The sequence below is a fragment of the Limosilactobacillus caecicola genome (assembly GCF_943192935.1).
In the GTDB taxonomy this organism is placed as follows: domain Bacteria; phylum Bacillota; class Bacilli; order Lactobacillales; family Lactobacillaceae; genus Limosilactobacillus; species Limosilactobacillus caecicola.
Map to the genome: position 1 here is coordinate 346,030 of NZ_CALPCI010000002.1, position 57,671 is coordinate 403,700.

The 57,671-nt window shown below is 46.0% G+C and carries 54 protein-coding genes (2 of these 54 only partly in view); 8 read left to right on the top strand and 46 right to left on the bottom strand.

The features are described 5' to 3' along the window. The 14 genes from NFR43_RS04320 to hisS all read right to left on the bottom strand — a co-directional run. Nucleotides 1-657 carry the 5' portion of a PhzF family phenazine biosynthesis protein gene (locus NFR43_RS04320; RefSeq protein WP_251546792.1) on the bottom strand. It extends 126 nt beyond the left edge of the window, so the window shows 657 of its 783 coding nt (coding positions 1-657); its start codon is at nucleotides 655-657; its stop codon lies off the left edge, out of view. 92 nt (nucleotides 658-749) lie between these two features. Further along, nucleotides 750-1,895 carry an RNA polymerase sigma factor RpoD gene (rpoD, locus tag NFR43_RS04325; RefSeq protein WP_251546794.1) on the bottom strand — a complete coding sequence of 382 codons (1,146 nt, stop codon included), beginning with the start codon at nucleotides 1,893-1,895 and terminating at the stop codon, nucleotides 750-752. A gap of 2 nt (nucleotides 1,896-1,897) precedes the next feature. Then, complete coding sequence (dnaG, locus tag NFR43_RS04330) at nucleotides 1,898-3,790, bottom strand: DNA primase (protein ID WP_251546796.1); 1,893 nt, start codon at nucleotides 3,788-3,790, stop codon at nucleotides 1,898-1,900. Between the two features lie 137 nt (nucleotides 3,791-3,927). Continuing rightward, nucleotides 3,928-6,000 (bottom strand): glycine--tRNA ligase subunit beta, encoded by a 2,073-nt coding sequence (glyS, locus tag NFR43_RS04335; RefSeq protein ID WP_251546799.1) that lies wholly within the window; start codon nucleotides 5,998-6,000, stop codon nucleotides 3,928-3,930. A 1-nt stretch (nucleotide 6,001) separates the two neighbouring features. Further along, entirely contained in the window at nucleotides 6,002-6,997 is a 996-nt protein-coding gene (gene glyQ / locus NFR43_RS04340) for a glycine--tRNA ligase subunit alpha (protein ID WP_251546801.1), read from the bottom strand. A 288-nt stretch (nucleotides 6,998-7,285) separates the two neighbouring features. After that, the gene (recO, locus tag NFR43_RS04345) at nucleotides 7,286-8,068 is read right to left on the bottom strand and encodes a DNA repair protein RecO (RefSeq protein WP_251546803.1); all 783 of its coding nucleotides are present in this window, start codon (nucleotides 8,066-8,068) and stop codon (nucleotides 7,286-7,288) included. A 53-nt stretch (nucleotides 8,069-8,121) separates the two neighbouring features. Continuing rightward, the gene (era, locus tag NFR43_RS04350; RefSeq protein WP_251546805.1) at nucleotides 8,122-9,027 is read right to left on the bottom strand and encodes a GTPase Era; all 906 of its coding nucleotides are present in this window, start codon (nucleotides 9,025-9,027) and stop codon (nucleotides 8,122-8,124) included. Between the two features lie 4 nt (nucleotides 9,028-9,031). Then, nucleotides 9,032-9,433, bottom strand: a complete 402-nt coding sequence (locus NFR43_RS04355; protein WP_407658137.1) for a diacylglycerol kinase family protein — start codon at nucleotides 9,431-9,433, stop codon at nucleotides 9,032-9,034. Further along, nucleotides 9,411-9,884 carry an rRNA maturation RNase YbeY gene (gene ybeY, locus NFR43_RS04360; RefSeq protein WP_251546814.1) on the bottom strand — a complete coding sequence of 158 codons (474 nt, stop codon included), beginning with the start codon at nucleotides 9,882-9,884 and terminating at the stop codon, nucleotides 9,411-9,413. Before ybeY ends, NFR43_RS04355 begins: the two co-directional genes overlap by 23 nt. Beyond that, entirely contained in the window at nucleotides 9,884-10,870 is a 987-nt protein-coding gene (locus NFR43_RS04365) for a PhoH family protein (protein WP_251546816.1), read from the bottom strand. The genes ybeY and NFR43_RS04365 overlap by 1 nt, the downstream gene beginning before the upstream one ends. A 157-nt stretch (nucleotides 10,871-11,027) precedes the next feature. After that, a complete protein-coding gene (locus NFR43_RS04370) occupies nucleotides 11,028-11,477 on the bottom strand; it encodes a GatB/YqeY domain-containing protein (RefSeq protein WP_251546818.1) in 450 nt (149 codons plus the stop codon). A gap of 59 nt (nucleotides 11,478-11,536) precedes the next feature. Next, the gene (gene rpsU / locus NFR43_RS04375) at nucleotides 11,537-11,722 is read right to left on the bottom strand and encodes a 30S ribosomal protein S21 (protein WP_251546820.1); all 186 of its coding nucleotides are present in this window, start codon (nucleotides 11,720-11,722) and stop codon (nucleotides 11,537-11,539) included. A gap of 124 nt (nucleotides 11,723-11,846) precedes the next feature. Next, nucleotides 11,847-13,625, bottom strand: a complete 1,779-nt coding sequence (gene aspS / locus NFR43_RS04380; protein WP_251546822.1) for an aspartate--tRNA ligase — start codon at nucleotides 13,623-13,625, stop codon at nucleotides 11,847-11,849. Between the two features lie 5 nt (nucleotides 13,626-13,630). Then, nucleotides 13,631-14,923 carry a histidine--tRNA ligase gene (gene hisS / locus NFR43_RS04385; protein ID WP_251546824.1) on the bottom strand — a complete coding sequence of 431 codons (1,293 nt, stop codon included), beginning with the start codon at nucleotides 14,921-14,923 and terminating at the stop codon, nucleotides 13,631-13,633. A gap of 352 nt (nucleotides 14,924-15,275) precedes the next feature. Here hisS and NFR43_RS04390 point away from each other — a divergent pair, with 352 nt between their 5' ends. Then, on the top strand, nucleotides 15,276-16,142 hold the full coding sequence (locus NFR43_RS04390) for an N-acetylmuramoyl-L-alanine amidase (protein WP_251546826.1): 867 nt from the start codon (nucleotides 15,276-15,278) through the stop codon (nucleotides 16,140-16,142). Between the two features lie 18 nt (nucleotides 16,143-16,160). Beyond that, the gene (locus tag NFR43_RS04395) at nucleotides 16,161-17,000 is read left to right on the top strand and encodes a fructosamine kinase family protein (RefSeq protein ID WP_251546827.1); all 840 of its coding nucleotides are present in this window, start codon (nucleotides 16,161-16,163) and stop codon (nucleotides 16,998-17,000) included. A 61-nt stretch (nucleotides 17,001-17,061) separates the two neighbouring features. On the opposite strand, the gene NFR43_RS04400 is transcribed toward NFR43_RS04395, so the two are convergent. The 10 genes from NFR43_RS04400 to NFR43_RS04445 all read right to left on the bottom strand — a co-directional run bounded on the left by NFR43_RS04400 (nucleotide 17,062) and on the right by NFR43_RS04445 (nucleotide 25,473). Continuing rightward, nucleotides 17,062-17,925 carry a transporter substrate-binding domain-containing protein gene (locus tag NFR43_RS04400; protein ID WP_251546829.1) on the bottom strand — a complete coding sequence of 288 codons (864 nt, stop codon included), beginning with the start codon at nucleotides 17,923-17,925 and terminating at the stop codon, nucleotides 17,062-17,064. Between the two features lie 18 nt (nucleotides 17,926-17,943). After that, nucleotides 17,944-18,684, bottom strand: a complete 741-nt coding sequence (locus NFR43_RS04405) for an amino acid ABC transporter ATP-binding protein (RefSeq protein WP_251546831.1) — start codon at nucleotides 18,682-18,684, stop codon at nucleotides 17,944-17,946. A gap of 12 nt (nucleotides 18,685-18,696) precedes the next feature. Next, nucleotides 18,697-19,377 (bottom strand): amino acid ABC transporter permease, encoded by a 681-nt coding sequence (locus tag NFR43_RS04410; protein ID WP_251546833.1) that lies wholly within the window; start codon nucleotides 19,375-19,377, stop codon nucleotides 18,697-18,699. Next, the gene (locus NFR43_RS04415; protein WP_251546835.1) at nucleotides 19,358-20,017 is read right to left on the bottom strand and encodes an amino acid ABC transporter permease; all 660 of its coding nucleotides are present in this window, start codon (nucleotides 20,015-20,017) and stop codon (nucleotides 19,358-19,360) included. Before NFR43_RS04415 ends, NFR43_RS04410 begins: the two co-directional genes overlap by 20 nt. A 292-nt stretch (nucleotides 20,018-20,309) precedes the next feature. Next, on the bottom strand, nucleotides 20,310-20,747 hold the full coding sequence (dtd, locus tag NFR43_RS04420) for a D-aminoacyl-tRNA deacylase (RefSeq protein ID WP_251546837.1): 438 nt from the start codon (nucleotides 20,745-20,747) through the stop codon (nucleotides 20,310-20,312). Nucleotides 20,748-20,762: 15 nt separating this feature from the next. Continuing rightward, nucleotides 20,763-22,994, bottom strand: coding sequence for a RelA/SpoT family protein (locus NFR43_RS04425; protein ID WP_251546839.1), 2,232 nt, complete (start codon nucleotides 22,992-22,994; stop codon nucleotides 20,763-20,765). Between the two features lie 15 nt (nucleotides 22,995-23,009). Then, nucleotides 23,010-23,336, bottom strand: a complete 327-nt coding sequence (locus NFR43_RS04430; RefSeq protein ID WP_251546841.1) for a hypothetical protein — start codon at nucleotides 23,334-23,336, stop codon at nucleotides 23,010-23,012. A gap of 65 nt (nucleotides 23,337-23,401) precedes the next feature. Then, nucleotides 23,402-24,145 (bottom strand): 16S rRNA (uracil(1498)-N(3))-methyltransferase, encoded by a 744-nt coding sequence (locus NFR43_RS04435; RefSeq protein ID WP_251546843.1) that lies wholly within the window; start codon nucleotides 24,143-24,145, stop codon nucleotides 23,402-23,404. Continuing rightward, nucleotides 24,145-25,104, bottom strand: a complete 960-nt coding sequence (gene prmA / locus NFR43_RS04440) for a 50S ribosomal protein L11 methyltransferase (RefSeq protein ID WP_251546845.1) — start codon at nucleotides 25,102-25,104, stop codon at nucleotides 24,145-24,147. Before prmA ends, NFR43_RS04435 begins: the two co-directional genes overlap by 1 nt. 36 nt (nucleotides 25,105-25,140) lie before the next feature. After that, complete coding sequence (locus tag NFR43_RS04445) at nucleotides 25,141-25,473, bottom strand: hypothetical protein (protein WP_251546847.1); 333 nt, start codon at nucleotides 25,471-25,473, stop codon at nucleotides 25,141-25,143. Nucleotides 25,474-25,675: 202 nt separating this feature from the next. Here NFR43_RS04445 and NFR43_RS04450 point away from each other — a divergent pair, with 202 nt between their 5' ends. Together NFR43_RS04450 and NFR43_RS04455 are read left to right on the top strand one after the other, a co-directional pair. Beyond that, complete coding sequence (locus NFR43_RS04450; protein ID WP_251546849.1) at nucleotides 25,676-25,861, top strand: hypothetical protein; 186 nt, start codon at nucleotides 25,676-25,678, stop codon at nucleotides 25,859-25,861. Between the two features lie 109 nt (nucleotides 25,862-25,970). Beyond that, nucleotides 25,971-26,930 (top strand): L-lactate dehydrogenase, encoded by a 960-nt coding sequence (locus tag NFR43_RS04455; protein ID WP_251546851.1) that lies wholly within the window; start codon nucleotides 25,971-25,973, stop codon nucleotides 26,928-26,930. 259 nt (nucleotides 26,931-27,189) lie between these two features. On the opposite strand, the gene NFR43_RS04460 is transcribed toward NFR43_RS04455, so the two are convergent. The 4 genes from NFR43_RS04460 to NFR43_RS04475 all read right to left on the bottom strand — a co-directional run bounded on the left by NFR43_RS04460 (nucleotide 27,190) and on the right by NFR43_RS04475 (nucleotide 32,753). Further along, nucleotides 27,190-29,451: an LPXTG cell wall anchor domain-containing protein gene (locus NFR43_RS04460; RefSeq protein WP_251546853.1), complete on the bottom strand. Its 2,262-nt coding sequence runs from the start codon at nucleotides 29,449-29,451 to the stop codon at nucleotides 27,190-27,192. Nucleotides 29,452-30,046: 595 nt separating this feature from the next. Beyond that, nucleotides 30,047-30,193 (bottom strand): YSIRK-type signal peptide-containing protein, encoded by a 147-nt coding sequence (locus NFR43_RS04465; RefSeq protein WP_251546855.1) that lies wholly within the window; start codon nucleotides 30,191-30,193, stop codon nucleotides 30,047-30,049. Between the two features lie 376 nt (nucleotides 30,194-30,569). Continuing rightward, nucleotides 30,570-31,883 carry a CapA family protein gene (locus NFR43_RS04470; protein WP_251546857.1) on the bottom strand — a complete coding sequence of 438 codons (1,314 nt, stop codon included), beginning with the start codon at nucleotides 31,881-31,883 and terminating at the stop codon, nucleotides 30,570-30,572. Between the two features lie 12 nt (nucleotides 31,884-31,895). Beyond that, entirely contained in the window at nucleotides 31,896-32,753 is an 858-nt protein-coding gene (locus NFR43_RS04475) for a MetQ/NlpA family ABC transporter substrate-binding protein (protein ID WP_251546859.1), read from the bottom strand. Nucleotides 32,754-33,175: 422 nt separating this feature from the next. Between NFR43_RS04475 and NFR43_RS04480 the strand changes: the two genes are divergently transcribed. The 3 genes from NFR43_RS04480 (at nucleotide 33,176) to NFR43_RS04490 (ending at nucleotide 34,648) form a co-directional block, all read left to right on the top strand. Next, nucleotides 33,176-33,370: a hypothetical protein gene (locus tag NFR43_RS04480; RefSeq protein ID WP_251546861.1), complete on the top strand. Its 195-nt coding sequence runs from the start codon at nucleotides 33,176-33,178 to the stop codon at nucleotides 33,368-33,370. A 6-nt stretch (nucleotides 33,371-33,376) separates the two neighbouring features. Beyond that, the gene (mscL, locus tag NFR43_RS04485; protein WP_251546863.1) at nucleotides 33,377-33,757 is read left to right on the top strand and encodes a large-conductance mechanosensitive channel protein MscL; all 381 of its coding nucleotides are present in this window, start codon (nucleotides 33,377-33,379) and stop codon (nucleotides 33,755-33,757) included. 162 nt (nucleotides 33,758-33,919) lie between these two features. Then, nucleotides 33,920-34,648 (top strand): Abi family protein, encoded by a 729-nt coding sequence (locus tag NFR43_RS04490; protein ID WP_251546866.1) that lies wholly within the window; start codon nucleotides 33,920-33,922, stop codon nucleotides 34,646-34,648. 191 nt (nucleotides 34,649-34,839) lie between these two features. Here NFR43_RS04490 and lepA read toward each other — a convergent pair whose 3' ends face one another. The 6 genes from lepA to NFR43_RS08570 form a co-directional block, all read right to left on the bottom strand. After that, the gene (gene lepA / locus NFR43_RS04495; protein WP_251546868.1) at nucleotides 34,840-36,675 is read right to left on the bottom strand and encodes a translation elongation factor 4; all 1,836 of its coding nucleotides are present in this window, start codon (nucleotides 36,673-36,675) and stop codon (nucleotides 34,840-34,842) included. A gap of 99 nt (nucleotides 36,676-36,774) precedes the next feature. After that, nucleotides 36,775-37,938 (bottom strand): molecular chaperone DnaJ, encoded by a 1,164-nt coding sequence (gene dnaJ / locus NFR43_RS04500; RefSeq protein WP_251546870.1) that lies wholly within the window; start codon nucleotides 37,936-37,938, stop codon nucleotides 36,775-36,777. Nucleotides 37,939-38,036: 98 nt separating this feature from the next. Further along, nucleotides 38,037-39,914, bottom strand: a complete 1,878-nt coding sequence (dnaK, locus tag NFR43_RS04505; RefSeq protein WP_251546872.1) for a molecular chaperone DnaK — start codon at nucleotides 39,912-39,914, stop codon at nucleotides 38,037-38,039. 32 nt (nucleotides 39,915-39,946) lie between these two features. Beyond that, nucleotides 39,947-40,510, bottom strand: coding sequence for a nucleotide exchange factor GrpE (gene grpE / locus NFR43_RS04510; protein WP_251546874.1), 564 nt, complete (start codon nucleotides 40,508-40,510; stop codon nucleotides 39,947-39,949). A 10-nt stretch (nucleotides 40,511-40,520) separates the two neighbouring features. Continuing rightward, nucleotides 40,521-41,570, bottom strand: coding sequence for a heat-inducible transcriptional repressor HrcA (gene hrcA / locus NFR43_RS04515; RefSeq protein ID WP_251546876.1), 1,050 nt, complete (start codon nucleotides 41,568-41,570; stop codon nucleotides 40,521-40,523). A gap of 221 nt (nucleotides 41,571-41,791) precedes the next feature. Next, the gene (locus NFR43_RS08570) at nucleotides 41,792-42,472 is read right to left on the bottom strand and encodes a hypothetical protein (RefSeq protein WP_407658138.1); all 681 of its coding nucleotides are present in this window, start codon (nucleotides 42,470-42,472) and stop codon (nucleotides 41,792-41,794) included. A gap of 122 nt (nucleotides 42,473-42,594) precedes the next feature. Between NFR43_RS08570 and NFR43_RS04525 the strand changes: the two genes are divergently transcribed. Further along, the gene (locus NFR43_RS04525) at nucleotides 42,595-43,272 is read left to right on the top strand and encodes a dihydrofolate reductase family protein (RefSeq protein ID WP_251546880.1); all 678 of its coding nucleotides are present in this window, start codon (nucleotides 42,595-42,597) and stop codon (nucleotides 43,270-43,272) included. A gap of 170 nt (nucleotides 43,273-43,442) precedes the next feature. On the opposite strand, the gene NFR43_RS04530 is transcribed toward NFR43_RS04525, so the two are convergent. The 12 genes from NFR43_RS04530 to NFR43_RS04585 all read right to left on the bottom strand — a co-directional run. Continuing rightward, on the bottom strand, nucleotides 43,443-44,903 hold the full coding sequence (locus NFR43_RS04530; RefSeq protein ID WP_251546882.1) for a UDP-N-acetylmuramoyl-L-alanyl-D-glutamate--2,6-diaminopimelate ligase: 1,461 nt from the start codon (nucleotides 44,901-44,903) through the stop codon (nucleotides 43,443-43,445). A gap of 21 nt (nucleotides 44,904-44,924) precedes the next feature. Further along, the gene (locus NFR43_RS04535) at nucleotides 44,925-45,698 is read right to left on the bottom strand and encodes an aspartate kinase (RefSeq protein WP_251546884.1); all 774 of its coding nucleotides are present in this window, start codon (nucleotides 45,696-45,698) and stop codon (nucleotides 44,925-44,927) included. A gap of 32 nt (nucleotides 45,699-45,730) precedes the next feature. Beyond that, the gene (asnB, locus tag NFR43_RS04540) at nucleotides 45,731-47,605 is read right to left on the bottom strand and encodes an asparagine synthase (glutamine-hydrolyzing) (protein ID WP_275087099.1); all 1,875 of its coding nucleotides are present in this window, start codon (nucleotides 47,603-47,605) and stop codon (nucleotides 45,731-45,733) included. Between the two features lie 116 nt (nucleotides 47,606-47,721). After that, on the bottom strand, nucleotides 47,722-48,669 hold the full coding sequence (gene ribF, locus NFR43_RS04545) for a riboflavin biosynthesis protein RibF (protein WP_251546886.1): 948 nt from the start codon (nucleotides 48,667-48,669) through the stop codon (nucleotides 47,722-47,724). Between the two features lie 8 nt (nucleotides 48,670-48,677). After that, nucleotides 48,678-49,577, bottom strand: coding sequence for a tRNA pseudouridine(55) synthase TruB (gene truB / locus NFR43_RS04550; protein ID WP_251546888.1), 900 nt, complete (start codon nucleotides 49,575-49,577; stop codon nucleotides 48,678-48,680). A 68-nt stretch (nucleotides 49,578-49,645) separates the two neighbouring features. Further along, nucleotides 49,646-50,008 carry a 30S ribosome-binding factor RbfA gene (gene rbfA / locus NFR43_RS04555; protein WP_251546890.1) on the bottom strand — a complete coding sequence of 121 codons (363 nt, stop codon included), beginning with the start codon at nucleotides 50,006-50,008 and terminating at the stop codon, nucleotides 49,646-49,648. A gap of 11 nt (nucleotides 50,009-50,019) precedes the next feature. After that, complete coding sequence (gene infB, locus NFR43_RS04560; RefSeq protein WP_251546893.1) at nucleotides 50,020-52,347, bottom strand: translation initiation factor IF-2; 2,328 nt, start codon at nucleotides 52,345-52,347, stop codon at nucleotides 50,020-50,022. Nucleotides 52,348-52,351: 4 nt separating this feature from the next. Beyond that, entirely contained in the window at nucleotides 52,352-52,672 is a 321-nt protein-coding gene (locus NFR43_RS04565) for a L7Ae/L30e/S12e/Gadd45 family ribosomal protein (protein ID WP_251546895.1), read from the bottom strand. Beyond that, nucleotides 52,662-52,961 carry an RNase P modulator RnpM gene (gene rnpM / locus NFR43_RS04570; RefSeq protein WP_251546897.1) on the bottom strand — a complete coding sequence of 100 codons (300 nt, stop codon included), beginning with the start codon at nucleotides 52,959-52,961 and terminating at the stop codon, nucleotides 52,662-52,664. The genes NFR43_RS04565 and rnpM overlap by 11 nt, the downstream gene beginning before the upstream one ends. Nucleotides 52,962-52,982: 21 nt before the next feature. Further along, entirely contained in the window at nucleotides 52,983-54,152 is a 1,170-nt protein-coding gene (nusA, locus tag NFR43_RS04575; protein WP_251546899.1) for a transcription termination factor NusA, read from the bottom strand. 19 nt (nucleotides 54,153-54,171) lie between these two features. After that, entirely contained in the window at nucleotides 54,172-54,651 is a 480-nt protein-coding gene (rimP, locus tag NFR43_RS04580; RefSeq protein ID WP_251546901.1) for a ribosome maturation factor RimP, read from the bottom strand. A gap of 108 nt (nucleotides 54,652-54,759) precedes the next feature. Next, nucleotides 54,760-57,671, bottom strand: partial view of a PolC-type DNA polymerase III gene (locus NFR43_RS04585; protein WP_251546903.1) — the 3' portion only. It continues 1,432 nt past the right edge of the window; 2,912 of the gene's 4,344 nt are visible here — the last part of the coding sequence; its start codon lies beyond the right edge, outside the window; it ends in the stop codon at nucleotides 54,760-54,762.

Sequence of the window (57,671 nt, forward strand, 5' to 3'; positions counted from 1 at the left end):
TTTGCCTAGTCGTTTTGACCAATACGGAATGATATGACAATGGCCGCTCCCACAGACTGGATCTTCAGCGACGTTTAACTTTGGCGCAAAGGACCGCGATACACAGTCGTATTGATTTCCTGCCGCCGTCACATTTTGAAGTAGTCCCGGTAATTTAGCAAGTTTTTCCTGATCTGGTTTCATATCAATCACGTCTTGAACATCATTGAAAACACATAGCAGATCACGACCTAGGTATGCTTCGCGTGGCTGCACCCCAAATACTGCTGTCATTTCATCTGTAACCGTTAATGGAGTCAGCCGGTAAGCAGGAAAAGCCATCGCATAACGATCGCCCTGTTTGGTGACCGTTAAATCACCGCTTCGGCTAGTTGTAAAAGTAATTATGTCACCCTTGGGTGGATCGTTTTGGAAAATGATAAATGCTGTTGCCAAAGTAGCATGTCCACAGAGATCAATCTCCCCACCAGGGGTGAACCAGCGTAACAAATAATGATCGGGCGTTGTTTTGATTGCAAAGGCGGTTTCGGAAAAGCGGTTTTCCATGGCAATGTTTTTCATCAATTGCTCACTGGGCCAATGTTTAACAAAGCAGACCGCCGCCGGGTTCCCCTTAAAAAGCTGATCAGTAAACGCGTCAGCGATGTACATTTTCATGGCAATTCCCCTCTCTCCTTTTTCCAACATCCTAGCATAAAAGCCGTGGCGGATCCATCTAGCATCCTCCACGGCTTAATTATTGCTAGCATTTATTCTAAGAAGTCCTTCAATTGCTTAGAACGAGATGGGTGACGAAGCTTCCGTAAGGCCTTGGCTTCGATTTGCCGAATCCGTTCCCGCGTGACTCCGAAGACCTTCCCAACTTCTTCCAGCGTCCGGGTCCGGCCATCATCAAGGCCAAACCGAAGGCGGAGGACGTTTTCTTCACGGTCAGTTAACGTATCCAGCACATTTTCTAGTTGCTTCTTCATCATTTCATAGGCCGCGTGGTCTGCAGGACTCGTTGCGTCATGATCTTCGATAAAGTCGCCCAAGTGGGAATCATCCTCTTCACCAATTGGAGTTTCCAGAGATACTGGTTCCTGAGCAATCTTGAGAATATCACGGACCTTCTTGGTTGGCATGTCCATTTCGGCCCCGATTTCTTCTGGTAGTGGTTCACGACCCAAGTCCTGGAGCAATTGCCGTTGGATCCGGATCAACTTGTTGATGGTTTCAACCATGTGAACCGGAATCCGGATTGTCCGCGCCTGGTCCGCAATTGCCCGCGTAATGGCTTGCCGAATCCACCAGGTCGCGTAGGTCGAGAACTTGAACCCTTTCCGGTAGTCGAATTTTTCGACGGCCTTCATCAGTCCCATGTTACCTTCTTGGATTAGGTCCAGGAACTGCATTCCCCGGCCAACGTACCGCTTGGCAATTGAAACCACCAGCCGTAAGTTAGCTTCTGCCAACTCTTGCTTGGCAGTTTCATCACCTTGTTCAATGCGCAATGCCAATTCCACTTCTTGGTCAGCAGTTAACAAGTTAACCCGACCAATTTCCTTCAAGTACATCCGCACAGGGTCATTAATCTTCACGCCCGTTGGTGCAGAGGTGTCACGGTCGTTAACCGCCGTTTGGGACAACTTTTCCGTGGCCTTTAATGCCCGTGGATCTGGGTCACCATTTTCGTCCACCACGCTAATACCGGCATCTTCAATATTTTGCATCAGGTTATCCAACCCATCCGCATTCAAGTCAAACGGAGCGGCAATCTGCTTGCTTAATTCATCATAATGGATGTTCTTGGCTTTTTTGTATTCACGAATCAGCTTGCCGACCGCTTGGTCGTACTTCTTTTGATCAAAGTTTTCATCGTTTGAAATTACAAGTTGTTTTTTAGCTTTTGCCATAGTTAATTTAATTCCTCCGTTTTCATTTGTTGTTGTCGTTGGTAGAGGTTTACCAGCTCAGTTGCCAGCTTGGTCGTCAGTTCCTGGTCATTCATCATTGCTGCTTCGTTCAAAGCCGCCCGCTTCGCATTAATCTGTTGTGTTAATGGCGCCTCATCCATGATAACACGAATTAGGTCATTCACCGCCTCGTCACTAACATTTTCGTTTAATGACTGAGCTTCAATTTGAGCTAGTAATTGCTTTGCTTGCGGGTCGTCCAACCGGTCAATCAAGGCCGCCGTTGAAATTTCGTCATGCTCACTCAGGCAATTGTCAATTTCCCGTTGCAGTTGCTGATAGGCTTGATCAGGAAAGGCAAAGTCATCAATTCCGCGGACCATTGTCCGGATCCCCTCATCATCGAGGTAGTATTTTAGTAACATCTGCTCCGCATTTTCCAATTTGGAAGCCAGGTGCTGGGTTGGTGCGCTTGGTTCCGCAGCCGGTTGTGGTGCCGGACGATTACACCACTGTGTACGACGAGCCGGGGAAGGGTGTGATCGCTGACGAGCTGGTTGGACAGTTGGCTGGATCGCTCCCAATTGCTTGGCCAAGCTCTGTTTGTCTAAATTAAATTGTTCAGCCAGCTTTTGAAGGTACAAATCCTGAGCTACCGGTTCTGCCACTCCAGCAATCACCCGTAAAGCTGCATTTAAGTACCCCATTAATTCATCCTGATTTTGCAAGTTCAGCCCCCGTTGTAAATAGCGGAGATGAAATTCAATGGCGTTTTCTTGCGAATGCTGAAGATAGTCCTTAAACTTGATTGCGCCATATTTTTGGACATATTCGTCCGGATCTAAGCCGCCAGGTAATTGAATAATCTTGACAGTTAGTTGAGGCGCATTGTCTTCAAACATCTGCAAAGCGCGGTTGATCGCGTTTTGTCCGGGATCATCACCGTCATAACAGACGTTAACTTGCTGAACAAGGCGTTGGATGATTCGAATCTGCTCTTCAGTCAGGTTCGTCCCCATTGAGGCAATCCCGGTTTTGACTCCCGCGTCATAAGCCGAAATGACATCCATGAACCCTTCAAAGAGGGTTAAAGAACCATTTTCCCGCGCCGCCTGTTTGGCTAAATCGAGGTTAAACAAAACCCGCCGTTTATTAAAAATCGGCGTCTCTGGACTATTCATGTATTTCGGTTCGTTAGCCGTTGCTTTGGGGGCCAGAATCCGGCCAGAAAAGGCAATCACATGACCGCTTTCGTTTTTAATCGGGTACATCACCCGTCCATGAAAACGATCATGGAGTTTCCCCTGGTGGTCTTCCGTGAACAAACCAGATTTTCGGAGTAACTGATAATCGAGCTGTTGACCAGTCGCGTATTCTAAGAGTACCTCTTCGGTATCACTTTGCTCTGGGGCAAACCCCAAAGAAAATTGCTCAATCATCTCCCGGCTCATTCCCCGTTTCGTCAGGTAATGGAGGGCCTGCTGACCAGCCTCGGTGTTTACCAAGATATGGTGATACAACCGCGCCGCCTGATCGTGCAACTTGATTAATTGCCCTTTCGGACTATTTTCGACTGACTGTTCCGCACGGTTTGTATACTGCTGGGGCAAGGAAATATTTGCCATTTCAGCAACCTGCTGGACCGCTTCCGGAAATGATAAGTTATGAAGTTGCTGCAAAAAGCCAAAGACATTGCCGCTTCGGTGACAACTGAAGCAGTAGAAAAATTGCTTTTGCTCATTGACCGCAAATGACGGGGTATCATCACGGTGGAATGGGCAGTGCCCCATCAAATTTTTTCCTTGGCGCTTTAATTGGACATCTTGACTGATGACGTCAACAATATTGACCGCATCCCGAATTTGGTCAATTAATTCGTTTGGAATTTTTGCCATCGAATGCCCCCTCACAACTCTGATAATAGTTACGAAAGGTCGCTTTCCAAAAACTGGATTGCGACCTTTCTGTTACTTAAAACCACGTAATTTAACCAAATAACATTTTAGCACAAAGCATTTAAAATGCCAATGCTTTATTTCACGATTAAGTGATCTAGATTACCAAATTCGCCAGCCATTTGCGCGATTTGGTTTAATTGAGCGAGCCGGTTGTTCTTAACCTGTTCATCCTTATCCATAATCATGTTTTCATCAAAGTATTCGGTAATAATTGGGGCCAGACTCCGTAATTGTTGGAAACGGTCGGCCATCGTCAATTCAGCAAACTGTCCCTGCAATTGATCAACCGCCTCGTGCAACTTCGTTTCGGAAGAATTTTGGAATAAGGATGGGTTGATAGTAACATCGTTTTGTTGGCCCTTTTTGGCAATCCGCAGAACCCGCGTCAAGGCTTCAACATCGTCTTTAAAGTGGTCACTGTCCTTTTGATCATCCAGAACACTAGCGGCGTCCAAGACATTCACGATATCAGTTTGCCTGGTATCAGTAACGGTATCCACGATATCATGACGAAGCTTTTCACCACTGAAGTACTGCTTGAGCCGATCCATAAAGAATGCTTGGACTTGATCTGCGTTCTTGGTGTAGTCAAATTTGGTTTCAATGCCGGCATTGTGGATTGCTTCAGCAAATTCACCTTGCATTTCCAGCAATGGCAAGTGCCAGCCTTGTTCTGCGACCATCCGCACAATTCCGTAGGCCTGCCGCCGTAATGCATATGGGTCATTGGAACCAGACGGGATCATGTCGGTAGCAAAGAAGCTCATAATGCTGTCTAGCTTGTCTGCGATCGCCAAGATCGTCCCAAGCTTAGTCGCTGGCAAATCACCATCTGCTGATACCGGCATGTAGTGTTCACGAATGGCCGTCGCCACAGCTGGTTTTTCACCAAAGAGTTTGGCATAAATTTCGCCCATGACCCCTTGTAATTCGGCAAACTCGCCGACCATTTGGGTCGTCAAATCAAATTTGTAGATTTGTGCTGCCCGGGCCAGATCCGCTAATTCGGCATCAGATAAGCCGAGCTTTTGGCCTAACATGTTAGCAATCACTGCAGTCCGTGCCATCTTGTCATACATGGAACTGATTTGGTCATGGAAGCTAACCTTCTTTAACCGTTCCACGTATTCATCAATGGTAACCTTTTGATCCTCTTGGTAGAAGAATTGGGCGTCTTCCAACCGTGGAACCAAGACCCGTTCATTTCCTTTAATCACGTTGTCTAAGAATTCGGTATTCCCGTTCCGGACGGAAATAAAGTGTGGCAACAATTTACCGTCATGGTCCCGAACACAGAAGAAACGTTGGTTGTCCTTCATTGAGGTGATCAGAACCGCTTCTGGTAGCGCGAGGTACTTTTCGTCAAAGGAACCCGCAAAGGCGGTTGGCCATTCCACCAGGTTGTTAACCTCTTCTAAGAGATCGGCGTCCCAGTCCACTTGCCAATTGTGTGCTTCGACAATTTTGTTGATCTGGTCCTGAATCAATTGCTTCCGCTTGGCTTGGTCAGCGATCACAAAATCATCATGCAAAGTGGCTTCATAATCATCCGCAGTGGCGATTTCAACTGGGTGTCCCAGAAAACGATGGCCTTCGGTTTGCCGACCGGCCTCGACATCTAAGATCTTAAATGACACCACTTCATCGTCCAACAAGGATACTAACCAGCGAATGGGCCGAATAAATTGCAGGTTATTGTAGCCCCACTTCATTAAAGTTGGGAACGTCATCGACGTAATTACCTCAGGCAAGCCTTGCAACACTTCTGCAACCGCCTTCCCAGCGATGTGCTTTTCAACAAAGACGTATTCGGTTCCCTTAACATCTTTGAATTCAATGTCGTCCACCGTTGCTCCCTGACCACGGGTAAAGCCAATCGCTGCCTTGGTCCAGTTACCATCTTCATCTTGAGCAATTTTTTTGGCCGGTCCCTTCACGGTTTCGTCAATGTCCGGTTGTTGATCACTCAAGCCATGAATCAACAGGGCTAACCGACGTGGTGTCGCAAATTCTTGGATACTTTCAAAATCAATTCGTTGGTCTTTAAGATACTTGGCCACCCGTTGGTGAAGTTGTTTAATGCTAGGTGTGACCACGTGCGCAGGCATTTCTTCAACGCCGACTTCTAGTAAGTATGAATGAGCCATCCTACTTGTCCCCCTTTTGTACTTTCTTGGCCTTTTTAGCGGCTTGCTTAGCTGCCCGTTCCTTCGCCTTTTCTGCCTTCTTCGTGTATTCAGCAACCGTTTGTTGACGGAGCTTTTCATCATGAATCAATGGGAAACCAAGCTTGCGCCGTTCTTCGACAAAGGCCTTAGCAATCGATTTCGCCATAATCCGAATCCGGTGTAAATAACCGGCCCGTTCCGTAACGGAAACTGCACCCCGGGCATCCAAAAGATTAAAGGTATGGCTACACTTCAGCACATAATCGTAGGCCGGGTGAACCAAGCCGAGTTTGATCAATCGCTTCGCTTCACTTTCGTAATCGTTAAAAGCCTTTAGCAACATTTCTTGGTTGCTTTCTTCAAAGGAGTACTTCGAGTGTTCGTATTCTGGTTCTTTGAAAATGTCGCCGTACAAAACGCCGTCCGCCCATTCCAAATCATAAACGGAATCAACATTTTGAATGTATTCAGCTAACCGTTCCAGTCCATAAGTGACTTCGGCAGCGACCGGATTCATCGTCAATTCACCAACAACTTGGAAGTAAGTAAATTGGGTAACTTCCATTCCGTCGAGCCAAACTTCCCAACCGACACCGGCACACCCCATGGATGGGTTTTCCCAATTATCTTCCACAAACCGGATATCATGCTCGAGGGGTTCAATCCCTAGTTGTTTTAAACTGCCTAAGTATAATTCTTGAATGTTATCCGGCGATGGCTTCATTAAAACTTGGAATTGGTGGTGTTGGTACAACCGGTTGGGGTTTTCACCATACCGGCCGTCCGCTGGCCGCCGCGATGGTTCAACATAGGCTACATTCCAAGGTTCTGGACCAATCGCCCGCAAGAAGGTGTAGGGACTCATCGTTCCGGCACCTTTTTCATTATCGTAGGCCTGCATTAACATGCATCCCTGGTCTGTCCAATATTTTTCAAGAGTAAAGATAATCTCTTGAACCGTTAATTTCTTTGTCATCTGACATCCACCTTTCACTAAAAAAGCCCTGCAATGGCATCACTACCATTACAGGGACGAATAAATCGCGGTTCCACCCTGCTTTTTCGTATCACTACGAAACAGCTTAATTCAGCATGACTGTTGGGGCGCCACTACACAGGTAAGTTGGTGGAGCTCACACTCTTCTCCACTCGCTGGGCAACGTAACCCGCTAGTTTCCCCGTCATCGTCAAAGATTCATTTAATTTTTATACTGTTTAATAATACAACCCTGGGACGAAAAGTCAATTTGATTCGCCAAAAATTTTATTTTTCTGGACCATTTTTGAGGGCCTGATCCCATTCAGCCATCTGGTCAATGAACCGTTTGCTTTTCAGTCGCAAACCGACCTGATCACCATAGATTTTATCGAGGGCCCAACGAAGGTTACGCTTCACCAGCGGGGCGACCTGAATTTGATTAACCTGTTGCAAGTTAAGGGTCGCAAAAAAACGCAAGTAGTTCACCGTTTTCGCATCTAAATGAAGTCGATGAGGATCCTGGTCCCAATGATTGACACACAGCAAACCACCATATGCTTCGGAATAGTCCATCAATTTGGTATTTTCACCGCAAATCACACAATGCCGCCACTCTGGCATGACCCCAAATCTGATTAACAGTTGGACTTCCAACACATTGACCACAATTTGGGGGTCCTGACCGTCATCAATAAGCTGCAAGGCCGCCATGACCTGATCGAACCAGGCCCCAATGGCATGCCCATCATCAAATGCCCGGTCCACCAATTCCAGCAGATAGGTAGCGTACGCGTTGGCATCAATATCATCGCCAAGGTGGCGAAACTGGTGAGTTTCCTGAGCTGTGACGATGTAATTTAGTTTATCCGGGGATAGCCAGCCGACATAACGACCATGGGTAAACGGTAAAATATCCGCCGCTAGTTTGAAGTTTTTGCGCCGGGCACCCAGCACCAAAAACATGGCCGGACCAATTTTATCAGTGAGGATCTTAACGAGTTGATCCCGTTCGCGATAATTACGGACGTTCATAATGATCCCTTCAAACGGCTCATTTGTCCGTGCCATGCGCCCACCTCCTTAATAAAATGACGGCTGAGTACCACCCAGCCGTTCACTCCTTAATAGTCCTTATTGCGGTAACCGTAATCCTTAAGCATGGCCGATTTATCACGCCAACCAGGAACAACCTTGACCCACAATTGCAAGTAAACATGGTCGCCCAGCAGGTGTTCGATATCCTGACGGGCCATTTGGCCGATCTTTTTGAGCATTTGCCCCTTTTTGCCAATGATGATTCCCTTTTGCCCAGGCCGCTCCACAATAATGTTGGCACTGATATGGACCGTTTCGTTATCTTCCCGCTTAATCGAAGTGACATCAATTGCCACTGAATGCGGTACTTCTTCCCGCGTCAGTTGGAAGACCTTTTCCCGAATCATTTCAGCAATTACAAAACGTTCTGGGTGGTCGGAAATTTGATCAGCCGGGTAATATTGTGGACCAACTGGTAATTCCTTGACAAGTTCGTCCATCAAAGCATTAACGTTGTTACCTTCCAAGGCCGAAACTGGAATGACATCTTTAAACGGCAGGGCATCCTTGTATTGAGCAACAATGTCCGGTAATTCATTCGGATGAACCTTATCAATTTTATTGATAACCAGGTAAATTGGTTTTTGGACGTCTTTGAGATGGTTAATAATGTAATCATCGCCCGGGCCCCGTTTTTCGTCCGCGGCCACGACAAAGAGGACCGCGTCAATCTCTGCCAGGGCAGACATCGTCGACCGTTCCATGAAGTCGCCTAACTTGGTCTTCGGTTTGTGCACTCCTGGGGTATCAATAAAAACGATTTGAGCATCATCAGTGGTGTAAATTCCTTGGATCTTATTCCGCGTTGTTTGGGCCACGTTACTCATAATGGCAACCTTTTGACCAACGATGTAATTCAATAGTGTTGATTTACCAACATTTGGGCGCCCAATCAGGGCCACAAAACCCGAATGAAATTCTTGATTTTCCAAATTATTATCCTCCTAATACTGCGATTAACCGTGGTCCGAAAATAATCAACCCCACGATCACCGCAAAAATGGCCGCAATCATGACGGTGCCGGCTGAAACGTCCTTAATTTTTTTGACATTAATGTTAAACTGATGGCCAACGATCAGGTCGCAAAAGGACTCCACCACGGTATTCATAAATTCAGCAGAAAAAACCGTAAAAATGGCCAGGAATAACCAGAGCCATTCCCACGGCAAAAGCTTCAGCCACAGGCCGAGAATTATGACAATAATACTCGCCGCAATGTGGTAACGCATGTTGCGCTCGCGAGACACCACCAGCCAAATGCCACTAACAGAATGGCGCATTGCCTGCAGTAAGCGGTGGTTTTTAGTTGTCTGTCTATCTTGTGAGTCCATAGGCATCTAAAATTTTCTCCTGTAAACTAAACATTTCTTTTTCATCAGCCGGTTGTTCATGATCATAACCGTTCAGGTGCAAAAAGCCGTGCACCACTAAAAAGCCCAGTTCACGATCTGCGGAATGGCCTAAGAAAAGCGCCTGCTCCTTCACCTTATCAATTGAAATAAAGAGGTCGCCCAAATCCTTCGGAATCATGGCTGCCATCTCCGGATCCATTACAATGTCTTCATCATCGTCATTGATTGCAAAGGAAATCACGTCCGTAGCGCGATCAACCCCCCGGTATTGGGCATTGATTTTTTTGATTTCGGGGTTACGAACAAAGGTTAACGACACTTCATCACTGTCCTTCAGTGACAACTCCTCAGCCGCAAACTGAATCAAATCCGTGGCTAACTGCCGTTGATGGTCAGTCAGCACCCCATCAGTATGGTCATACAATTCAAGATCCATTACTTTTTCTCCTGGTCAGCGTGTTCTTCATAGGCGGTAATAATCTTCGCAACGACTGGGTGACGAACGACATCCGCGGCCCCAAAGTGCACGAACTCAATGGATGAAACCCCAGCTAAGATCTTTTGCGCACTGATCAAGCCACTTCGTGAACCATGCGGCAGGTCAATTTGGGAGACATCGCCGTTAACGACCATTTTGGAACCAAAACCGAGCCGGGTCAGGAACATTTTCATTTGTGCATTCGTGGTATTTTGTGCTTCGTCGAGAATCACAAAAGCATTATCAAGGGTCCGTCCCCGCATGTAGGCTAATGGGGCAATTTCAATAACGTCCCGTTCCATCAACCGTTCTGTATGGTCAGCGCCAAAAATATTGTTCAAGGCATCATAAATTGGGCGCAAGTAAGGGTCAACCTTTTCCTTAAGGTCGCCAGGTAAGAACCCGAGACTTTCCCCGGCTTCCACCGCTGGACGAGTTAAAACGATCCGTTCAACCTCGCCCCGTTTCAATGCAGCCACGGCCATTGCAACGGCAAGGTAGGTTTTCCCCGTCCCAGCAGGTCCAATGCCGAAGGTAATGTCATTATCCTTCATGGCATGAACATATTGACGTTGGCCAAAGGTTTTGACCCGAATTGGCCGTCCTCGGCGGTCATTAATGATTTTTTCACTGTATAAATCACCAAAATATTGAAGCGTTCCCCGGTGAGCCATTTTCATTGCACTCACAATATCAGCGCTACTGATCATGATTCCCTGAGTAATCAGGTTAACCAACTCTTGTAACACATCGATTGTCAAGTGAACGGCCTCTTGTTCACCAGAAATCTTCAGTTCATTACCAAAGGGGTTAACCGTGACGTTCATTCCTTCTTCAATTAAGGAAACGTACTTATCCTGAGTTCCTAATAACCCCACTTCGACTTGTGGGTCATCAATTTGAAAACTCATGGTCATTTCTTTTGCATCAGCTGCCAAAAACATTGCTCCTTTACTGTTTTTTGTTATTATATCATAGTTTGAGCGTCCTACGAATCAGGAACGTTGTCCCAACTAATGAAGGCCCAGAATGGTTTGCAAACAACCATCTGGGCCCTCATCATTTTTTCGCAATCTATGCGACAAGTCACTGTAAATTGCATTACTTGCTTTGCAGAACCTTTTTAACTGTAGCGTTAACCACTTGGCCATCAGCCTTGCCCTTGACCTTTGGCATAATGGCACCCATGACCTTACCAAAGTCCTTCATGCTGGTGGCGCCAACTTGGTCAATCGTTTCTTCGACCACCTTTTGAATCTCATCAGCACTCATTTGTTCAGGCATGTACTTAGCCACCACGGCCATTTCCTTCTTGGTGGCATCGACGAGGTCCTGACGACCACCCTTTTCAAATTCAGCGAGGGAGTCCTTCCGTTGCTTGTATTCCTTGGCCATCAAGGCATTTTCTTCATCTGGCGTCAAGTCATGACCCAAATTGATTTGTTCGTTTTGAACCGACGCCTTTAACATCCGCACAACGCTCAAGGTGTCCTTATCCTTAGCCTTCATTGCACTAATCATGTCTTTTTTCAAATCATCTAATAGACTCATAATGATAACCTCCCTGAAGAAAAAGCTCCCGTCAACATGACTGGGAGCTTTGCATCATTTTAGTGACGACGCTTATTCTTACGCTTACGTGCCGCTTCAGATTTTAACTTACGCCGTACGCTTGGCTTTTCATAGAACTCACGCTTACGGTATTCTTGAAGAGTTCCGTTCCGTGAAACCGTACGCTTAAAGCGCCGAAGAGCATCATCTAAAGATTCATTCTTACGAACGATTGTCTTTGACATATTAAATTCCCTCCCTCCGAGCTTAAAATCGTACTGTGTTTCGACTAATTAATTACTGTCTTTACACTACGCAACTAATTATAGACAACCCTTGTTTCATCGTCAACATAAAAGTGCGCTTTTTTTAATTATTTTTATCTGCTTCGTCATCCTTGACAGCAATGTGTAATTCATCCAGCTGTTCCTGGTCAACCGTTCCTGGAGCAGCGGTCATTGGTTCGACTCCCTTGGAGTTCTTCGGGAATGGAATGACGTCACGAATGTTGTCCGCTCCCGCTAATAACATGACCCACCGGTCAAAGCCAAAGGCAAGTCCACCTTCAGGCGGCATCCCATTTTCCAACCCCTTAATGAGGAAGTTAAAACGTGCCCGGGCTTCTTCCTTAGTGTAACCAAGGGCCTTAAAGACCTTTTCTTGAACCTTTGGATCGTGGATCCGGATTGAGCCCCCACCAATTTCGTTCCCGTTCAGGATAATATCATAGCTTTGAGCGTGAGCCTTGTGAGGATCTTCGCCATCTTCCAGGTAATGCAGGTCCTCTTCATTTAGCATTGTGAATGGGTGGTGGGCCGCAATCCACTTACCAAATCCTTCATCGTATTCAAACATTGGCCAGTTAACCACCCAAAGGTAGTTCCATTGGCCTGGTTTGATCATGTCCATTTCTTTGGCAATGTCTTTCCGTAAGTAACCCAATGAGTCAGCAACCACGTGGAAACTATCCGCCACGAACAGGATCAAGTCACCTTCATTCGCACCCAGCCGTTCGTTAATTGGGTCCGCCAAGTCGTTAATAAATTTGGCAATTGGGCCATTGTACCCATCAGCAGTAACCTTGACCCAGGCCAATCCCTTGGCACCATAACGCTTAATGTATTCTTCCTTCTTAGAAATGGCCTTCCGTGAGTAGTGGTCTGCCCCACCCGGAACACAGATTGCTCGGACGTAATTACCGTCAGCAACTGTGCCGGAGAAGACCTTGAAGCTGCTGTCCTTGACAATGTCGGAAAGGTCATGAATCAACATCCCAAACCGGGTATCAGGCTTGTCAGAGCCATACTTATCCATGGCTTCTTGCCATTCCATGCGCGGGAATGGAGTTTGCACATCGACCCCTAACGCTTCCTTCATGACCCGCTTAATCAAGCCTTCGGTCATGTCTTGAATATCTTCGGCAGTAGCAAAACTCATCTCCGTATCGACTTGGGTAAATTCCGGTTGACGGTCCCCACGTAAGTCTTCGTCACGGAAACAACGGGCCATTTGATAGTACCGGTCGACACCCGCGGCCATTAATAATTGTTTAAAGAGCTGGGGTGATTGTGGCAAAGCGTAAAAGTGGCCTGGATAGACCCGTGATGGAACTAAGAAGTCCCGGGCCCCTTCAGGAGTTGACCGGGTCAAGTCAGGGGTCTCAACGTCCATAAAGTCATGGTTGTCGTAATAATTGTGAATAATGGAAGCCACCTTACTCCGGAGCTTCATGTTCTTCATCATTTCTGGACGCCGCAAGTCAATATAACGGTATTGCAACCGCAGGTCTTCACTTGCGTCGACATCGTCCTTGACTTCAAACGGTGGTGTTTGGGACTTAGCTAAAATGTGGGCTTCTTTCACTTCAACTTCAATCTTACCTGTTGGTAAATCCGGATTGATCTCTGCCCGTTCACGAACCAGCCCCCGCACTTCAATAATGTATTCACTCCGGCATTCGTTAGCTACTTGAAACGCTTCGGGATCCTGCTTTTCATCAAAAACCAGCTGCACGATTCCTTCACGGTCACGAAGGTCGATAAAGATCAAACCACCGAGGTTGCGCCGCTTAGCGACCCAGCCCTTTAAAACAACTTCTTCACCAATTTGGCTTTCGCTGGTCCGCCCAGCGTAATTTGTTCTCTTCATATTAATTACCCCTCAACATGTGCTTTGAACACTTGTCCAAAGTTGCTTAATAAGTCTGCTACTTGCACAGTGACTTCTTGACCAGTGGCCATCACTTTGAAATGGACATTGCCTTCCTCTAATTCACGCTTACCAACCGTCAGAACCACGCGGGCGTTTAAGCGGTCGGCAGTTCTGAATTGGGCCTTAGGCTTCCGACCAAGGTAATCACGGTCAGCGGATAATCCCGCATGACGAGCAGCCTCCACTAATTGGAGGCTTTCGAGGTTGGTTTCATCACCAATACCAACGACATAAATATCAAGTTGGTCTTCAACCGGCAGCTGAACCCCTTCATCATTTAGCAACAGCAATAACCGTTCTTCACCAATTCCGAAGCCGACTCCAGACAGGTCTGGGCCCCCAAGTTGTTCAACGAGGCCACTGTAGCGGCCACCACCACAGATGGTCGTGTAACCATTGCCGAGTGACTTGGCCTTCACCATCACTTCAAAGATCGTGTGGTTGTAATAATCTAAGCCCCGGACCATGTCAGGATCAACGACATAGTCAATTTCCAAAGCATCTAACATCTTTTTAACCTGTTCAAACCGGTCATGGGCTTCCGGAGTTAAGTAATCCAGGATGGATGGAGCATCCGCCACAAACTTTTGGTCCCGTGGATCCTTACTATCAAGGACCCGTAATGGGTTCTTTTCCAGCCGTTCCTGAGAATCTTCACTGAGTTCATCATAGTGGGGCTTCAAATAGTCAATCAGAGCCGTCCGGTAATCATTCCGACTCTTTTGGTCCCCAAGGGTGTTGACGGCAACCCGCAAGTCCTTCAACCCAAGTTGGGTAAAGAGCTGCAATGCCATCGCGATGACTTCGACATCAACCGCTGGATTGTCGCTGCCAAATGCTTCCACCCCAATTTGGTGGAACTCACGTTGCCGACCAGATTGGGGGCGTTCATAACGAAACATGGGTCCCATGTAATAAACCTTGTATGGCTTTTGGTATTCTGGTCCATACAATTTATTTTCATTGAAAGCCCGCACAACGCCGGCAGTTCCTTCGGGACGCAGGGCAATGTGACGGTCACCCTTATCCTTAAAATCATACATTTCCTTGGTTACGACATCGGAAGTATCACCCGCAGAGCGCGCGAAAATGTCATAACTTTCGAACATTGGTGTCCGAATGCCCCGGTAACCATATTTTTGAAAAATTTGCCGGGCCAGTTGTTCAACGTAATCCCACTTGGCAGAAGCGCCTGGTAAGATATCCGCTGTTCCTTTTGGTCGTTGATAACGCATTATGCATCCTCCTCATTAACCAATAAATAAAAAAGCACCCTTGCAAAAACAAGGGTGCAAAAAGCACGGTACCACCTTGGTATCACTCATTGATAACGTCGTCAATACGACGGGCATTGCCGGGCCTCAAAAGTGTCACTCAATCGCACCACAATGGGCCTTTCACTCTCACCCACTCGCTGGCTTGCGTGCTGATCAATCACTCTTTTTCATCGGTCATTAATTATTAATCTACGTTCATAAGGTTACTCGTCATCTACCCATTAGTCAATCTTTTTCAGTAAATCCAACCGAAATCCTTGCTTTTCATTTTGCGGATTTTTAAACTTGAACATGAAAGCTATTCCAGGAGGTGGCGGAGATTAAAAAACAACCCCTTAATAAATCACAATTGGTGGCCTGCGGGTTCATCATTGTCAGTATCTTACTCATCATCGCCTTGATCTACCGCGGTACCGTGATGGTCAATCCAGAAACCATGCCAGTCAAAAGCGGCCCCGGCATTTCCTATTCAACCGTCAAGGTCAGCAAAACCCACCGGGTTCTCATCACCGGCGAACGACATAGTTGGTACCGGGTGCGTCTTAATGACCACCAGAGTGCCTGGGTGCCAAGTTGGTTAATTCACTCGCATACGCCACTCAAAAAAAGCAATTATCTGGCCGGCGCGACAATTGCGATTGATCCGGGACACGGTGGTAGTGACAGCGGGGCAGCCTACTTCACTGATTCTTCAAAAAGCCGGTACCAGGAAAAGACTTATACCCTCGCCATCGCTAAGCGGCTCGCGCGCCAATTAGAGAAGGCTGGTGCCCGGGTGGTCATGACCCGGTCCAAGGATCGGGCAGTTGGTTTAAAAGAACGGGTCAAAATCGCCGAAAACCAGCAGGTCGACTGTTTTATCAGTCTCCACCTCAATTCTTCGCCGAACCGCAATGAGGCCTCCGGAGTGACAACCTATTATTACCACCAGAATCGCTCGAAGGTCCTGGCACGGGCCGTTAGTCGGCATTTCAGCAATCTCCCCTTGAGCAACCGGGGAATCGATTTTGGTGACTTTCTCGTCATCCGGGACACGTCTATTCCTTCGATCCTGTGTGAAACCGGCTACGTCAATAGTAAAAAAGACTTTCGCCAAATCCGCCGGCCCAGTTTTCAAAGAAGGGTCGCTCAAGATATTCGTGCTGGAATCAATGATTATTTAAAGCAAATCCAATAAAGAAAGGAAGTTTAAAGAATGGAAAATACAGTTTGGTTTGGTTCATTGCCAATTGCACCAATCTCTTCGTGGGACCCCGTCAGTGGTGGTGACATCAATGAAGCCTACCGCGTCATTTCGGAAGGAATCCCCTACTTTGTTAAGGTGCAGCCACACCACCCCAAGGAATACTTTGCTCACGAGGAGCGTGGCTTACAGGAACTTGGTAAGGTCGTTAATACCCCGACACCGATTGCCTCAGGTGAAATTGATGGTGACGCCTATCTAATTTTAAATTGGATTGATGAGGGGCTGGAAAATCAGGCTGCCTTAGGTCAAACGGTTGCTAAAATGCACCAACAGACTCATGATCAATTTGGCTTCTACACCAATCACCGTACCAAAGCATTAGTAAAGGATAATTCTTGGAACGATAGTTGGCGTGATTTTTACCTTAACCAACGATTAGCTCCAGAGATCGAAGCTGCCAAAGAGGCGGGGCGTTGGAATGACTGGCGTGACCAGCATTACCAAAAAATGACGCAAGCTTTTGATCAATACTACTCGAACCACCAAGTCACCCCCAGCCTCTTACATGGTGACCTGTGGTCAGGTAATTACATGTTTGCCCAAGACGGCACCCCCACCTTGATTGATCCGGATGCCCTCTATGGTGATCGCGAATACGACCTTGCGATGACGACCATCTTTGGTGGCTTCTCGCCCGCCTTCTACCAAGCTTACAACGATGTCTACCCGTTAACCCCTGGTTACCAAGACCGTTTACCTTGGTATCAATTCTACTACCTGTGCATGCACCTAATCCTCTTTGGCGAAACGTATGGTGCTGCCGTCGACAATATTCTGGATCGTTACTAAAATTCCACACTAAAAAATTGGCGTCTCCTTTTGATAGGAGACGCCAATTTTACATAATTATTTACTTGTTAGATGTGATAACAATGTCAGAAGGCTTAACTTCACTACCGAAGTATGGCTTCAATTCTTTATTGTAATCCTTAGTAAAGAAGTCTTCCTTGTTCAACTTAGTGATTTCTTGATTGGTCCACTTCAGCAAGGACTTGTTACCCTTCTTTACAGCTGGTGAAATGTATTGCTTTGGTCCAATGCTCTTGATGCCAACAGTATACTTCGGGTTCTTCTTAACCCATGCGTACAAGTAGGAGTTGTCATCAGCTAAAGCAGCCGCCCGGTTGTTCTTCAGAGCATTAAATTGTTGTGTCTTAGAATCAAACTTCAGGAGTGTAACACTCTTTTGGTGTTGCGTGAAGTAGTTTTCAGCAGTGGTTCCCTTCGTAACGATGACTTTCTTACCCTTTAATTGACTCACCTTGGTGATTGCCTTCTTCTTTGGAGAAACAACCCCAACGGAAACCTTCATGTATGGCTTAGCAAAGTCAACTACTTTCTTCCGTGCAGAAGTAACGGTGAAGTTAGCCAGAACAATGTCCGCTTTGTTTGAATTCAGAGTATCAACACGGTTATTAGCGTTAACTTGAACAAACTTGATCTTAACGCCCAAGTCCTTGGCCATCCGTCGCGCTAAAGCAACGTCATAACCAACACGCTTACCATTCTTGTTTACCCAACCGTATGGTGGCAAGTCACCAAAAACGGCTACCTTCAGAACACCACGCTTCTTAATGGCTTGCACTGAACTAGAATTAGTTGCGGCATTTGCCGTCGTGGTTGTTGTCGTTTGAACCACAGAAGTTGCCACTAATGATGCAACGCTAACTGTCGCAATCGCGGTCTTGATTATTTTTTTCCAATTAAATTTCATTTTCTTTCTCTCCCTTGATTAAAAATCCATACTTGATAAGAATTCTTGAGCACGTTCTGTTTGAGGATGCGCAAAGAATTGTTTACCCGGGGTCTGTTCCAAAATACGCCCGTCCTCCAAAAAGAGAACCTTATCAGCAATTTTAGCGGCAAAATTCATTTCGTGCGTCACAATAATCATTGTCATATGATCTCGATCTGATAACTCTTTAATAATTTCTAGAACTCCCCGAACCATTTCAGGGTCTAATGAGGCAGTCACTTCATCAAATAACATCACTTCAGGATGCATTGCCAACGCCCGTACAATTGCAATCCGCTGCTTTTGTCCACCAGATAGCTGGCGCGGATAAGAATCAACTTGGTCTGCCAAGTGAACCCGCTCCAACAACTCTAAGGCTTCCTTTTTCACCTCCTCTCGCGGTCGTTTTTGGACCTTCGTTGGTGCAAGTAAAATATTATCCAGCACTGTTAAATTCGGAAATAAATCATAACTTTGAAAAACCATTCCGATCTCTTGACGTAATGCTTGCCAGTTCTTGATTGTTGGATCAATGGCCTGTCCTTTAAACGAAATGGTGCCATCTTTAAATGGTTCCAATCCATTTAAGGTACGGATCAACGTACTCTTTCCAGATCCTGATGGACCAAGTAGCGTTACCACTTCACCCTTCTTTAAATCGAAACTGATGTCATGAAGAGCTTGCCAATCACCATAGAATTTATTCAGATGTTCAACTTTTAAAATTTCATCTGCCATGTTTTCACCTACTTAAATTTCCTTTTGCTTAGCAGTCAGGTGTTTTGCCCACACCGATAATGGATAGTCAACAATGAAGTACAAAATAAAGATCAAACCATACACCCAAAAGACTCCAGTAGGATGCGATTGATTATTTGCTTCCACAATTTGTTGACCAACGTTAATGACGTCCATAATACTAATGGTCATCAACAAAGATGTCGTCTTGATTACCCGGGTTGCAAGATTAATCGTGGCCGGTAGTTCAAGGCGAAATGCTTGTGGCAAGAGTACATAACGGAAAAGTTGCCACTGTGTTAAACCTAGCGCCAACCCTGACTCACGCTGGTGTTGGGGAACTGATTCAATTGCTCCCCGCACAATGTCACTAAATTCAGCAGCTACCCACAACGTAAACGCTAGAACCGCCATCCAAGTTGCTGGCATATTGATATTAAATTGCCGTGGCAAAATGTAATAAACCAGGAACAACAACACGATCGTTGGGACAATTCTGAAAAACTCTAGATATAGCAAGAGAATGAACCTAATCAGGCGGTTACGCATGGTTCTTAATAAACCGAAGATCGTACCTAAAATTAAACCAAAAACTAACGATAATGCAGCGATCCAAACGGCAGTCCACAAGCCACCAAGGAGTCGTACAAAGTTAGTTCCTTCAAACAGAACACTAATCCCCGAATGAGCCATAACGAACCCTCCTTTCTAGCCAATCTAACAGTAGAATTAATGGAATCAAGATAATTGCATACGCGATCACCAAAACCAATAAGTATTCGTTGGAACGGTAGTACATCCCGATCAAGTCAAGTGCCGTGTTCGTGAGTTCAGGAATTGCAATCACCGAAAAAATTGATGTTTCTTTAATTAAGAAAATGACGTTCGCAGAAAATGCCGGGACACTCAAGGTGAGCCCTTGTGGCAGAACAACATACCGCGCCAATTGCCAACGGTTCATTCCCAAGGCTTCACCAGCATTAATCTGCGCTTGGCTAATGCCATTAAATCCTCCTGAAAAGCCCTCGGCCATGTAGGCACCACCAAGAAAGATCAAACCAATAATTCCACTCGCCTCTGCTGATAATTTCAACCCCATCACAGGAAAACCATAGTAGAGGAAAAACAATTGGATTAGTAACGGGGTATTCCGACCAATTTCGACATACGCACCCAAAATTTTACTAATCACCGGAACTCGGAAATACCGAACCAAACTAGTGATAATTCCAACAATTACCGAACCAATAATGCCGATTAATGATAACCAAAGGGTTAGCCGAAATCCCTTAGCAAATTCTGGCAGGCTTTGTTGGATAACATCCCAACTCATACGAATCATCATTCCTTTCTCATTTACCAAAACAAAAAAAGCCGCTAGCCAAACATGGCTAGCGACCTCATTCATTGGAGATATGGACTGCTCTTTAACGTACACTCAAAAAGCGTCCAACTGCCACCATGTCAGTTCGACTATTCATTTGAGTACACATGCAACAAGCAAATTTTTGTGAACCAAACATGGTGAAATCTCCTCTCTTGATAAAGTATGCTTATACTATAATTTCAGACTTACTAAATGTCAATAGCGAAAATTAAAAAAATCTCATTCTTTTTTAGAATCCTTATTTTTCGTACAGAATTGTGACCGGACCATCGTTTTCTAAATCGACTTTCATGTCAGCGCCAAATTGGCCCGTTTCGACATGAATCCCGGTCGCCGCCAGTTTTTGATTAAATTGCTGGTACAGTGGTTCCGCCAATGATGGCTTAGCCGCCTTGGAAAATCCTGGACGGTTACTATGCTTCACATCTGCATATAACGTAAATTGTGAGATCGACAAAATCGCCCCATCAACGTCCTTCAAGCCCAGGTTCATCTTACCTGGTTCACTTTCAAAAACTCGCAAGTTAGTAATCTTGTGGACCATATAATCAAGGGTTGCTTCATCATCATCAGGACCAAACCCAACCAAAAGCATGTATCCACGATTGATCTTACCAATCACCTGGTGATCAACGCTGACTTGGGCATGGTTTACCCGTTGCAATACTACCCGCATACTGTCGTCATCCTCCTAGTGAATTACTCGTTTCACCACGTAAACGTCTGGAATATTCTTGAGCGCGTCCATGATGATTTCTAACTGCTGGCGATTGCGAACACCCACGGAAGCGGAGATCGTTGCCAGCCGATCGTGATCAACCTTCCCGTTAACGGAAGTCAGGAAACGGGTGTTGTTGTTAATCGAATGGAGGACATCATTTAACATTCCGTTCCGGTTATACCCCTGGACTTCAATGTCAGCATTGTAATTGGTCTTATCACCATCTGGATTGCTCCAGTAAACATTAACGATCCGCTGACCACTCTTTTCTGCAGCCTTAATGTTGGGACAATCAACTCGATGAACGGAAACCCCGCGACCCCTCGTGATATAACCAACGATCTCGTCCCCTGGCACTGGACTGCAGCAATGGCTCAAACGAGTTAAGAGGTTGTCAACCCCTTCAACGATTACGCCATCGTGCCCCTTCGTGATCTTCTTTTTATCACTCTCCGAACTTTCCAGAGTCTTATGGTCCTCCAAAAGGGCCTTTTCTTCTTCTCGTTGTTTGTCATTTTTGACTTTTTCACGGAGGTCCGCTGTAAAGCGATTTTTTACCCCAACAGGAGTCACATCACCAAAACCAACGGCTGCAAAGAGGTCGTCCGCATCCTTAAAATGCATTTCGCTAGCAACCTTGGCGGTTTGGCTGGGGGTAATAAATTCTGATGGTTCAAGGCCATCTTCACGCAGTTGTTCTTCAATGATCCGTTGGCCTTCCACGATGTTCTTTTCACGATCATGCGCGCGGAAAAACTGCCGGATTTTATTCCGGGCCCGCCGCGTCGAGACAAGGTCGACCCAATCACGACTTGGTCCCGCAGAAGAGGAGGAAGTCAGAATATCAACGATATCACCGTTTTTAATTTCATAGTTTAATGGCACAATTCGCCCATTGACCTTCGCCCCGGTCGTGTGATTACCAATTTCCGTGTGAATCTGGTAAGCCATATCCAACGGTCCGGCCCCTTTGGGCATTTCAATAACGTCGCCTTTCGGAGTAAAGGCATACACCTTGTCAGTAAAAACGTCACTTTGCACACCCTGCATAAATTCATCGGTGCCGTGACTCTCACTGCGCATTTCCAAAATTTCCTTCACGACATTCAATTTCTGACTGTCGCGGGTGGCTTGAACGCCGTTGGTCTTACCTTCTTTGTAAGCCCAGTGAGCTGCAATCCCGTATTCAGCCACTTCGTGCATATGATGCGTCCGAATTTGAATTTCCAAAGGACGGCCTTCCGGACCAATTACCGTCGTGTGCAGTGATTGATAGCCATTGGCCTTCGGCATCGCGATATAGTCCTTAAACCGTCCCGGCATTGGTGTCCAGGTGGTGTGAATCGCCCCCAACACGGCATAGCAATCACGAATGGAGTCAACCACCACCCGAACCGCCAGCAGATCATAAATTTCACTGAATTGCTTGTGTTGGGTCACCATTTTACGGTAAACGGAGTAAATATGCTTAGGCCGTCCATAAATCTCCACATTAGGGCCTAAGTCAAGGTCCGCCATGGCCTTTTGGACTTCTTTAATGGCTTCATCAATGTAAGCGACCCGTTGGTCACGTCGGGAATGCATCAAATGGACAATCCGGTAGTATTGTTGCGGGTTAAGGTACCGCAAAGAGAGATCTTCTAGTTCCCACTTGATCGTACTAATCCCAAGGCGATCAGCAATTGGTGCATATATTTCCAGCGTTTCGTTGGAAATGCGGCGTTGCTTGTCCGGACGCAAATGACTCAGTGTCCGCATATTATGTAAGCGGTCCGCCAATTTAACGATCATCACCCGAATATCCTTGCTCATGGCGAGCAGTAATTTCCGGTGAGTTTCCGCCATTTGTTCCTTATTGGATTTATAGTGGATCTTGCTAATTTTGGTGTCACCATCTACGATCAGGGCAATCGTCGGCCCAAAAATTTCCCGAATATCATCCAGAGTGGCGCCAGTATCCTCCACAATATCGTGCATATAGCCAGCACAAACCGTTTCTGGATCCATCCGCAATTCAGCTAAAATCCCGGCAACTTGAATTGGGTGAATAATGTATGGTTCCCCTGATTTGCGCACTTGATCATGGTGCGCCACTTCCGCAAAGTGGTAGGCTCGTTCAACAAGTGCGACATGCTCTTCATTCATATACGAAGAAATCATTTTCTTGACATCTTCGTGAGTAAGTTCTTTGACTTTTGACATTTTCACCCCTCCTCACTAGGCGTTGCGTTTCATTGACCAGGCTAAATAGCTCACTCCTAAGTAAATTAATGCAAAGTACCACATGTAATGGGGCGTAAAGAAGTAACCGCCAATCAGGTAAAGGATTGGGAACACAAAGAGCTTCTTCCATGCTCCCGCTTCCTCGCTGTAATGCCGGCCGAGCCAAATACTAAAGCCGCCATTGATAATAATCAGGTCGAGCCACATCATTGTAACCCGTGAGATAAATGGTAGCTTAGCAAATAAGGCGGTGAGGACCACCCCAATTACCAGGCAGGCCAATAAAAACTTCCAATCAATTTTTCGTCCAACTGCTTTCATGCACATTCCTTCATTCTTCTCAATTTAATGGATTAATTTTATCACATCTTAACTTGACCGAGCAGTTAACTTAACTCTAAAGCAAAAGAAACTGCCGCCATGAAATATAGCGGAGCTGTTTCGGTCCGTAAAATTCGGGGTCCAAGTCCTACCGGCACGGTATCAGACTGTTCCATCACAGCAATTTCTTCAGTCGTTAGCCCGCCCTCAGGGCCAAAAATAGCTAACCACCGATCTCCCGACTGTGCCTGTCGCAGCAATTGAGCCAAGCGGCTTTCTTCGCCCTGTTTGGCAGACTCTTCCCAGGCCACAACCCGTTGATCAGTAGGAACCCGCTCAAGAAGCGTTTTTAAATCCGGTAAATAACTCACTGATGGAACCCGGTTCCGGTGCGACTGTTCTGCTGCACCGTCAGCAATTTTTTGCAAACGGGCAACCTTTTTAGCCTGCTTCTGACTATTCCAATGGCTCACTGAGCGTGCGGATTCAAAGAAGATAATGGCATCCGCCCCCATTTCCGTCCCCTTTTGCACAATCAGTTCCGGCTTATCCTTCGTCTTCGGCAAACCACAAGCTAGGGTAACGTGGATTGGCAATTCAGCGTCCTGATCTAACTGCTCGATTAATTCCACCGTAGCGGGTTCAAGTTGAGTTAGTTTGCTCCGATAAACCCGTTGGTCATTCAGGACGATTTCACACTCTTCACCACCTTGAGCACGCAGCACCGTCACAAAGTGGTGCGCCACATCATCCGGCAGCACTAATTGGTGATTAGCTGGCGTCGGTTGGTCAATTAAATACCGTTGCATTATTCGTCCTCCGCTGGTTTGTGTGCGATAATGCCATACCAATCCTTCATTCGTAGGGTTTCGTCAATAATAAAGCCCTGTTGTTGTTCAGCATCACGGACCTGTTCAAACTTGTCCTTGATAATTCCGGAAGTCAAAAAGTTGCCACCAGGCCGCAGGTTCTCAAACGCTTGGGGAATCAGGGGCAAGATGATTTCTGCCAAAATATTGGCCACAATCACGTCCTTTGGGGTATGAATGCCGTCTAACAAACTATTCACACCCAACTGGACTTCCTTGGCTGCGGGATTGAGCGCCACGTTCTTTTTGGCAGATTCAACTGCCACATGGTCAACATCGTAACCCGCCACATCGCCAGCGCCCAGCAACTTGGCAGCAATGGCCAAGACACCAGAACCCGTCCCAACGTCAATCATTGATTCACCGCCCATGATCACAATCTCTAAGGCTTGCAACATTAACTGAGTCGTCGGGTGTGTTCCCGTACCAAAGGCCATTCCCGGGTCTAGGACCAATAATTGTTCATGCGGGTGGGTTGGTTGATATTCTTCCCATTCCGGTACAACCGTCAAATGACTCGTGACCCGGACCGGGTGGTAATATTTCTGCCAGGCCGTTGCCCATTCCTGGTTGTCAATCGTGGCACTAGTCACCCGCGCTGGTGCAGGATCGAGGTCAAAAAGACTTAATTGGTTGACGCGTTGCTGAATTTCATCCACTAGCTCCGGCACAAATACTTTGGGTGGAAAGTAGCCGGTCACAGCGGCCCCCTCTTTTCGGTGTGGCAAAGTTGCCGGGTCAACAATCTCACCATAAAGGCCATACTTACCCGGTTTGAGTTTCGCAAAATCAGCGGCATCGTCGATTTTAACCCCTGTTGAACCCAGGTCCGTTAAAATATAACTAACGGCTTCAACGGCTTCGTTTGACGTTTCCACCGTAATGGCTGTCCAATCCATTTTTTCACGCTCCTTTTTGTTATAAAAAAGGCGACCTTAATCGTCGCCCTTTGCATGTTCAACATTTTCCTTTGTGGAACATTTTTTATCCATTTTCTTGGCTTCACGCTTGCGGGCCTTCTTTTTTTCGAGGTGTTCCGTGAGGTAAAGGATCAGATCGTTTTCCGTTTTAAAAATCCGGGGGTGGTGCTGGTGATGAAGCCGCACATCAATTTCGTTGATTTTTAGGCGGCCCGTCCAGGTATGAGAATAACGGATAATTACCCGGTTGTTGAGCTTGTGTTTGCCAAATCGAAAGACATAAACGTGTTCCGGCGTCATCATTGGCCGGATATATTCTTTCTTATAAGTTAAATCATTATCGCGCATGAATTGCTTGGTCCGATTTAAAATGGTAACCACCTCCCAACTTTTTTGATTTGACCATTGCTAATTAAACTATATTCTACCACAGGGTCCCCATTGACAAAAGGTAGAGAAACTAAAGATCTCTTAAAACTATTCAAAAACAAATCTCCTTTTCAATTCATATTGATATAATATTTAGCAAATATAGAAAGGAAGAGATGCAATGAGTTTATTGATTGGGCTGATTGCCCTTTGGATCCTCTGGAAACTATTCAAATTTTCCCTCTGGCTCCTCAGCTTTCTCATTATCGTAGCCCTCGTTGGCTTCTTCATCAAGGCCCTCTTAATTCCCGCCATCGTGTTAATTGTTGGTGGCTTAGCAGTCGGCTTCGGCTCGATTTTTCACTAAAACCCTAATTCGCTAATGACGGTAATTGTCATTTAATGTTATAATTCAAAGATGTAAACGGTTGGTCATTTTGATCAGCCTAATTTTTTGAATGAAAGAGAGTGTTTCTATGTCAAAGAATCATCAAAAAGTTGTTCTTGTTGGTGACGGTGCCGTAGGTTCAAGCTACGCTTTCGCCATGGCTCAACAAGGAATTGCTGAAGAATTTGCAATTGTCGATATCGTCAAGGATCGGACGAAGGGTGACGCATTAGACCTTGAAGATGCGACCCCATTTACGGCTCCAAAGATTTTCTACTCTGCTGATTACGACACTTGCAAGGACGCCGACTTGGTCGTTTTGACAGCTGGTGCCCCACAAAAGCCAGGTGAAACCCGTTTGCAACTGGTTGACAAGAACCTGAAGATCATCAAGTCTTGTGTTGAACCAATTATGAAGTCCGGCTTCGACGGTGTCTTCTTGGTTGCTGCTAACCCAGTTGACGTGTTGACCTACGCGGTTCAAAAGCTTTCTGGCTTCCCACGGAACAAGGTTGTTGGTTCTGGTACTTCACTGGACTCAGCTCGTTTGCGTGTTGCTTTGGCAAAGCTCTTTGATGTTAGTCCAGTCGACGTGGAAGCTAACATGATGGCTGAACACGGTGACTCCGAATTTGCTGCTTACTCTAGCGCCAACATTGGTGGTGTTCCTGTTCTGGACCTTGCCAAGGAAAAGGGCGTTTCCATGGACGAATTACTCAAGATCGAAGACGACGTTCGGAAGAAGGCCTACCAAATCATCAACTTGAAGGGGGCCACTTTCTACGGTGTTGCTACTGCCCTCACCCGGATTTCACGGGCCATCTTGCATGATGAAAATGCCGTTTTGCCAATCGGTGCGCCATTGAACGGCGAATACGGTTTGAAGGATATCTACATTGGTACTCCTGCTGTGGTTAACGCCAACGGTGTTGCCCAAGTATTGGAAGTTCCTTTGGACGACCGTGAAAAGAAGGCCATGGCTGATTCAGCTAAGACCTTGGAAGAAGTTGCTAAGAACGGCATGGCTAAGTTACAAGGCAACGCCTAAGTTTTACGACTTCTGACCAACTAAAAAAGACGATGAATCAAATGATTCATCGTCTTTTTTAGTTGGCTCTTTGTCAATCAGGACTGGTAGCTGACTTTTCGTTTTGTTAACAAATTTAAGTGGCGTATTGATAGTAACATCCTGATTCGAAAATGGGCAAAATTACGGAATCCATAAGCGCTCCGCTGAAAACAAAAACAGAACCGATAGTTTTTGCCTATCAGTCCTGAATATTGCCGAGCCCCTTTTAAGAAGCTAATTAGTTACGACGACGCTTCTTACCGAGGCCAAGCCCAGTTAGAAGGGCTCCTAATAAACCTAAAGCACCGAATGAAGCATCCTTATTGTCAGTATTACCAGTTTGTGGTAACTTGCCAGCCTTAGCTGGTTGCGCTGGAGTTGTAGCCTGCTGGTTTGACGTTACCGTTTCGACTGGTGCCCCTGGTTGAGTAGGTTGACCCGGAGCTGTAGGGTCAACCGGATGATCAGGAGTTGTTGGTTGATCTGGCATTGGGTTTCCCTGTGGGGTCGACTTTTGTGCGTAGTAGATCGTGTATTCTTGATCAGCACCATTCTGTACTGTATCTTGAATTTCCTCCGCAGGAACTATTTCTCCATCAACTGCTGGTCCATTTTCACTATTTCTTTCAGCACTTACTCGAACCCAGTCACCAGGCAAAAGTCCATCAGTAATTTCTGGTACATTGACTTGAGCAAAATCAGTGCTGCCATCTGATACTTTCCAAGCCTTAGCATTTTCGGCATCTTGACCTGTTAAAACATCCTTAACGACGGTAACATCTTGGCCATTACTATTCTTTACCGTCTTAACGCTAACAACATTACCGTTGCCATCAGTATAGTAGTTTTGAACAAAAGTTACACTTTCGACTGGAATGTCTTTAAGCAAAATTTGACCATCAACTGTCTTAAAGTGAACAACACGGTTCACTGTCTTGCTATTAGAGTTTTCATGTGCTTCTTGGTAGTAAACCAAAGTTACATCAGGTGCCGTGTATTGGGTCTTATCTTGGCTGCTTTGAGTATAACCATTCCACTCACCATTGATAGTTGTTGGCGCTGGAACTAAACTTTCCGAAGCAGTATCAAACTTAATCCAATCACCCTTTAAAGCGCCGTCGGTAACTTCAATCGTATCTTGACCGGTAATCTGATTGGTGCTGTCGGTTGGCTCTAATACTGCGTTAAATTTAGCGCCATCTTTAGCTGTCCAAGTAATTGGAGCGGCAGCCTGCGTACCATCTACAATGTAAAGAATGTTACCATTAGCATCCTTCATCACATTGCCGTTAGCGTCTTTGGCTTCACCTTTTACTGCAACAGGATTACCATCAATATCACCATAAAATTCACTACTAGTGTAAGTTACCGTTTGCTTAATCGGATCAGCTAAAGTTGGTGTGCCTTCACGATCTGCAACAAAATTAATATTTCTTGTTACCGTTTGGGTAGCTGTCTGCAGAGTTGCAGTACGAACTAACTTAATAACACGGTGTAAAACATTTAACTTGTGACCATCGTTTTCCGTAGTACTAGAATCTTTAGTCCAAACCTTGTCCTTATCGTAGGATAGGTCATCATCATCTGCGCTTACAAAAGCGTAACCATTGGCAAGATATGCGTTTAATACATCTTGATAGTTTAAGGTAGTTAAGCCATTAATTGCATTGTTAGCCTTTGTTGCATGTGAATCAGTGGTCAAAGCGCCTTGCTTAGTGTAGTCACCTGCTTGGTAGCTATACTTAGTGTCAGTTCCCTGATAAGTATCAGTGGTCTTTAATTGCAACGTGTCAACATCATTATCAGATTCTTGACGTGTTACAAAGTCATTATTAGAACTTTGCCAAGTAAGTTCGGGCGCATTAAAGTTTGATAAGTTAATCGCCTTATCTTCACCATCAGTAACATCTTCAAAAGTTACTACAACTGGTTGGTTGTGATAGTAAGTGATATAAACTGTTGGTGGATTATGGGTGGCTTTTCGACCATTTACAAATCCGTATACCGTACTTATTCCATAAGTACCTACTTCGCCAAAAGCAGTCCCAGTTTTAGCAACATCGCCTTCAGTAGTGGTCCATGCCCCATCTTCAACAGCTGTGTCGACCTTTTCACCATCAAATTGAATTGGAAAGGCATTATTAGTAGCAGTACCCTGTGAGTTCATACCATAAATTTGACCAGTGACGGGATTATATATTCTTGGAGTTACATAGCGCCAAGCAATTTTATTTACATCACTTTTTGGTGCACCGGGAATCGTTGAGGTTTTACTGTTAACTTCTTCAATTGATACTTGCGTGGCCGCCTCATTCTTAGGGTTGCCATCCAAACCATCATAAACGATTGATAAGGAGGTACGAGCACTAAGCTTACTAGTAGAATCCACGGCATAACCAATCTTGTCTTCTTGCTTAAAAGTAGCAGTGTCGCCATCGCCATAATACTTCTTAAATTCAATTTGACGCTTAAATGTTTCCCAGTCATTAAGCGCAATCATCTTGCTATAACCGGGATCAATTAAATTAACAATGTAATTATCATTGTCTTGTTGAATCTCACCTAAAGTATATCCGGCTAACGGAAATTCTTTTGCTTTTTTAGCAAGCCAAGCCTCATATTGATCTTTTAAAGCGCCTGTTCCGTCTGCATCGGTTCTAGCATCTTGATCAGCAGAATATTGGAGAAGAAGGGGTGATTGGTTAACATATGCCCCTGTGTTTTCATCAATTTTATCTTGAATCGCATTATCTTTATCAATTTCTGCTTGAACGGCCGCTTGAACAGTCTGGCCATCTGCTAAATCAAGGCTAGCTTCCCAAGTCTTGCCAGATAAAACGATTTCACCATTATCCTTTTTAATATCCGCCGTATGATAAGTTACTTGAACTTGCTGACTGCTCTCACTAGCCGAAGCTGAACTAGCGGCTGGTTCTTGAGACTGCGAACTTGATGCAGCAGTCGTTCCTGCCTGAGCAGTAGCAACCGCTTGCTTTTCCGTTGATGAATCGTTTTGCGCTTCAGTTGGTTGAGTAACAGCTAGTTGATTATTAGTTGTTGCTTCTACTGAGTTATCAGTTGAATTGACATCACTATCAGCGTGAACGACGGTGGCTCCCCCCGACTAAAAAGGTTGTCCCTAAAAGCACGGACGCCACACCGACCGAGAGTTTGCGAATTGCGAACCGTTGTCGTTGTGGTGTCATCTTTTTTTGAATTTCTTGTGCATTATTTCTAGACATTGAGCTTCCCCCTTAATATCTCAAATAAATTTATTCATTTAACGTTACATATTATAATAAATAATAAACTAAATTTCAAAGTTTAGTCACATAATTATCAAAGTATGTTCAAAGCATGATGTTAAGCAATTCAACTATAAAATGACTAATAAAATTTACAATTAAAAGCTGCTTGTTCAATTAACTAAAGAAGCAAATTGCTTCTCTTATTACCCGATATGTACACCGCGATTCTTATTTGTATCATTACCCTGATGGAAACATGGGTGGTCTACGAACTTTACAATGCGCGTGAATATGCAGAAAAAAGCTACCAACCATTGTTTAAGTTGGTAGCTAAAGAGAGTTGCTATTCAAAAATTGATGAGAAAGCGAGTTAATTTTTAAATTTTAATTCATGCGTCGTCCCATCATACGTAAATTGGCTACTAAGTTTCTGCAAACGTTCAATTACCAGCTGAGCCTGTTGCTCATCAGCTAAAACTGGAATCCCGCGGTTCAAATTCCGCTGATCCTGCATCCGCAAATCGGTCGGGTACAGGTAATAGTGTGGCCCATCTGTTTTAAGCTCAATCTGGACTAAGGCGCCTTGTGAAAAGACCGGATCCCCATTAAAACCAACAAAGTGACCTGCTTGATCCTGGGCTCTGGAACCATGTAACGCTGATGGAACTGAATTGGTCGGCAGATGGTATTCTGCATACATCTCCGGGGGAATCAATGATTCGCCAGCCTCAAATTCCATTAGAAAACTGCCTAAATTATAGAAAATGGGCTTACCATGATAATGCTCGATCCCCCGGAGAAAATGTGCACCGTGCCCAACAAAAACATCCGCCCCCGCGTCAATAATTTCGTGAGCCGCCGTTTTAACAAACTGAGCCGGTTCATCAGCGTACCAGTTTTCCGCCACCCCCTCGTGAGTATGCAAATCAAAAATGACATAATCAGCCCGCCGCCGTGCATCTGCTAGTTGCTTTTTAATCACTGTTAAATCATGCTGGTTAACCGTGGTTTTAACGTAATTCTGGTTTCCCTTTTCAATGAGGAGTTTTTCTTGGTACATCGAACCCAGGTACAACTGGTTGTTGGGAAGCTTGTCCCAACGTTCGATTGCCGTCCCAATGGATTGGCTTCTTGCCGTGCCCAATTCCTGGTTAATGCGTTGCAGTTGCGTGAATTTTTCTGGGTCAACCACGTAGGTACGCTGCCAACGTAACGGATTCACCCCCGGACGAGCCGCGACACCATTACCTGCGTTGCTTGCCAAGAACACTTCTGACCGGGTCGTGGTTGCCGACACAATGGCAACCCTGAGATTTGGTAAGTCGATAAAACGTGGCTTAATTGCCTCATCATAAGACCGGCCAATTCCTAACGGCTCAATCCCAGCGTTGGTAGCCGCTCGGTAGGTATCCAGGATTCCTTGAATGCCGAAATCTCCCGAATGGTTATTGGCGAAGTTAATGAGGTTAAAACCTAAATTGGTTAGCTCAGCGATGCGGTTGGGTGCTACGGCAGTGGTATAACCACGACCGGCTGCTGGCGCCGTCGTACTGCGCGGAGTAGTAAACTCAGCGTTCGTAAAATTGATCTGGGCTGCATCCAATATTGTAATGATTGCGGGATCCAACCGTTGGTTCAGATTTGTACTCGAAAACAGACTATCGCCGGTTAATGTAATTTTCATTCAGCAGCCCTCCTACTTTAAATAGCTCAATGGTTTGTTGACTTCGACCTTTCCAGGAAACTTCTTTTGAATGTACTTTTGAATTTGCCGGTTGTGATAAAGCTTAACCAATTTCTTGTAAGTCTTGTTATTAGCGTTTTTCTTCGCCGTTGCGATGACATTCACATTTGCCTTCGTGTTTTGGTTTAACTTTTCATGGTAAATTGATTGCTTAAAGACGTTTAAACCAGCTGATTGAGCAGTGTTATTGTCAATGACCACGGCAGCCACCCCATTATCTTTTAGTAAACTTGGGGTTTGGGTCGACGTGATGGTCTTGATATGCAGGTTCTTCGGGTTCGACGTAATATCGTTTGGGGTAACTAATGTGTTAGCATTGTGCTTCTTCAGCTTGATCAACCCAGCAGACTCTAAGAGTTTGAGGCCTCGACTTTCCGCCGCTGCATCGTTCGCAATGGCGATCGTAGATCCGTTGGGAATACTCTTGACCGACTTATATTGGCCAGAGTACAGACCCATTGGTTGGATATAGGTTGTCCCCAACGCGGCCAGCTTTTCCTTGCTCGATTTATTAAAGGTCGTGTAATATGCGTAGGACTGAAAGGCGTTCACGTCGACCTTGCCTTCGGCAGTCGCCTTATCTAGTGAGGCCGAATCGGTAAAATCCTTCACCTCAATTTTTAAGCCAGCCTTTTTCGCAGCCTTACTTTTGGCGATATATTGCCAAACTTGGGTGTCCGTCCCTTGGGAACCCAACGTAATCGTCTGTTCAGATTGACGGTGAGCAAAAGAATAGGTACCCCCGCCCAATAACAGAATTACTAGAATCACAATTGTCCAAATAATGCCCCGGTGTTTTCTTCTTTTCATTTCGCTATGTCCTCTCTAAATTTAAATTGTTAACTAAAACAAAAAAGACCGACCATGGATTCATGGTCAGCCAGTGATAAATGTGGTGGTGATTTAATGTGTTTTAACTAGTATGCAACACAAAAATCCCCAACTGAAACCATGTCAGTTCGGTTCTGCTTTTGCATACAGTTACACATCGTAAACTTATTCATGGTTTCAGCTCCCTTCGTTTTTGTAATAGTATGGTTATAGATTAACAGATGCTTAAAAGATGTCAACAGTTTTTCTAATTATTTTTTAACCTTAATTTCAAACTATCCGGGGGATCGCTCACAAACGGCCACCAAGGCGTAATTCATGAATTTCACTTTCCATAATTAGTAATTTAATGGTAGCATATTAGTATAATCAATACATTAGTGATAAAGGAGCAATTACTCATGAGCAAGTCAAATCAAGAATTAGCCGTTGAATTAACAATCGCGATGTTAGAACACAACGCGAGCGTCAAGAACCATAGCGAAGACCCAACTGTGAAAAAACTAACCAGCGCTGTCGCCGTGGGCCAAAACTACAAGTACATCCTGGGAGTTTTGGACAATGAGATCGACCCCTTCCAAACCAAAAAAGGATAATCACCAATGATTAAGGAATTTAAAGAATTTATTAGCCGCGGCAACGTTGTCGACATGGCCGTCGGGGTCATCATCGGGGCTGCTTTTACTGCCATCGTAACTTCCCTGGTCAATAACCTGATTAACCCCTTGATTGGTCTTTTCGTGGGTCGGATCGACCTTTCCAACTTGGTTTTAAAAGTCGGTGGCACCACCTTTAAGTATGGTTCATTCATCAATGCAATCATTAACTTCTTGATTATCGCCTTCGTTGTCTTTTTAATCGTCAAAGCATTGAATAAGCTAATGCCAAAAAAGCCTAAGGAAGAGGAAAAGCCAGCCCAACCGACTGCCGAAGAATCTTTAGCAAAGATCGTCAAGATGTTGGAAGAACAACAAAAGCAGTAAATTACCTCGTAATTGATGGTTAATTCGCTCTATTACGAGCTCAAGTATTGACTTTACTGTTATTTTCTGTGATAATTAAGCTAATCAATTGAAATGGTCAGCTTAAGACCGACTAAGCGGGTGTACATACACCTGCTTTTTTATTTTTAAGGAAGTGATCAAATGTCTACAGCTAAACCTTTCAAAAATATCGCAGAACAAATAGCAATTTTAAAACGTCGTAATCTACGAATATTAAATGAAAACGCCACTGCCAAATTGCTAACTGATTATGGCTATTATGAAGTAATTAACGGTTACAAATATCCTTTCTTGAAGGATAAAACGGATGACGATGAAGGATACAAAAAGGAAGCAACATTTGAACACATATTTGGATTGTACCAATTTGACGCTAATTTACGTGATTGCGTCATTTTTGGACAAACTATGTATTTCTTTAACCTTCTAAAGAACAAATCAATAAAAGAGAAAATTATTGCACGAATGACAGGACAAAATATCAATACAATAAGAATTTTAGATGAAAGTTTATTTCTTAAACAAGCTTTTGGTGATTCACTAAATCTAATTCTTGCTTATCGAAACCTATCGGCACATGGTGGCAGAATATATAATTACAGATCACACAAACATCAAATTACTATCTACTCACCATTTATTTATAATAACTACTCATTAACTGCTTCTCATTCTTCCTTTCAACGGGGAGAATACAGAAGTAGCATTCGAACATTACTTGCTTGCTTAGCAATGATGGCAAATGAAGATCCATTTAATAATTTGCGAGCCTGGATAAATGTTAGACTGAATGAACATTTAAAAAATTATCCAGAAGATGAAACTTATCTCTTCAAAACGATGGAACTGGATCATACCATAATGAGCTAATTCAGAGTTTAACTGATATCGTAAATCCTAATTTAAAGGGGCTAGACAAGATTAAAAAATCTGTCTAGCCCCTTTTGCTTGCCCACAAATTTGATTTATGTGGGCAAAATATAGGCAAAACCACTAAAAATTGGTCTAATTTTACTTTTCACTTGTGACTGTATCAGATCGAATCATTGATATATCAACGATTATTTATCATCAATTTCTTCATCAGTTTGCAAAACGGCCATAAAGGCTTCCTGCGGAATATCGACCTTGCCGACGGCCTTCATCCGCTTCTTACCCCGCTTTTGCTTTTCCAACAACTTCGCCCGCCGGTCCGGATCACCAGTGTGAATCCGTGCCGTAACGTCCTTCCGGTAGGCCTTAATGTTGGTCCGGGCAATAATCTTGGAACCAATTGCCGCTTGAATTGGAATTTCGAAGTTTTGCCGTGGAATGATCTTCTTTAATTTGGCCGCGATATCCCGACCCCGTTCAGCCGCAAAGTCACGGTGAGTAATGAAGCTCAAGGCGTCGACCTTATCCCCATTCAACAGGATATCAATCTTGACCAGGTCAGAAGCCCGGTAATCGTCAATTTCGTAATCGAGGGAGGCGTAGCCACGAGTGCTGGACTTCAACTTGTCAAAGAAGTCAAAGATAATTTCTGCCAACGGAATATGGTAAATCACGTTGACCCGCGTATCACTGAGGTATTCCATGGTGTCGAACTGGCCCCGCTTGCGTTGGCATAATTCCATGACGGCACCCACATAATCGTTCGGCACCATGATTGAAGCCTTGACAAACGGTTCTTTAATGTCCTTGATTTCAGTCACGTCCGGCATATCAGCCGGATTTTCGACCTCCTTCATCGTCCCATCATGGAGGTCAACATGATAGGTAACCGATGGCGCGGTTGTAATCAAATCAAGGTCAAATTCGCGTTCCAATCGTTCCTGGATAACGTCCATGTGGAGCAAGCCCAGGAAGCCACACCGGAACCCGAAGCCAAGGGCTTGTGACGATTCCGGTTCAAAGGTCAACGCAGCATCGTTCAATTGTAACTTCTCTAAAGCATCCCGCAAGTCGTTAAACTTAGCATTGTCAGTTGGGTAGAGTCCGGCATAGACCATCGGCGTCATCTGCCGATACCCTTCCAATGGCTTTTCGGTTGGGTTCGTCGCACTCGTCACCGTATCACCAACCCGGGTATCTTTGATGTCCTTAATGGCAGCCGTAATGTAACCAACATCACCGGCCATCAGCACATCCCGCTCTAATGGTTTCGGAGAGTTAATGCCGACTTCCGCAACTTCATACTCGGTCCCGCTGTTCATCAACCGAATGCGGTCACCCTTCTTGACCGTGCCTTCAAAGACCCGGACACTCAAAACCACCCCGCGGTAGTCATCGTATTTCGAGTCGAAAATCAAGGCCTTTAACGGGGCGGTTAAATCGCCCGTCGGTGCTGGCACATCTTTGACGATTTTTTCGAGTACCTCATCAACGCCTAAACCGGTTTTGGCACTAATATCAACGGCTTCATCGGTTTCTAGACCGATTTCGTCCTCGATTTGTTCCTTCGTCCCTTCCGGATCCGCTGAAGGCAGGTCAATTTTGTTAATCACGGGAAGGATTGTCAGGTCGTTATCTAACGCCAAGTAGACGTTGGCGAGTGTCTGGGCTTCCACCCCTTGCGTGGCGTCCACCACCAAGACGGCCCCTTCACAGGCTGCTAAGGAACGCGACACTTCATAAGAAAAGTCCACGTGTCCCGGGGTATCAATTAAGTGGAAAATGTAGTCCTGACCGTCCTTGGCATGGTAGGTCAGCGCCACCGCATTCAACTTAATCGTGATTCCCCGCTCACGTTCCAATGGCATATCATCCAAAATTTGGTTTTTCATTTCCCGTTTGGAAATAGAATCCGTCATTTCCAAAATCCGGTCGGCCAACGTTGATTTACCGTGATCAATGTGAGCCACAATTGAGAAATTCCGGATCCGCTTTTGCCGTTCTTTCATTTCTTCTAAATTCATTTCGTCACTACTCGCTTTCCAATGCGTATTACTAGTAATTATAGCAAAGAAAACAAAGAAAGCGTAGGGGCAAGCATTGCGTCCTACACTTTCAATCAATTATTTTTCATCAAATGCGTCTTTTAGTTTATCGAAAAAGCCGCTCTTCACGCCCTTGACGTCTTCACCAGAAGCAGCGGCAAAGGCCATCATGGCTTCCTTTTGGCGCTTATTCAAATTCTTTGGCGTCTTAACGTGGATCCGGACATGTTCATCACCATTGCCCTTCCCGTTGAGGTGCGGAACCCCTTGACCACGAAGCCTAAAGCTCGTTTCTGATTGCGTGCCGGCCGGAATCTTTAGGTCGACATCGCCATGAACGGTCTTGACTTTAATTTTGTCACCAAGGGCCGCTTGGGCAAACGAGATGTCACGATCAACGAAAATATTAGACCCGTCGCGTTTAAATTCACGACTTGGGGTAACCCGGAAGACGATGTACAGGTCACCATAAGGCCCACCATTCTTACCAGCTTCACCTTGTCCTTGCAGGCGCATTTGTTGACCATCATCAACCCCTGCAGGGACCTTGACCTTCAAGGCATGCCGTTCTGCGATGTGACCACTACCGTGACACTTGGTACATTGGTCTTCAGGCTTGATTTCTTTCCCGGTGCCGTGACAAACTGGACAGGTTTCTTGCGATTGCATCATGCCCATCATCGTTTGCCGTTGCCGAACAATGTAACCACGACCCTGACATTCATGACAGGTCACTGGAGAAGTCCCTGGCTTAGCACCGGTGCCATGACAAACGTCACATTCGGCTTGCCGGTTGTACTTAATCTCGGTTTCCTTACCATTAATGGCATCCATGAAGTCCAGCGTCATGGTGTATTGCAAGTCACGACCTTGTTGTGGTGCACTCGGGTCACGACGGGCCCGGCCACCACCAAAGATGTCACCAAAGATATCGCTGAAGTCACCAAAGCCCTGGGCCCCGCCAAAGCCTTGGCCACCACCGAATCCTTGACCACCAAAGCCGCCAAACCCTTGGCCAGCATTGGGACCAGCAGAACCAAATTGGTCATACTGGGCCCGCTTTTGCGGATCAGTCAATACTTCGTGGGCTTCGTTAATCTTTTTAAACTTTTCTTCAGCACCAGGTTCGTGGTTAACGTCAGGGTGATATTTAGCAGCTAACTTACGGTATGCACGATTAATTTCCTTTTCGGAAGCATTCTTGTCCACACCTAAAATATCGTAATAATTTTCTTCAGCCATCTAATCTTCCCTCATTCTTTAATAATTGTGGTTAGTATATCATAAGTAAAAGCCAAAGTCCGGTTTCCCGGCCTTTGGCTTTTTACTATGGCCGACAATTACTTCTTGTCGTCAGGGTCGACTTCTTGGAAGTCACCATCGACAGTGTTACCATCGTCGCCCTTATTGTTATCTTGGTTGCCACCGTTGTTTGGTTGACCACCAGTTGGGTTTCCTTGAGCCCCACCATTTTGTTGTTGAGCTTGTTGGTAGAGCTTGACAGTCAGGTCTTGAACGATCTTGTTCAAGTCATCCTTCTTGGACTTCATTTCTTCGATGTTATTGTCGTCCTTAGCCTTTTGCAAAGCAGCCTTTGCGTCTTCAGCCTTCTTGATTTCGTCGTCAGAAACCTTGCCCTTCAATTCCTTCAGGGTCTTGTCAGTTTGGAATAATAATTGGTCAGTTTCGTTCCGCACATCGGCTTCTTCCTTCTTCTTCTTGTCGGCATCGGCGTGTTCTTCAGCGTCCTTCTTCATCCGTTCAATTTCTTCGTCGGACAAACCAGAACTGGACTTGATCGTGATGTTTTGCTTCTTGTGGGTCCCTTGATCTTCAGCGGAAACATTAACGATCCCGTTCTTGTCGATATCGAAGGTTACCTTGATTTGAGGCACACCACGTGGTGCAGGCGGAATGTCCGTCAATTGGAAGTTACCAAGCGTCTTGTTGTCGGCAGCCATTGGCCGTTCACCTTGGAGCACGTGAATATCAACGGCTGGTTGGTTATCGGCCGCGGTTGAGAAGACTTGGCTCTTGGAAGTTGGGATGGTCGTGTTCCGGTCAATCAACTTCGTGAAGACACCACCCATGGTTTCAATCCCAAGTGACAGTGGCGTAACGTCAAGAAGAACAACGTCCTTCACATCACCGGTCAGAACCCCACCTTGGATAGCGGCACCTAAGGCAACAGCTTCGTCAGGGTTGATGGAGTGGTTTGGTTCCTTACCAGTTAATTCCTTGACCATGTCTTGAACGGCAGGAATCCGGGTGGAACCACCGTTTAAGATGACTTGGTCGATGTCACTAAATGACAAGTCGGCATCCTTCATGGCGTTCAAAACTGGTTGCTTGGTCTTTTCAACCAGGTCGTTCGTCAATTGATTGAATTGAGCACGGGTCAAGGTCTTTTCCAAGTGTAATGGGCCATTTTCACCAGAAGTGATGAATGGTAAGCTGATTTGCGCTTCTTGAACACCAGAAAGGTCCTTCTTGGCCTTTTCAGCAGCATCCTTGAGCCGTTGCAGAGCCATCTTGTCTTGTGAAAGGTCGATCCCATGTTCTTGCTTGAAACCATCAATCAACCAATCCATGATCTTTTGGTCAAAGTCGTCACCACCAAGGTGCGTATCACCGTTAGTAGAAAGGACTTGGAAGACCCCGTCACCTAATTCAAGGATGGAAACGTCAAAGGTCCCACCACCAAGGTCGTAAACCAAAATCTTTTCGTCCTTGTCAGCCTTGTCCAGACCGTATGCTAAGGATGAAGCAGTTGGTTCGTTAATAATCCGCTTAACGTCCAAGCCAGCGATCTTACCAGCGTCCTTGGTTGCTTGCCGTTGGGCATCGTTGAAGTAAGCAGGAACGGTGATGACGGCCTTGTCAACCGTGTCACCAATGTAATCTTCAGCATATTTCTTCAAGTATTGAAGAATCATTGCGGAAATTTCTTGTGGTGTGTACTTCTTGCCTTCGATGTCGACGGTGTAATCCTTTTCACCCATGTGACTCTTGATGGACTTCACGGTGTTTGGATTCGTAATTGCTTGCCGCTTAGCGACTTCACCGACTTGGGTTTCACCATTCTTAAAGGAGACAACTGATGGAGTTGTCCGGCCACCTTCTGGGTTCGTAATGATCTTTGGTTCATTACCTTCCATTACGGCAACGGCAGAGTTGGTGGTACCTAAGTCAATACCAATAATCTTGTTACTTGCCATATCTTATATCCCTCTTTTATTAATTAATTTTCCTATTGAGCAACAACTACCATGGCTGGTCGCAGAACCCGGTCTTTCAAAACGTAACCGGCTTGGAGAACCTGGACCACGGTGTCGGCCTTTTGATCACCACTAGCGTCCACAGTTTGGACCGCTTGTTGAGTGTTCGGATCAAACGGCTTGCCTAAGGCATCGACTTCCGTAATGCCATGGTCTTGCAGGGCCTTTTCCAAATGATCATGGACCATTTGAATGCCCTTTTTGAGTTGCTTACCATTGTCATCAGTCACTTCGATTGCCAAAGCCCGCTTCAAGTTATCTAAGACCGGCAAAATGCTGGTAGCCAAATCTTGGCCATCATACTTGGCCATCTGGCTGCGTTCCTTTTCAAACCGCTTGGACATGTTTTGAATTTCGGCTTCGGCCCGTAAAAACTGATTGTCTTTTTCTTCAAGTTGATCTTTCAGGTCTGCCACTTGCTTTTTCAGTTCATCTACGGCAGATGTTGGTTGTTTCTTTTCAGATGTGGTCTTTTGGGCCTTGTCATCTGCTTTTTCTTGAGCAGTGGACTGCTTATCTTGAGCTTCCTTTGCCATTTAATCCCTCCTAAGAGCCGTAATAATGATGATAGTAGTCTAATAACCGCTTTGCTAGTTCGCGCCGAAAGGCATCGACAATGCCGATGGTGCGGGAATATGGCATTGCCGTCGGCCCGAGGACGGCGATCATCCCTTGACCATACTGGTCAACGTCGTATTTCGCCGTGATTAACGAATAGTTATTTAAAACATCACTATTGGCAATTTCCTTGCCAATGCGGACGTTGATTCCCGAACTATCCGTATCAGCATCGATAATCCGGGAAATGCGATCATTAGTATCCAATAATTCATACAGAGCCTTCATTTCACTTGGACTTTGCTTGCTAGCAATGCCCATCAGATTCAATCGACCACCAACGAAGAACCGTTCGCGTTCCGCTTGTGACAAGATACTATCGAACACCTCGAGGAAGCCCTCGGGACTTTCCAGATAACGATGGACCTGACTTGGCAGATCGGTCTGTAAGTGGTGAACCACCTCGACTAAGGTCTTACCAATTAACTGGTCATTGATCATCCGGACGACGGCTTCCAAAGCCTCCGTGTCCATATCCCGTGGAATGCGGAACGTTTGATTTTCAACCTCACCGGTATCGGTGACTAAAATCCCGATCACCTTCTGGTTGCCCAACGGCACCAGTTGAAAACCACTCAGCCGCGCATCTTTTTGCTCCGGCTTGATCGTGAAAGCGGTCAACGAAGTCAACTGTGATAAAATATCAGCAGAGTGCGAAATGATCTCATCCAGCTTGGCAAAATTAGTGCCAAGTGAATTTTGGATAACAACTAAATCATTATCCGAAACGCTATTCAGATCCAGCAAGTGATCGACATAGTAACGGTAACCCTTTTTGGAAGGCACCCGGCCAGAAGACGAATGCTCCTTGGTCACCAAGCCCGCACGCTCTAAAGCTGCCATTTCATTGCGAATTGTCGCTGAACTGACCTTCATCGGCAAGCGATCAACCAGGACTTTGGAGCCAACCGGTTGACCAGTGCTAGTGTATTGGCGTACAATCGCTTGCAAGATTGCCTCTTGACGTTGTGTTAACATTTTTGATCACTTCCTTTTAGCACTCTTAACACCTAAGTGCTAAACACACTTTATAATATACCAATCATCACTTTAAAAGTCAACAATAGTCAAACCTTTTTCTAGGAGAAATTATGTCAGAAGAACATCGCTATATTCAACCCAAAAACGCGCACGAAGCCATGACTTTGATTCAAAAATTATTTAATGAATATCGCCATGCTCCCCTCACGGACGTCCTCTTAAAGTATCACAATAATTTGATTGACCGGCTCCGCTCGGACATCTATGACGCGGCCGTGCAAGAAAATAATCCCAGCCAACTCCACGACCTCGATAATATGATCAAAGTGATGGAAAGCTGGACCAAGCTCCGCCTGAACAATCAGCCGTTCGACGGTAAAATGAAGAACTTCAAATGGGTCACTAACCGCCGACCAAAATTTAAGACCCAGGTCCATAAAATTGGTGGTGGCATTAGCCACCGCGCCAGTCGCCATTAAAATTGAAAAGCCTCCCCTGTTCTGGATTGGACAAGGGAGGCTTTCGTATTCTCCGTCACCAAAATAGCCATCAATATCTTCATCGTTGATGTAGTAATCGCCCTCACCGTTGTTTTGGATATCAAGTAGCGATTCCTGAGTTGGTTGTAACTTACCGTCATAAGCTTTGAGTCGCCCTAATATTTGCACAAATTGAGAATGTTGATAAACGTTGACAATTTGAACATCATCCTCATTAGCTGGATTACTACTCTTTGCTTGTTTCTGAGCTGAATCAGCCACCGATTGTTCAGTAGTCGTTGGCTTCTCTTGGGTTGTCGATGCTTGATCTGCAGATACTTGTGATGTCCCTGGTTCAGATTTTACCTGTTCTGAATGCGGTGCAGGAGCCGGCGCCACCGTTTCCGCATGTGCGCTCATGCCGTTGATCAAACTCAACCATTTCATACGATTTAAGCATGGAATTAGCTACTAAATAAGTATTTCCCATTTATTATTTTCGACTGTATGATGAGAATAGTTAATAAATGGAGGAAGATAACATGAGTAAACCATACATTATTTGTCACATGATGACCTCAGTGGATGGGCGGATTGACTGCGGCATGACGGCTCAATTAACCGGAGAACCGGAATACTACACCACCCTAGATCAGCTGGCGGCACCAACGCGGATCAGTGGTAAGGTCACGGCTGCAACCGAATTAACTGATGGGACCTTCACTCAAGCTGATGGTCAACAGTTGGGGCACGAAGCTTTCAAGCAAAATGTGGCGGCACCAAGTTACAACATCGTCATGGATACTAAGGGAACCCTGGAATGGGCTACGGAATCTAGTACCAACTTTCCACACCTAATCATCATGAGTGAACAAGTTAGCCCCGCCTACCTGACCTACCTCAACCAGCAAGAGATTTCGTGGATTGCTACGGGTAAAGATCAGATTGATTTAGCCCGCGCCATGGAAATCCTGCATGATGAATTCGATGTCAAACGACTGGCAGTGGTCGGTGGCGGTCGGATTAACGGTGCTTTTCTCAATGCTGGGTTAATTGATGAGCTCAGCATCCTGATCGGGAGCGGTGCTGACGGTCGCACTGGTCAACCGGCCCTCTTTGATGGTCGAACTAGTAACCACCCGGTTCCGTTGAAATTGAAAGACGTGCAAACGTTTGATGACGGCGCCGTTTGGCTGAGATACACCACTATTAAGAACTAATCGAATAGCAAACAAAAGGGGCTGAATCCCTGGAAGATAGCTGTAACACGAACAGCGCAGTACAACAATGGGCTCCAACATCCGGTAAAACCGAATGCTGGAGCCCTATTGTTGCTTGCGGGGCGTGACTACGAAGTCGTAAACGACTTCTGTCACGCTCCCTTTCATATTTATTGACGATTCTTCAACGCTTTTTCAGCTTCTTCATAGTCGTCAAAATGATGTTTAGTTTTACCGATGATTTGGTAATCTTCGTGACCCTTCCCCGCAATGATGATTGCGTCGCCGGGTTTGGCATGGTTGACGGCATATTGAATGGCTTCACGACGGTTTAAAATCACCGTGGCTTGATCAGGATCAATGCCTGCTAACATGTCGTCCATAATCTTTTGCGGATCTTCTGTCCGTGGATTATCCTCAGTCAAGATCGCATGCGTACTGTTATCGACGGCAATTTTGGCCATTTGTGGCCGTTTCTGCGCATCACGGTCTCCACCACAACCCACAATACAGTAGGTCTCCTGTTCTGCGAAATCGTTCAATGTCTGTAAAACATTCAGCAAACCATCAGGAGTGTGAGCATAGTCCACGATCACACTAATCCCGGTATCAGACGGAACCAGTTGGAACCGGCCCCTGACCCCTTTGACCCGGCTAAGTGAATCCACGATTTCATCTAAATTGGCGCCAGCCGCGTAAGCCGCCCCCACCGCCGCCAAAGCATTATAGACGTTGAATTCACCAATCAGGTGGGTTTTGACGTGGCGGGTTTCATTAAAGACGTGGAGGTCGAATTCGGTACCGTGAATGCTGATGTCAATGTGGTCAGCCGAAATGTCCGCGTCATGCTTAATCCCATAAGTCAGAATGTGACTCGTGGTGTAGTCAATAAATTCGCGACCCACAGGATCGTCGATATTCATGACGGCCGTTTTCCCCGTGAAGGTGTTCCCTAATTGAGCAAATAACAAGCTCTTGGCCAACTTATACTGACTCATTGTTTTGTGATAAGCCAGGTGGTCTTCCGTAAAGTTGGTAAAGACGGCAATGTCGTAGTCAATCCCCCAAACCCGGCCTTGAACCAGGGCAATCGAAGACACTTCCATGGAAACCGTCTTGACGCCCTCATCACGCATCTCGGCCAGGGTCTTTTGATTAGTCAGCACGTCCGGTGTCGTGTTAGTTGTTGGATAAACCTGCTCATTCACCTTCCGATACAAGGTCCCGATCAGGCCAGTGCCTTCTCCCAGATCATGAAAGACTTCCTCGATCAGGTGGGTCACGGTCGTTTTACCATTCGTCCCGGTAACCCCAATCATCTTCATCGCTTGGCTTGGTGAACCATAGTACTTGTCCGCCAAGAACGCCATCGCCCGGTGAGTGTCCTTAACGTAGACAACTGGAACGTCCACGTCAACCGGCTCCTGGGCAATAATCATCTGCGCCCCACTAGCAACTGCTTGGGGAACAAATTGGTGGCCGTCAACGTTGCTTCCGACAATCGCAATAAAAATCGCACCAGGAACGACTTGGCGGGTGTCTTGGGTCAGTACCGTTACCTCAAAGTCCTCGTAATGCTCATCCGAAAGATGTTTGTACTTTAATGCTTGAATTAAATCACTAGCTAACACAGTGGTTCTTCCTTCCTGCAATCATTGTTGCATAAAATTTTCGCTACCAATAATCGTACAGCCATCTTCAGCTGTCCGATAAGTCGACCGCACCCGAAATGGAATGCCGGCCCGCATGGCAATTTTGACGGCCCGGGGGTGGACCACCTTGGCACCAGCATCCGCCATCCGTTGCATCTCCTGGTAGGTCAAAAACGGGATCAATTTCGCGTGGGGATCTAGTTTAGGATCGTGATCCATAACCCCAGCAACATCGGTAAAAATATCGACGTACTGAGCATCCAGCGCCGCCCCAATCGCTGTCGCAGAGGTATCGGAACCACCACGGCCGAGCGTCGTGACGTGACCGTCGGTGGTCACCCCTTGAAAGCCGGTTACCACGATCACATCGGCTTGCCGAAAGCCCCGTAAAATGGCATCGGGAACCACCTTTTGCACCCGCGCATTTTGGTAATCGTCATTAGTAATGATCCCGGCTTGCGCTCCAGTTAAACCAATGGTCTTGAGACCACGTTGCCGGGACTGGTCAACCATGACCGACATTGAAATCAATTCGCCGGTAGCTAACAGTTGATCAAGTTCCCGAGCGGTTAAATTCGTTTGGTGGTCAGTATCCACCAGAGCAAATAAGGAATCAGTGGCGTAAGGTGCCCCTTTCCGGCCCATTGCGGAAACGACCATCACGACCTTATTACCCGCCTCGATCGCTTTTTGCACATGGTCAAGTGCGAGCTCGCGTGAGGCCCGGTTCTGAACCGACGTTCCACCAAATTTTTGCACAATCACTTTTCCCATTTGTGATCCTCAATCCTATCTAGTTATTGTAATTAGAATGGTGATGCAAAGCTTGATCCTGCATCTTCAATATATTGCTTGTACCAAGTCATGAAGGTCAAAATCGTCCAAATCTTCCGTGAATTGTCCCGAACACCCTTCCGGTGATCTTCCAGCAGTTGAAGGAAGTAGTACTTGTTGAAGAACTGGTCGGTCTGCGATTCATTGATAATGTCCTTGGCCCAGTCATACATTTCATCCTTGAGCCAGAAACGAATTGGTACTGGGAAGCCTAACTTCTTCCGGTGCAGCACGTGACTCGGAATAACATCGGCCACCGCCTCCCGCAAGATTTGCTTAGTCGTCCCATCCTTGATCCGCAGGTGACTTGGGATCTTGGAAGCCACTTCAAAGACTTCTTTATCCAGGAATGGCGTCCGCAATTCCAAACTGTGGGCCAGTGAAGTCCGGTCCGCGTTCCGCAAAAGGTCACCATTTAACCAGGCATGGATATCAATGAATTGCATCTTGGTAATGGGATCATATTGCTTGGCTTCGTCATACCAGCGTTCCATTGTCTTTGCATATGAATGACTTGGATCATAATCCTTAAAGAACCGCTTCTTTTCGTCTTCGTTAAAGATGAAGGCATTCCCGACGTAACGTTGTTCCAGTGGGACAGTTCCCCGCATCAGGAAGGATTTACCGCGCATTCCTTCAGGCATCATCTTACTAATGGCGTGCAAAGCACCATTAATTGGCTTCGTGTACTTGAATGGCCGCAGCGAAATGGGTTCGTGGTAAATTGTGTAACCACCAAATAATTCATCCGCCCCTTCACCGGTCAACGCAACCTTGACTTGTTCCCGCGCGGTCTTGGTCAAGAAGAACTGTGGCACAGCCGCTGGGTCAGCCAGTGGATCGTCCATGGACCAGACAAAGTATGGGAAGGCCTTCATAAACTCTTGTGGGGTAATGATATGACTGTAATTTTCTACCCCTAAGATGTCTGCCGTTTCTTGGGAAACGTCCAGTTCACTATAGCCTTCACGTTCAAAACCGACGGAAAAGGTCTTGAGGTTGTCATTAAACTGTTTAGCAATCGAAACAACAATCGTTGAATCAATCCCGCCAGAGAGAAAGGCTCCAACCGGAACATCCGACCGCATGTGGATCTTCACAGAATCAAAGAGCACGTCCCGCACTTCTTTAGCGTATTCGTCTTCAGACTTTTCTACTGGATGGAAGGTCGTGTCATAGTAACGCTGGAGTTGAATTGGTTCCCCAACCTTTTTAAGTAGTGACATTCCAGGCAAAAGCGCTTTAATGTTCTTAGACATCGTTTCTGGTTCTGGGACGTATTGGAAAGTCATATAATCTTGCAAAGCATCGTGATTAAAGGCTTGTTCCCGTAGAACTGGGTAGAGGGCCTTTTCCTCAGAACCATAGAAGAGTTGGTCACCGACTTCGGCATAGTAAAAAGGCTTAATACCAAACTGGTCGCGCGCAGCGAAAACCGTCTTTTCTTGACTATCCCAAATGACAAAGGCAAACATTCCTCGGAAGTGCTTGGGCGCATCAACTCCCCATTTATCATAACCAGCTAAGATCACTTCTGAATCAGAGTCGCTATTGAAAGTGTAGCCCTCAGCTTTTAATTGGTCCCGTAATTCAATGTAGTTATAAATTTCACCATTGAAAGTCAACATGTACCGTTCGTTGTCATACGGCATTGGTTGGTGACCAGCTGCCGACAAATCGATAATACTTAATCGCCGAAAGCCCATTGTGATGTTGTCATCTTGAAAATAACCTGAGTCATCAGGTCCCCGGTGAATAATCATGTTATTCATGGTGTGAACGGCATCACTCAACCGTTCTGGAGAATATAATTTTTTATCGGATACTACTCCGGCAAAACCACACACAGGTAATCCACTCCTTAATTCTCTTTTTCAATGATTGTTTATTTTACAGATCAGTCTTAATAGTAGATAAAAACGTCCTAGAAATCAATATTATAGCACAGATCTTTGCATTTATTTTAAGCGTGCTGGCCTAAAATTTCTTTTGACAGCTGACGGTCCTTTTTGAGTTGGTTAACCAATTCTGTGGCACTGGCAAATTTGACTTCACCACGCAGTCGTTGCACCCAACGAACTACCACATGTTCGCCATAGATTTCCCGGGCAAAATTAAAAAGGTTAACCTCAATCGTCTTGTTTTTTTGTTCGCCAAAGGTCACATTATAGCCCACACTGGCCATGCCATCGTACCAGTGGCCTTGGACTTTTAATTGGACAACGTAAACTCCAATGGCCGGAATTCGTTCATTTTCAGTCCATTGCACATTCGCAGTGGGAAAACCAATCGTGCGACCCCGGGCAAAACCGTGAACCACAATTCCAGTGGTCAAGTATTCATACCCCAGTTGCTCGTTGGCTGCCCCCACCTGACCTTCATCAATCAGTTGCCGAATTGCGGTCGAGCTGACTTTCATGTCACCATCGTTAGCCGCCAGTTTGCCCACCGTCCGAATTGTGAACCGGTCCCGAACATAATCAGGCAAGCGTTGCATATTGGCGATCTCCCTTGGCCCATAGGTGTGGTCGTAACCAGCCACCACCGCACTGACCTGCAGTTGCATCAGTACTTCGTCAACAAAGTTTTGTGGACTGAGGTGGCCAACAGTGGAAGTAAAATCCATTACGTAAGTCACGTCAACACCCAATTTTGCAAACAATTGCAGTTTGAGCGGCAATGGCGTGAGGTAACGAACCGGTTGTGGGAGCTGGCGAAAGACAATTGCCGGTAATTTGTCGTAAGTCAAAACGGCCAATGGCTGCTGACGAGCCGCCGCGATTTCACGAGCCTGACCAATCACTTGCTGGTGACCACGGTGGACCCCATCAAAGAAACCCATCGCGAGAACCACTGGACCCTTCGCCACCTTTGCTGGATCAATTGGATAACTCAATTGAATAGTTTTCATTTTGCCACCTACTTCACTGAAATCATGGTTGCCGGTTTGTAATTGGCGCCAACCTTTTTGTAGACGGCCTTGGCCTCACCGTCATACAGCAACACAATTTCTTTTTCATCATGGTTGAGTGCCGTAGCCTTCAACCAGCCACCGTTTTGCACTAGTTTCCACTGGTCAGCCGTCAATTCAACTTGTGGGTAATCTTGTAAAACAAAGCGGGCCGGAAAAATATAGTTGGTAATCGTGCCGTTGTTAACCTCTTCTTCGACATCCGCCAGACTCAAGGTTTGATCTAATTCAAAGCCACCACTTTTTAACCGGGTTAATGAGGACATCGTTCCCGGATAACCCAGCTCCTTCGCAAGGTCCACCGCTAGGGTCCGCACATAGGTCCCCTTGGAACAATGGACTTCAAAGCGCACCCGTTGCACTTGCTTGTCCGGGTCGTATTGTGATGAAGTCATCTTAAATTTGCTAATCGTGACCTGGCGTTGTGGCCGCTCCACTGTCTCGCCGGCCCGGGCATACTCGTAAAGGCGCTTACCATTGACCTTCACCGCCGAATACATCGGGGGAATTTGGGTGATATCACCGGTTAGCTTTGCCATGGCCGCTTGAATTTGTTCTTCAGGAATCGCGGCGGCAACCGCCTTCGTGTCCACCACCTCGCCATCTAAGTCTTCAGTGGTGGTCGCCTGACCAATCAGTAGCTCACCAGCATAGACTTTTCCCGACGCCATTAGGTAAGGGACTAACTTGGTAGCATTCCCCACACAGATTGGTAAAACACCACTCACGTTCGGGTCGAGGGTGCCCGAATGACCAATCTTTTTGGTATGCAGTAATTGCCGTAAGCGCCGAATGCAGTCAAAGCTAGTCATCCCACGTTCTTTATATAAAGGTAATACTCCATCCATTAAATTTGCCTCCTTTAAGCGCAACGTAAAAAGAGGTTGCGGTTTGTTCCACAACCTCTTTGAACAGTTTAAAGTTGATTTTCTTGATGAAGTTTCTTGAGTAATTCATCAATCCGGTTCCCATATTGAATCGATGGGTCCCGTTCAAACTTAATCGCTGGTGTTTTAAAAATATTGAGGCGGGCACCTAACTCTTTGCGAATCAAACCGGTGGCTTTATCCAAGCCGGCTTGCGCCTTTTCACCGTCAGATGCTTTATCAGATAACAAACTGTAGTAAATCGTTGCTTGCTGAAGGTCCCCAGTGACATCCACTCCAGTAATGGTGATGTCTTGAACCCGGGGATCCCGGACCCGCTTCAATAAAATATCATCGACTTCGCGTTGAATTTCTTGGGCCAGTCGTTCTGGTCGGTATCGTTTATTAGGCATGCCCTTCTCCTTTACTTAACAGGAACTTCCTTCATCCGGTAGGCTTCGATCACATCATTTTCCTTGATGTCATTGTAGTTTTGAATGGTCAAACCACATTCGAAACCGGCCTTAACTTCCTTAGCATCGTCTTGGAACCGCTTGAGGCTTCCTAATTCACCATCGTAGAGGACCACCCCATCACGAATGAGCCGAACCTTGGAGTCACTGGTAATCTTACCAGTAGTAACCAGACCACCGGCGATTGTCCCAACTTTAGAAGCCTTGTAAATTTGCTTAACTTCGACTTCACCAATCGTCTCTTCTTCATATTCAGGTTCCAGCATCCCTTTCATGGCGTCTTCAACTTCTTCGATCGCCTTGTAGATAACTTGGTAGAGCCGAATATCGATGTTGTTAGAATCAGACATGGACTTAGCCAGTGGTGTTGGCCGAACGTTGAAACCGATAATAACGGCGTTCGATGCCTCGGCAAGGGTGACATCAGATTCACTAATGGCACCAACAGCCTTGTGGATAATATCAACCCGGACACCATCAACATTAATCTTTTGCAAACTTTGTGCTAAGGCTTCAACAGAACCTTGAACATCCGCCTTGATGATGATTGGCAGGGTCTTCATTTGGCCCTTCTTCATCGTATCAAAGAGGTTATCCAGCGTCACGTGCGAAGTCCGTGCCCGTTCTTCGTCTTGTGCCCGCTTAGCCCGTTCTTCACCAGCAGCCCGGGCCGTCTTTTCGTCTTCAAAGACAACGAAGCGGTCCCCAGCTTGCGGAACATCATTCAAACCGGTAATTTCCACTGGAGTTGATGGGCCAGCTTCTTTGATCCGCCGACCATTTTCATTGTTCATCGTCCGCACTCGACCAAAGGTGTTACCGACAACGATTGGGTCCCCAACATGCATAGTCCCTTGTTGAACCAGCAAGGTCGCAACGGCACCACGACCGTGATCAAGCCGCGCTTCGACAACGGAACCGGCCGCCCGTTGATCAGGGTTCGCCTTCAATTCCATCATTTCAGCTTGTAGTAAGATCATGTCTAACAATTCATCGATGTTCTTATCAAACTTGGCGGAAATTTGGACGAAAATCGTGTCCCCACCCCAGTCTTCTGGGACCAAACCGTATTCAGTTAGTTGTTCGGTAACGTGATCAGGGTTGGCACCTGGCTTATCAATCTTGTTAACCGCAACAATGATTGGGGTCTTCGCTGCCTTAGCGTGGTTGATTGCTTCAATAGTTTGTGGCATAACACCATCATCCGCTGCTACCACAAGGACAGTGATATCGGTAATGTTAGCACCACGGGCCCGCATTTCAGAAAAGGCCGCGTGTCCAGGAGTATCCAAGAAGGTAATGACTTGGTCATTGTAACGAACTTGGTAGGCACCAATGGCCTGAGTGATTCCCCCGGCTTCATGTTCAGTGACGTGGGAATGACGAATCTTGTCAAGCAAGGTCGTCTTCCCATGGTCAACGTGCCCCATGACGGTAACAACTGGTGGCCGTGGCACCATGTGTTCCTGATTCTTTTGTTCATCATCAAAGAACTTGTCCAAGTCCGCGATATCTTCTTGAACCTTTTCCTTAGCGTCAATGCCATAATCGGCCGCCAGAATTTCAATCGTATCCTTGTCTAAGGATTGGTTTTGGTTGACCATGACCCCCAGCATGAATAACTTCTTGACGATTTCGGCCGCTGAACGGTGCAAAATCTTTGCAAGGTCTTGAGCGTTCATGCCCTCAGTGTATTCCAAAACCTCTGGCAGCGGACGATCCTTCCGTTGTGGTGCTTGTTTTGGCGCTACGTTCTTCATCCGTTGATTACGGTTCTTCTTGTTCCGCTTTTTATTTTTCTTGTTGTTCTTGTTACCAAACCAGTGCGCCCGGTTTTGGTTGTTACCACCGGACTGCTTGTTGCCCCGATTATTATTGTTGTCGTGACGATTGTTCCGTTGGTTATTGTTGTCAGGCTTGTTTTGGGAACGGTTCTGGTTAGTTTGGTGTTGTTGACCATTACCATGATCACGGTGGTCACGTAACTTCTGACTTTGTGACGCGTGATGATCCTGGTGGTTCTGATTCTGCTTATTTGAAGCCGGTTTAGCTGTCTGCTTTGCCGCCGGCTTCTTTGGCGCAGGGGCCGCCTTTTTTGCTTGTGGTGCGGGCTTTTGGTTACCGCCCTTCGCAGCTTGGCGTAATTGAGCCGCTTGATCAGGGGTCACTGAAGACATGTGGCTCTTGATACTCATCCCTTGTTCATTTGCCAATTTAACCAGTTGTTTGCTTGGCATTTTGAGCTCTTTAGCTAGTTCGTAGATCCGTTCTTTGGCCATATGCTCACTCTCCTTCATTTAAATTTGTGATTAATTGCTGAAATTTCTTTGCAAAGCCAGTTTGGTTAACAACCACAACGGTGCGGGTTTGACCAATGGCTTGACTAATTTCTTGACGAGTTAGCGATTGGCTGACTGGGACGTGATAAAAATGACACTTATCAGTCAGTTTTTTAGCACTAGCCGCTCCAGCATCACGAGCAATGAAAACAAATTTCGCCTTTCCTTGGCGAATTTGCTTCAAAGCGAGGTTTTCACCAGTCGTTAGTTCCCGTGCTCGTTGCGCTAACCCGAGTAATTGGATAATTGGTTGTTTATTTGTCATTGCCAAACAGTTCTTGACGAGCCTGTTCATGGTCAGCATACTTGATTAATTCATCATAGAATGCATCATCCAATGTCACATTAAAGACTTTGTCAAAGGTCCGTTGCTTTTTCGCCCGTTCAGCAATTTTGACATCGACGGCAACGTAAGCACCACGACCGGGCTTTTTGCCAGTAGGATCTAGTGAAACTTCATTTTCCTTGTTGCGAACCACCCGGATTAATTGCCGTTTGGGCATCATTTCACCAGTCACAATATCTTTACGCATCGGTATTTTTCTCTTTTTCATTATTTTCACCCCGCTGCTTAATTATTCTTCACTATCTAATTCTACATCATCAAAGTCATCATCACCATCGTCTTCCGGATCAACTTCGGATAACGGCTTAATGTCAATCTTATAACCAGTCAGTTGGGCAGCTAAGCGGACGTTTTGCCCGCGCTTCCCAATGGCTAAGGAAAGCTGATCATCAGGGACGACGACCGTGCAACCACGGTGAACCCGTGGTTCAGCATCTTCGTCGTCCGTTTTTGGTTGGCTTTCTTCAACTTCACCATTATTAGCGTCAAAGATCACCGCCTTAACATCCGCTGGATTGAGGGCGTTCCGGATAAAGTCTTCAGGTTCTTCTTCGTACTTCACAATATCAATGTTTTCGCCACCCAGTTGGTTAACAATAGTTTGAACCCGTGAACCACGAGGACCAACGCAGGTCCCAACGGCATCGACATTGCTATCACGTGAAAAGACAGCGACCTTGGCACGATCACCCGCTTCACGAACGATGCCCTTGATTTCGACAATTCCTTGACTAATTTCAGGAACTTCCTTTTCAAAGAGCCGCTTCAAAAGGTCTGGGGCAGTCCGACTAACGAAGACTTGTGGTCCCTTGGTGTCCTTCAGTACCCGGGTCACGTAGACTTGAACATGGTCGTGGGTCCGGTAATGTTCGTTTGGCATTTGGTCGTGTTTGTTCATGGCGGCTTCAACCCCACCGGTTAAGGTGATGTAAATGTACCGGTTATCTTCACGAGCCACTTCACCATCAACCAGGTCATCCTTCAGCCGGTTGTACTTTTCGTAAATAATCCGCCGTTCTTCTTCACGGAGTTGTTGCAAGACAACGTTCTTGGCAGTCTGGGCAGCAATTCGACCGAAGTCCTTTGGAGTGACTTCTTCCTTGAAGTCATCACCAATTTCATAACCATGACTGACATGCATTGCATCCCGCAAACTAATCTGTTCAACCGGGTTAGTGACTTCATCAACTACTTTTTTGCTGGCAAAAACCTTAAAGTCACCACTGTTTTCATCAATCTTAACTTCAACGTTGGCGTTGTTATCATCGTAATTCTTTTGATAAGCATTCGCTAAGGCGTCCGTCAGTGCGTTAATGATGACTTCTTTTTTAATGCCCTTTTCCTTTTCCAAAACATCCATTGCACCAAGCAATTCTGCTTTTTGTTTTTTTGTGCTCATTGATCGAATTTACTCCTTTTTAAATTTTCACAGCCAAACGGGCCTTTGCAATTAGTTTTCGTTGAACCGTCAAAGTCTTATGACGGGTCTTATCTAAATAGTCGATGGTCAGCTCATCGGGAGTGACAGATTGTAGGTCCCCCTCATAGGCCTTTTTACCATCAATCGCTTGGTAGAGCGAAATATGAACATACTGACCAATCGCTCGTTGATAGTCCTCTTCCCGTTTTAAAGGACGCTCCGCACCAGGGGAAGAAACCTCTAAAAAGTAGGCTTGGGGAATTGGATCGGGATCACAGTTATCTAGCGCTTCGCTTAATTGATCACTGACGGTCACACAATCTTCCAAGGTAATGCCGCCATCTTTATCAATGTAAACGCGCAAGTACCAGCTATGACCCTCTTTGACAAATTCAATATCAAAGAGGTAAAAGTTGTATTGATCAAGAATCGGTTGAACAAGGCCGGTCACAGCCTGAATAACATCTTTCGTGCTCAAATTGTCACCTCCAATTAATGGCAATAAAAAGAGCGAGCATCCCTGCTCACTCCTTTCCGAAGTTATTAACGTTATTATCATACCATTAATCTTCTAAAAACACAAGCATTAGAGTTGGTCAAAGAGGCTCAACTGGTTCTCGTCCGGCAGACCGTCGAGAACATGCTGGTCATCCATAAATTGAATGATGGTTTGTGAGACCTTCCCCCGCTCTGCAAGGTCTTCTTTGGATAAGAATGGTTTTTCTTCCCGGGCGGCCACGATTTGCTTAGCCACGTTCATTCCAAGACCCGGAATGGCCCGGAAAGGTGCAATGAGGGTATCGCCATCAACTAACCAGGCGGACGCGTCGGACCGTTCAAGGTCAACCATCTTGAATTTATAACCTCGTTCTAGCATTTCATTCGCTAATTCCAGGATTGTCATCAGGCTCTTTTCCTTGGCCGAGGCGTCATTCCCCTTATCATTGATTTCCTTGATCGCTGCCTTTACGGCATTCTTACCGTGGGCCATGGCAACAACATCAAAGTCATCTGCCCGAACCGAGAAGAAGGCCGCGTAATAAATCAGTGGGAAGTAAACTTTAAAGTACGCAATCCGGAGCGCCATCAGCACATAGGCCGCCGCGTGGGCCCGGGGGAACATGTACTTAATCTTCAAACATGAGTCAATATACCATTGCGGAACGTTGGCTTCATGCATTTTTTCCTGCCACTCATCTGGAATTCCCCGACCGTGACGAACTGATTCCATGACTTGGAAAGAAGTTTCAGAATCAAGGCCGTAGTGAATCAAGTCGGTCATGATGTTATCACGACAACCAATCACGTTGGCGATGGTGGCGACCCCATCCTTAATCAGTTCTTGAGCGTTATCAAGCCACACCCCAGTCCCGTGGGACAGTCCAGAAATCTGGAGCAATTGTGAGTAATTCTTGGGGTGAGTATCTTCCAACATACCACGAACAAACCGGGTTCCGAATTCTGGTAAGCCAAGGGTCCCCGTTTCCGAATTAATCTGTTCTTCCGTCACGCCCAATACTTCTGGACTGGAGAACAGGCTCATCACCCCGGGATCGTCCATTGGGATGGTTTGCGGATTAATCCCAGACAAATCTTGCAAGGCCCGAATCATCGTTGGATCATCATGACCCAGAATATCCATCTTCAAGATATTATCGTGAATGGAATGGAAATCAAAGTGAGTGGTTTCCCAAGCGGCATTTTGATCGTCGGCTGGGTACTGCACCGGCGTAAAGTCGTAAATATCCATATCATCAGGAACGATAATAATCCCCGCCGGGTGCTGACCAGTGGTCCGCTTTACACCGGTGGCTCCCTTGGCCAAGCGGTCTTCTTCGGCACCACGGAATTCTTGGTCGGTATCCCGTTCATAGGCTTTGACATAACCATACGCCGTCTTATCAGCAACCGTACCGATCGTCCCGGCCCGGAACACGTTCTTTTCACCGAACAAAACCTTCATGTAGTTGTGGGCAATTGGCTGATAGTCACCTGAAAAGTTCAAATCAATATCCGGAACCTTATTCCCCTTAAAACCAAGGAAGGTTTGGAACGGAATATCATGACCATCTTTAATCATCAAGGTCCCACACTTTGGACACTTTTTATCCGGTAAGTCATAACCAGAGCTATATTCACCTTTAGTATAAAAATGATTGTATTGACAATTTGGGCAACGATAATGTGGCGGAAGCGGGTTAACTTCGGTAATTCCTGAAAGTGTGGCGACCACACTTGAACCCACCGAACCACGTGAACCAACCAGGTAACCGTCCTTATTAGACTTCGCCACCAGCCGTTGGGCAATTAGATAAATAACGGAGAACCCGTTCTTAACGATACTATCCAGTTCCAGCTTCACCCGGTCATAGACAAGTTTTGGTAGCGGATCACCATACCACTTTTTGGCAGTCGCCCAGGTCCGGTCCTGAATTTCTTGCTCTGCCCCCTTCATATGAGGAGTGTACAAACGATCTTCGACCGGACTAATGTCTTCGTCCACCGCATCGGCTACCTGGTGAGGATTGTCCACCACGATTTGGTGAGCCACCTCATCCGGCAAGAAATCAAACAACTGGAGCATTTCATCAGTCGTCCGGAAATGGACCTCTGGTCGTTGGGTCCGGTTCAGCGGGTTGGCGCCACCTTGGGAATTAATCAGGATTTTCCGGTAAATGGCATCTTCGGGATTCAGGTAGTGAACGTCACCAGTAGCCACAACCGGTTTATTGAGTTCGTCACCTAGTTTGATCATGTTCTTGATGATTGCTTCGAGTTGCTGGTCCCCAGAAATCACCTTTTGTTCGAGCAAGGGACTGTAGTTCGGCTTTGGTTGAACTTCTAAATAATCATAAAAGTCAGCCTTCGCCTTGGCTTCCTCATATCCCTTTTGCATCATGGCGGTGAACACTTCCCCACTCGCACAAGCAGAGCCGACCAGTAATCCTTCCCGGTAACGTTTAAGAACACTCCGCGGAATCCGTGGAACCCTGTAGAAGTACTTGACGTTGGATTCAGAAACGAGCCGATAGAGATTTTTGAGGCCCGCTTGATTCTTGGCAAGTAACGTGACGTGGAATGGCCGTGCGTGGCGGTAAGCGCCATTATCAGTCATGTGCTTATTAAGGTCATCAACATAAACCACCTGGTAGCGCTTCTCCGCATCCTTCAAGAAAATGTGCAATAAGTGACCAGTCGCCTCGGCATCATAGTTTGCCCGGTGGTGGTGTTCGAGGGAAACCTTGAACTTCTTACTCAAGGTATTGAGCCGGTACCCTCGCAAATTCGGGTAAAGGAAACGGGCTAATGGCAAGGTATCAATTACCGGTCGCTCAATTTCTGGCATGCCATGACGACGATAACCAGTATTCATAAAGCCCATATCAAAGGAAACGTTATGCCCAGCAATGATCGAGCCTTCACAGAAGTCACGGAACATTTGGAAAACTTCTTCTTCTGATTTGGAACCGCGAACCATGTCATCGGTAATACTCGTTA

Coding starts and splice junctions, on each gene's coding strand:
- rpoD (WP_251546794.1), bottom strand. CDS start 1,895: ATGGCAAAAGCTAAAAAACAACTTGTAATTTCAAACGATGAAAACTTT.
- dnaG (WP_251546796.1), bottom strand. CDS start 3,790: ATGGCAAAAATTCCAAACGAATTAATTGACCAAATTCGGGATGCGGTC.
- glyS (WP_251546799.1), bottom strand. CDS start 6,000: ATGGCTCATTCATACTTACTAGAAGTCGGCGTTGAAGAAATGCCTGCG.
- glyQ (WP_251546801.1), bottom strand. CDS start 6,997: ATGACAAAGAAATTAACGGTTCAAGAGATTATCTTTACTCTTGAAAAA.
- recO (WP_251546803.1), bottom strand. CDS start 8,068: ATGGCACGGACAAATGAGCCGTTTGAAGGGATCATTATGAACGTCCGT.
- NFR43_RS04355 (WP_407658137.1), bottom strand. CDS start 9,433: ATGCCTATGGACTCACAAGATAGACAGACAACTAAAAACCACCGCTTA.
- ybeY (WP_251546814.1), bottom strand. CDS start 9,884: ATGGATCTTGAATTGTATGACCATACTGATGGGGTGCTGACTGACCAT.
- NFR43_RS04365 (WP_251546816.1), bottom strand. CDS start 10,870: ATGTTTTTGGCAGCTGATGCAAAAGAAATGACCATGAGTTTTCAAATT.
- NFR43_RS04370 (WP_251546818.1), bottom strand. CDS start 11,477: ATGAGTCTATTAGATGATTTGAAAAAAGACATGATTAGTGCAATGAAG.
- rpsU (WP_251546820.1), bottom strand. CDS start 11,722: ATGTCAAAGACAATCGTTCGTAAGAATGAATCTTTAGATGATGCTCTT.
- aspS (WP_251546822.1), bottom strand. CDS start 13,625: ATGAAGAGAACAAATTACGCTGGGCGGACCAGCGAAAGCCAAATTGGT.
- hisS (WP_251546824.1), bottom strand. CDS start 14,923: ATGCGTTATCAACGACCAAAAGGAACAGCGGATATCTTACCAGGCGCT.
- NFR43_RS04395 (WP_251546827.1), top strand. CDS start 16,161: ATGGAAAATACAGTTTGGTTTGGTTCATTGCCAATTGCACCAATCTCT.
- NFR43_RS04400 (WP_251546829.1), bottom strand. CDS start 17,925: ATGAAATTTAATTGGAAAAAAATAATCAAGACCGCGATTGCGACAGTT.
- NFR43_RS04405 (WP_251546831.1), bottom strand. CDS start 18,684: ATGGCAGATGAAATTTTAAAAGTTGAACATCTGAATAAATTCTATGGT.
- NFR43_RS04410 (WP_251546833.1), bottom strand. CDS start 19,377: ATGGCTCATTCGGGGATTAGTGTTCTGTTTGAAGGAACTAACTTTGTA.
- NFR43_RS04415 (WP_251546835.1), bottom strand. CDS start 20,017: ATGAGTTGGGATGTTATCCAACAAAGCCTGCCAGAATTTGCTAAGGGA.
- dtd (WP_251546837.1), bottom strand. CDS start 20,747: ATGCGGGTAGTATTGCAACGGGTAAACCATGCCCAAGTCAGCGTTGAT.
- NFR43_RS04425 (WP_251546839.1), bottom strand. CDS start 22,994: ATGTCAAAAGTCAAAGAACTTACTCACGAAGATGTCAAGAAAATGATT.
- NFR43_RS04430 (WP_251546841.1), bottom strand. CDS start 23,336: ATGAAAGCAGTTGGACGAAAAATTGATTGGAAGTTTTTATTGGCCTGC.
- NFR43_RS04435 (WP_251546843.1), bottom strand. CDS start 24,145: ATGCAACGGTATTTAATTGACCAACCGACGCCAGCTAATCACCAATTA.
- prmA (WP_251546845.1), bottom strand. CDS start 25,104: ATGGATTGGACAGCCATTACGGTGGAAACGTCAAACGAAGCCGTTGAA.
- NFR43_RS04445 (WP_251546847.1), bottom strand. CDS start 25,473: ATGCGCGATAATGATTTAACTTATAAGAAAGAATATATCCGGCCAATG.
- NFR43_RS04450 (WP_251546849.1), top strand. CDS start 25,676: ATGAGTTTATTGATTGGGCTGATTGCCCTTTGGATCCTCTGGAAACTA.
- NFR43_RS04455 (WP_251546851.1), top strand. CDS start 25,971: ATGTCAAAGAATCATCAAAAAGTTGTTCTTGTTGGTGACGGTGCCGTA.
- NFR43_RS04460 (WP_251546853.1), bottom strand. CDS start 29,451: ATGATTGCGCTTAATGACTGGGAAACATTTAAGCGTCAAATTGAATTT.
- NFR43_RS04465 (WP_251546855.1), bottom strand. CDS start 30,193: ATGTCTAGAAATAATGCACAAGAAATTCAAAAAAAGATGACACCACAA.
- NFR43_RS04470 (WP_251546857.1), bottom strand. CDS start 31,883: ATGAAAATTACATTAACCGGCGATAGTCTGTTTTCGAGTACAAATCTG.
- NFR43_RS04475 (WP_251546859.1), bottom strand. CDS start 32,753: ATGAAAAGAAGAAAACACCGGGGCATTATTTGGACAATTGTGATTCTA.
- NFR43_RS04480 (WP_251546861.1), top strand. CDS start 33,176: ATGAGCAAGTCAAATCAAGAATTAGCCGTTGAATTAACAATCGCGATG.
- mscL (WP_251546863.1), top strand. CDS start 33,377: ATGATTAAGGAATTTAAAGAATTTATTAGCCGCGGCAACGTTGTCGAC.
- NFR43_RS04490 (WP_251546866.1), top strand. CDS start 33,920: ATGTCTACAGCTAAACCTTTCAAAAATATCGCAGAACAAATAGCAATT.
- lepA (WP_251546868.1), bottom strand. CDS start 36,675: ATGAATTTAGAAGAAATGAAAGAACGGCAAAAGCGGATCCGGAATTTC.
- dnaJ (WP_251546870.1), bottom strand. CDS start 37,938: ATGGCTGAAGAAAATTATTACGATATTTTAGGTGTGGACAAGAATGCT.
- dnaK (WP_251546872.1), bottom strand. CDS start 39,914: ATGGCAAGTAACAAGATTATTGGTATTGACTTAGGTACCACCAACTCT.
- grpE (WP_251546874.1), bottom strand. CDS start 40,510: ATGGCAAAGGAAGCTCAAGATAAGCAGTCCACTGCTCAAGAAAAAGCA.
- hrcA (WP_251546876.1), bottom strand. CDS start 41,570: ATGTTAACACAACGTCAAGAGGCAATCTTGCAAGCGATTGTACGCCAA.
- NFR43_RS08570 (WP_407658138.1), bottom strand. CDS start 42,472: ATGAGCGCACATGCGGAAACGGTGGCGCCGGCTCCTGCACCGCATTCA.
- NFR43_RS04525 (WP_251546880.1), top strand. CDS start 42,595: ATGAGTAAACCATACATTATTTGTCACATGATGACCTCAGTGGATGGG.
- NFR43_RS04535 (WP_251546884.1), bottom strand. CDS start 45,698: ATGGGAAAAGTGATTGTGCAAAAATTTGGTGGAACGTCGGTTCAGAAC.
- ribF (WP_251546886.1), bottom strand. CDS start 48,669: ATGAAAACTATTCAATTGAGTTATCCAATTGATCCAGCAAAGGTGGCG.
- truB (WP_251546888.1), bottom strand. CDS start 49,577: ATGGATGGAGTATTACCTTTATATAAAGAACGTGGGATGACTAGCTTT.
- rbfA (WP_251546890.1), bottom strand. CDS start 50,008: ATGCCTAATAAACGATACCGACCAGAACGACTGGCCCAAGAAATTCAA.
- infB (WP_251546893.1), bottom strand. CDS start 52,347: ATGGCCAAAGAACGGATCTACGAACTAGCTAAAGAGCTCAAAATGCCA.
- NFR43_RS04565 (WP_251546895.1), bottom strand. CDS start 52,672: ATGACAAATAAACAACCAATTATCCAATTACTCGGGTTAGCGCAACGA.
- rnpM (WP_251546897.1), bottom strand. CDS start 52,961: ATGAAAAAGAGAAAAATACCGATGCGTAAAGATATTGTGACTGGTGAA.
- nusA (WP_251546899.1), bottom strand. CDS start 54,152: ATGAGCACAAAAAAACAAAAAGCAGAATTGCTTGGTGCAATGGATGTT.